The sequence below is a fragment of the Mycobacterium sp. IS-836 genome (genome assembly GCF_001954275.1).
Classification (GTDB): Bacteria; Actinomycetota; Actinomycetes; order Mycobacteriales; family Mycobacteriaceae; genus Mycobacterium.
This window is the reverse complement of sequence record NZ_MBEU01000075.1, coordinates 57,672-115,095: the sequence shown is the minus strand read 5'-3', so window position 1 is coordinate 115,095 and position 57,424 is coordinate 57,672. Positions and strand designations below refer to the sequence as shown.

50 protein-coding genes and 2 pseudogenes (2 of these 52 only partly in view) are annotated in these 57,424 nt (G+C 67.1%); 19 read left to right on the top strand and 33 right to left on the bottom strand.

The window, feature by feature from the left end; genetic code table 11:
• Positions 1–1,414: the 3' portion of a multicopper oxidase family protein gene (locus A5747_RS21540; protein WP_198938234.1), read on the top strand. The gene continues 53 nt to the left of window position 1, outside the view; only the last 1,414 of its 1,467 coding nucleotides appear in the window; its start codon lies beyond the left edge, outside the window; it ends in the stop codon at positions 1,412–1,414.
• On the opposite strand, the pseudogene fdxA reads toward A5747_RS21540, so the two are convergent.
• From fdxA to A5747_RS21505, 8 genes and pseudogenes are all read right to left on the bottom strand, one after another.
• Positions 1,411–1,753, bottom strand: a pseudogene (gene fdxA, locus A5747_RS21535) (ferredoxin). The gene A5747_RS21540 and the pseudogene fdxA sit on opposite strands and share 4 nt — an antisense overlap.
• 50 nt (positions 1,754–1,803) lie before the next feature.
• Positions 1,804–2,712 (bottom strand): universal stress protein, encoded by a 909-nt coding sequence (locus tag A5747_RS21530; RefSeq protein WP_076128114.1) that lies wholly within the window; start codon positions 2,710–2,712, stop codon positions 1,804–1,806.
• A gap of 48 nt (positions 2,713–2,760) precedes the next feature.
• Positions 2,761–3,942: a cation:proton antiporter gene (locus A5747_RS21525; RefSeq protein WP_076128112.1), complete on the bottom strand. Its 1,182-nt coding sequence runs from the start codon at positions 3,940–3,942 to the stop codon at positions 2,761–2,763.
• 27 nt (positions 3,943–3,969) lie between these two features.
• Positions 3,970–4,836 (bottom strand): hypothetical protein, encoded by an 867-nt coding sequence (locus A5747_RS21520; RefSeq protein WP_076128111.1) that lies wholly within the window; start codon positions 4,834–4,836, stop codon positions 3,970–3,972.
• A gap of 14 nt (positions 4,837–4,850) precedes the next feature.
• Positions 4,851–6,080, bottom strand: a complete 1,230-nt coding sequence (locus A5747_RS21515) for an acyl-CoA dehydrogenase family protein (protein WP_076128109.1) — start codon at positions 6,078–6,080, stop codon at positions 4,851–4,853.
• Between the two features lie 71 nt (positions 6,081–6,151).
• Positions 6,152–6,517, bottom strand: coding sequence for a DUF1801 domain-containing protein (locus A5747_RS21510; RefSeq protein ID WP_076128107.1), 366 nt, complete (start codon positions 6,515–6,517; stop codon positions 6,152–6,154).
• A 219-nt stretch (positions 6,518–6,736) separates the two neighbouring features.
• Positions 6,737–6,864, bottom strand: a pseudogene (locus A5747_RS25565) (NAD-dependent epimerase/dehydratase family protein); the annotation flags it as partial.
• Positions 6,864–7,835: an aldo/keto reductase gene (locus A5747_RS21505; protein ID WP_076128105.1), complete on the bottom strand. Its 972-nt coding sequence runs from the start codon at positions 7,833–7,835 to the stop codon at positions 6,864–6,866. The gene A5747_RS21505 and the pseudogene A5747_RS25565, both read right to left, overlap by 1 nt.
• Before the next feature lie 65 nt (positions 7,836–7,900).
• Between A5747_RS21505 and A5747_RS21500 the strand changes: the two genes are divergently transcribed.
• Entirely contained in the window at positions 7,901–9,220 is a 1,320-nt protein-coding gene (locus A5747_RS21500) for an acyltransferase (protein ID WP_076128103.1), read from the top strand.
• Here the strand turns inward: A5747_RS21500 and A5747_RS21495 are convergent.
• On the bottom strand, positions 9,217–9,870 hold the full coding sequence (locus tag A5747_RS21495) for a TetR/AcrR family transcriptional regulator (protein WP_076128101.1): 654 nt from the start codon (positions 9,868–9,870) through the stop codon (positions 9,217–9,219). The genes A5747_RS21500 and A5747_RS21495 overlap by 4 nt on opposite strands.
• A 97-nt stretch (positions 9,871–9,967) precedes the next feature.
• Between A5747_RS21495 and A5747_RS21490 the strand changes: the two genes are divergently transcribed.
• Genes A5747_RS21490 through A5747_RS21480 form a run of 3 tightly spaced genes read left to right on the top strand, consistent with a single transcriptional unit; the run spans position 9,968 to position 13,589 of the window.
• Positions 9,968–11,095, top strand: coding sequence for a VOC family protein (locus A5747_RS21490; protein ID WP_369805161.1), 1,128 nt, complete (start codon positions 9,968–9,970; stop codon positions 11,093–11,095).
• On the top strand, positions 11,092–12,030 hold the full coding sequence (locus tag A5747_RS21485; RefSeq protein WP_076128096.1) for a fumarylacetoacetate hydrolase family protein: 939 nt from the start codon (positions 11,092–11,094) through the stop codon (positions 12,028–12,030). The genes A5747_RS21490 and A5747_RS21485 overlap by 4 nt, the downstream gene beginning before the upstream one ends.
• The gene (locus A5747_RS21480; protein ID WP_076128095.1) at positions 12,027–13,589 is read left to right on the top strand and encodes a bifunctional 3-(3-hydroxy-phenyl)propionate/3-hydroxycinnamic acid hydroxylase; all 1,563 of its coding nucleotides are present in this window, start codon (positions 12,027–12,029) and stop codon (positions 13,587–13,589) included. Before A5747_RS21485 ends, A5747_RS21480 begins: the two co-directional genes overlap by 4 nt.
• Here A5747_RS21480 and A5747_RS21475 read toward each other — a convergent pair.
• On the bottom strand, positions 13,531–14,415 hold the full coding sequence (locus A5747_RS21475; RefSeq protein WP_076128093.1) for a universal stress protein: 885 nt from the start codon (positions 14,413–14,415) through the stop codon (positions 13,531–13,533). The two genes, A5747_RS21480 and A5747_RS21475, sit on opposite strands and share 59 nt — an antisense overlap.
• A 130-nt stretch (positions 14,416–14,545) precedes the next feature.
• Here A5747_RS21475 and A5747_RS21470 point away from each other — a divergent pair, with 130 nt between their 5' ends.
• Positions 14,546–15,655 carry a M42 family metallopeptidase gene (locus tag A5747_RS21470; RefSeq protein WP_076128091.1) on the top strand — a complete coding sequence of 370 codons (1,110 nt, stop codon included), beginning with the start codon at positions 14,546–14,548 and terminating at the stop codon, positions 15,653–15,655.
• A gap of 7 nt (positions 15,656–15,662) precedes the next feature.
• Here the strand turns inward: A5747_RS21470 and efeB are convergent, their stop codons facing one another.
• From efeB to A5747_RS21425, 9 genes are all read right to left on the bottom strand, one after another.
• The gene (gene efeB / locus A5747_RS21465) at positions 15,663–16,982 is read right to left on the bottom strand and encodes an iron uptake transporter deferrochelatase/peroxidase subunit (protein WP_076128089.1); all 1,320 of its coding nucleotides are present in this window, start codon (positions 16,980–16,982) and stop codon (positions 15,663–15,665) included.
• Positions 16,983–16,984: 2 nt separating this feature from the next.
• Positions 16,985–18,160 carry an iron uptake system protein EfeO gene (gene efeO / locus A5747_RS21460; RefSeq protein ID WP_198938236.1) on the bottom strand — a complete coding sequence of 392 codons (1,176 nt, stop codon included), beginning with the start codon at positions 18,158–18,160 and terminating at the stop codon, positions 16,985–16,987.
• Positions 18,161–18,203: 43 nt separating this feature from the next.
• A complete protein-coding gene (gene efeU / locus A5747_RS21455; protein WP_076128087.1) occupies positions 18,204–19,814 on the bottom strand; it encodes an iron uptake transporter permease EfeU in 1,611 nt (536 codons plus the stop codon).
• Between the two features lie 88 nt (positions 19,815–19,902).
• Positions 19,903–20,736 carry a DUF3097 domain-containing protein gene (locus tag A5747_RS21450; RefSeq protein WP_076128084.1) on the bottom strand — a complete coding sequence of 278 codons (834 nt, stop codon included), beginning with the start codon at positions 20,734–20,736 and terminating at the stop codon, positions 19,903–19,905.
• Between the two features lie 62 nt (positions 20,737–20,798).
• The gene (locus A5747_RS21445) at positions 20,799–21,872 is read right to left on the bottom strand and encodes an ABC transporter ATP-binding protein (RefSeq protein WP_076128082.1); all 1,074 of its coding nucleotides are present in this window, start codon (positions 21,870–21,872) and stop codon (positions 20,799–20,801) included.
• A gap of 3 nt (positions 21,873–21,875) precedes the next feature.
• Positions 21,876–22,718 (bottom strand): carbohydrate ABC transporter permease, encoded by an 843-nt coding sequence (locus tag A5747_RS21440; RefSeq protein WP_076128079.1) that lies wholly within the window; start codon positions 22,716–22,718, stop codon positions 21,876–21,878.
• The gene (locus tag A5747_RS21435) at positions 22,705–23,595 is read right to left on the bottom strand and encodes a carbohydrate ABC transporter permease (protein WP_233148107.1); all 891 of its coding nucleotides are present in this window, start codon (positions 23,593–23,595) and stop codon (positions 22,705–22,707) included. Before A5747_RS21435 ends, A5747_RS21440 begins: the two co-directional genes overlap by 14 nt.
• 53 nt (positions 23,596–23,648) lie before the next feature.
• On the bottom strand, positions 23,649–24,974 hold the full coding sequence (locus A5747_RS21430; RefSeq protein WP_076128075.1) for a sugar ABC transporter substrate-binding protein: 1,326 nt from the start codon (positions 24,972–24,974) through the stop codon (positions 23,649–23,651).
• Positions 24,964–25,896 carry a sigma-70 family RNA polymerase sigma factor gene (locus A5747_RS21425; RefSeq protein ID WP_076128073.1) on the bottom strand — a complete coding sequence of 311 codons (933 nt, stop codon included), beginning with the start codon at positions 25,894–25,896 and terminating at the stop codon, positions 24,964–24,966. The genes A5747_RS21430 and A5747_RS21425 overlap by 11 nt, the downstream gene beginning before the upstream one ends.
• A 119-nt stretch (positions 25,897–26,015) precedes the next feature.
• Here A5747_RS21425 and A5747_RS21420 point away from each other — a divergent pair, with 119 nt between their 5' ends.
• Positions 26,016–26,366 carry a DoxX family protein gene (locus A5747_RS21420; protein WP_076128071.1) on the top strand — a complete coding sequence of 117 codons (351 nt, stop codon included), beginning with the start codon at positions 26,016–26,018 and terminating at the stop codon, positions 26,364–26,366.
• 23 nt (positions 26,367–26,389) lie between these two features.
• Here the strand turns inward: A5747_RS21420 and A5747_RS21415 are convergent, their stop codons facing one another.
• Positions 26,390–27,190, bottom strand: a complete 801-nt coding sequence (locus A5747_RS21415) for a ketosteroid isomerase family protein (RefSeq protein ID WP_076128069.1) — start codon at positions 27,188–27,190, stop codon at positions 26,390–26,392.
• Entirely contained in the window at positions 27,190–27,750 is a 561-nt protein-coding gene (pncA, locus tag A5747_RS21410) for a pyrazinamidase PncA (protein ID WP_083700588.1), read from the bottom strand. The genes A5747_RS21415 and pncA overlap by 1 nt, the downstream gene beginning before the upstream one ends.
• 104 nt (positions 27,751–27,854) lie before the next feature.
• Here pncA and A5747_RS21405 point away from each other — a divergent pair, with 104 nt between their 5' ends.
• Positions 27,855–28,850: a DoxX family protein gene (locus A5747_RS21405; protein WP_076128067.1), complete on the top strand. Its 996-nt coding sequence runs from the start codon at positions 27,855–27,857 to the stop codon at positions 28,848–28,850.
• On the opposite strand, the gene A5747_RS21400 is transcribed toward A5747_RS21405, so the two are convergent.
• From A5747_RS21400 to A5747_RS21385, 4 genes are read right to left on the bottom strand one after another with little or no spacing between them, the layout of a single operon-like run.
• Positions 28,822–29,235, bottom strand: coding sequence for a DUF2784 domain-containing protein (locus A5747_RS21400; protein WP_076128241.1), 414 nt, complete (start codon positions 29,233–29,235; stop codon positions 28,822–28,824). The genes A5747_RS21405 and A5747_RS21400 overlap by 29 nt on opposite strands.
• Before the next feature lie 5 nt (positions 29,236–29,240).
• Positions 29,241–29,729, bottom strand: a complete 489-nt coding sequence (locus A5747_RS21395) for a gluconokinase (RefSeq protein ID WP_083700581.1) — start codon at positions 29,727–29,729, stop codon at positions 29,241–29,243.
• A gap of 38 nt (positions 29,730–29,767) precedes the next feature.
• Positions 29,768–31,768: a phosphotransferase gene (locus A5747_RS21390; RefSeq protein ID WP_076128063.1), complete on the bottom strand. Its 2,001-nt coding sequence runs from the start codon at positions 31,766–31,768 to the stop codon at positions 29,768–29,770.
• A gap of 18 nt (positions 31,769–31,786) precedes the next feature.
• Positions 31,787–33,298 (bottom strand): carboxylesterase/lipase family protein, encoded by a 1,512-nt coding sequence (locus A5747_RS21385; RefSeq protein ID WP_076128061.1) that lies wholly within the window; start codon positions 33,296–33,298, stop codon positions 31,787–31,789.
• 78 nt (positions 33,299–33,376) lie between these two features.
• On the opposite strand from A5747_RS21385, the gene A5747_RS21380 reads away from it, so the two are divergent.
• Positions 33,377–34,069, top strand: a complete 693-nt coding sequence (locus tag A5747_RS21380) for a hypothetical protein (protein WP_076128059.1) — start codon at positions 33,377–33,379, stop codon at positions 34,067–34,069.
• 6 nt (positions 34,070–34,075) lie between these two features.
• On the opposite strand, the gene A5747_RS21375 is transcribed toward A5747_RS21380, so the two are convergent.
• Positions 34,076–35,029, bottom strand: coding sequence for an SDR family NAD(P)-dependent oxidoreductase (locus tag A5747_RS21375; protein ID WP_083700580.1), 954 nt, complete (start codon positions 35,027–35,029; stop codon positions 34,076–34,078).
• Entirely contained in the window at positions 35,026–36,108 is a 1,083-nt protein-coding gene (locus tag A5747_RS21370; protein WP_083700587.1) for a cytochrome P450, read from the bottom strand. The genes A5747_RS21375 and A5747_RS21370 overlap by 4 nt, the downstream gene beginning before the upstream one ends.
• 225 nt (positions 36,109–36,333) lie before the next feature.
• On the opposite strand from A5747_RS21370, the gene A5747_RS21365 reads away from it, so the two are divergent.
• Positions 36,334–36,960: a TetR/AcrR family transcriptional regulator gene (locus A5747_RS21365; RefSeq protein ID WP_076128053.1), complete on the top strand. Its 627-nt coding sequence runs from the start codon at positions 36,334–36,336 to the stop codon at positions 36,958–36,960.
• A 5-nt stretch (positions 36,961–36,965) separates the two neighbouring features.
• Here the strand turns inward: A5747_RS21365 and A5747_RS21360 are convergent, their stop codons facing one another.
• From A5747_RS21360 to A5747_RS21350, 3 genes are all read right to left on the bottom strand, one after another.
• Positions 36,966–37,784 carry a mycofactocin-coupled SDR family oxidoreductase gene (locus tag A5747_RS21360; protein ID WP_076128051.1) on the bottom strand — a complete coding sequence of 273 codons (819 nt, stop codon included), beginning with the start codon at positions 37,782–37,784 and terminating at the stop codon, positions 36,966–36,968.
• A gap of 4 nt (positions 37,785–37,788) precedes the next feature.
• Positions 37,789–38,871 carry a dihydrodipicolinate reductase gene (locus A5747_RS21355; RefSeq protein ID WP_076128048.1) on the bottom strand — a complete coding sequence of 361 codons (1,083 nt, stop codon included), beginning with the start codon at positions 38,869–38,871 and terminating at the stop codon, positions 37,789–37,791.
• A gap of 61 nt (positions 38,872–38,932) precedes the next feature.
• Positions 38,933–39,721 carry an SDR family NAD(P)-dependent oxidoreductase gene (locus tag A5747_RS21350; RefSeq protein ID WP_076128046.1) on the bottom strand — a complete coding sequence of 263 codons (789 nt, stop codon included), beginning with the start codon at positions 39,719–39,721 and terminating at the stop codon, positions 38,933–38,935.
• A 209-nt stretch (positions 39,722–39,930) separates the two neighbouring features.
• On the opposite strand from A5747_RS21350, the gene A5747_RS21345 reads away from it, so the two are divergent.
• The gene (locus tag A5747_RS21345; protein ID WP_076128044.1) at positions 39,931–40,530 is read left to right on the top strand and encodes a TetR/AcrR family transcriptional regulator; all 600 of its coding nucleotides are present in this window, start codon (positions 39,931–39,933) and stop codon (positions 40,528–40,530) included.
• A gap of 37 nt (positions 40,531–40,567) precedes the next feature.
• On the opposite strand, the gene A5747_RS21340 is transcribed toward A5747_RS21345, so the two are convergent.
• Positions 40,568–41,671 (bottom strand): dihydrodipicolinate reductase, encoded by a 1,104-nt coding sequence (locus A5747_RS21340; protein WP_076128041.1) that lies wholly within the window; start codon positions 41,669–41,671, stop codon positions 40,568–40,570.
• Positions 41,672–41,943: 272 nt separating this feature from the next.
• On the opposite strand from A5747_RS21340, the gene A5747_RS21335 reads away from it, so the two are divergent.
• From A5747_RS21335 to A5747_RS21305, 8 genes are all read left to right on the top strand, one after another.
• On the top strand, positions 41,944–42,654 hold the full coding sequence (locus tag A5747_RS21335) for a hypothetical protein (RefSeq protein ID WP_076128038.1): 711 nt from the start codon (positions 41,944–41,946) through the stop codon (positions 42,652–42,654).
• A gap of 161 nt (positions 42,655–42,815) precedes the next feature.
• Positions 42,816–44,345 carry a nitric oxide reductase activation protein NorD gene (locus A5747_RS21330; protein ID WP_076128036.1) on the top strand — a complete coding sequence of 510 codons (1,530 nt, stop codon included), beginning with the start codon at positions 42,816–42,818 and terminating at the stop codon, positions 44,343–44,345.
• Positions 44,342–45,136 (top strand): CbbQ/NirQ/NorQ/GpvN family protein, encoded by a 795-nt coding sequence (locus tag A5747_RS21325; RefSeq protein WP_076128033.1) that lies wholly within the window; start codon positions 44,342–44,344, stop codon positions 45,134–45,136. Before A5747_RS21330 ends, A5747_RS21325 begins: the two co-directional genes overlap by 4 nt.
• A 16-nt stretch (positions 45,137–45,152) precedes the next feature.
• Positions 45,153–45,281 (top strand): hypothetical protein, encoded by a 129-nt coding sequence (locus A5747_RS25660; protein WP_255376723.1) that lies wholly within the window; start codon positions 45,153–45,155, stop codon positions 45,279–45,281.
• Positions 45,278–45,982, top strand: a complete 705-nt coding sequence (locus A5747_RS21320; protein ID WP_076128030.1) for a hypothetical protein — start codon at positions 45,278–45,280, stop codon at positions 45,980–45,982. The genes A5747_RS25660 and A5747_RS21320 overlap by 4 nt, the downstream gene beginning before the upstream one ends.
• Positions 45,983–45,998: 16 nt before the next feature.
• Entirely contained in the window at positions 45,999–46,427 is a 429-nt protein-coding gene (locus A5747_RS21315; RefSeq protein WP_076128028.1) for a hypothetical protein, read from the top strand.
• A 21-nt stretch (positions 46,428–46,448) separates the two neighbouring features.
• Positions 46,449–46,874, top strand: coding sequence for a hypothetical protein (locus A5747_RS21310; protein WP_076128025.1), 426 nt, complete (start codon positions 46,449–46,451; stop codon positions 46,872–46,874).
• A gap of 78 nt (positions 46,875–46,952) precedes the next feature.
• Complete coding sequence (locus A5747_RS21305; protein ID WP_076128023.1) at positions 46,953–47,978, top strand: fused (3R)-hydroxyacyl-ACP dehydratase subunits HadA/HadB; 1,026 nt, start codon at positions 46,953–46,955, stop codon at positions 47,976–47,978.
• 21 nt (positions 47,979–47,999) lie between these two features.
• Here A5747_RS21305 and A5747_RS21300 read toward each other — a convergent pair whose 3' ends face one another.
• Positions 48,000–50,567, bottom strand: coding sequence for a sugar epimerase family protein (locus A5747_RS21300; protein WP_076128020.1), 2,568 nt, complete (start codon positions 50,565–50,567; stop codon positions 48,000–48,002).
• A gap of 19 nt (positions 50,568–50,586) precedes the next feature.
• Positions 50,587–57,424: the 3' portion of a type I polyketide synthase gene (locus A5747_RS21295; protein ID WP_076128018.1), read on the bottom strand. Its footprint extends 5,666 nt past the window's final position; the window shows 6,838 of its 12,504 coding nt (coding positions 5,667–12,504); its start codon lies off the right edge, out of view; its stop codon occupies positions 50,587–50,589.

Below are 57,424 nucleotides of genomic sequence, written 5' to 3'. Positions count from 1 at the left end.
GGCTAGCGGTTCGGCGTCCGCGGCGGCAGGGTGCGGCCGGCAGGGCCCGCCCGCAAAGGCCGATTACACGCTTCGCATCGGACAGGGTCTGGTGGAGCTGGCGCCCGATCGGGTGGTGTCAACCACCCTCTACAACGGCCAGTTTCCCGGACCGCTGGTCCGGCTGACCGAAGGTAGGGCCGTGGTGGTCGACGTCCACAACGACAGCGACACCCCCGAACAACTGCACTGGCATGGCCAGACACTGCCCGTCGACGTCGACGGCTCCGCCGAGGAAGGCACCCCCTACATCCCGGCGCACGGGATGCGCCGGCTGTCCTTCACTCCGGGACCGTCGGGGTTCCGCTTCTACCACACCCACCTCGTCCCCGGAGCGAACCTAAGCCTGGGCCAGTACAACGGTCTGGCCGGGCCGGTCTACATCGAACCGAAATACAATCCCGGCGCCTACGACCAAGAAGTATTTCTCACCCTCAAGGAGTTCGAGCCCGCCTTCAGCAGGGGCGGCGACATGGCCACCAATTTCCTGGCCGGCCAGCCGATCCCGGAGCTGCGCGACAAGGGCGAGGCCGAGATGGCCGCTTCGCTGGCGTCCGGAAAACCGCATGGATTCGAAGTTGGCTATCGCGCGTTCGCGATCAATGGCCGCATGCTCGGCCACAGCGAACCGATCAGAGTCACGCAGGGCCAACGAGTGCTGCTGCATGTGCTCAACGCCAGCGCCACCGAAAACCGCAGCCTCGCGCTGCCCGGGCATACGTTCAACGTCGTGGCCCTCGACGGCAACCCCGTCCCCAAATCGGTTGCGGTTCCGGTACTGTGGCTCGGCGCAGCGGAACGCGTCTCGGCAATCGTGACCATGAGCAACCCTGGAAAATGGGTGCTTGGTGACCTGTCCGACGACGACCGCGGCAACGGCATGGGCACCGTCGTCGAATACGCGGGCAGCACCGGCGACCCCCAATGGGTGCCGCCGGCTCCGTTCACATGGGACTATCGGCTTTTCACCCAGCCCGATGCGACGGCGGCCCCACCCGACCACACGATCGAGCTGCTGATCGGCAAGCGCAACGCGGACCGCGACGGATTCAACGTGTGGACGCTCAATGGCGCACCGTTCGATATGCGCACGGGCACACCGCAATTCGAGCTTAAGCTCGGTGCACGATACCGGCTGCGGCTACGCAACGGCACCGACGACGTGCACCCCATCCACCTGCACCGGCACACCTTCGAAATCACCAACACCGCCGGGACGGCCACCGCAGGGCTGCACAAAGACGTCGCCATGGTTGGCGGCTATCAAGGCATCGATATCGACTTCACCGCCAACCAGCCCGGCCTGTCCTTGCTGCACTGCCACCAACAGCTGCACATGGACTTTGGGTTTATGGCGCTCCTGCACGCGGTTTAGCGCATCTTCGGCATGGCGGCGATCAACGGCGTGTCAACGCCCGTCGGCCCCCACCTTGGTTGCGCCGTCCGGGGAACCCAATGGGCCGTCCCGGCCGGCGAGCGGTTCGGTGAAAAACGCGGCATTGTCCTCCAGGTGCTGCCGCTCATCATCGGGCAGATCGCCCTCCCAGTAGATCGCTCCCACGCGACATACCGGTTTGCAGGCGCCGCAGTCGACGCACTCGTCGGGGTTGATGTACATCGTTCGCGCGCCCTCGTAGATGCAGTCGACGGGGCATTCCTGAACACAGGATTTGTCCATCTCATCGACGCACGCTTTGCCGATCACGTAGGTCATGAACGGAACGCTAGGCCAACAGCGGCGGGGCTTGCGCCTGCCGAACAGCATCAATGTAAGGGACTAAAGGCCCTCGCATTGTCGCGGACGACAATCACCGGAACTCTTGCCGATTGGGCGACCGCGGAACTTACCGAGCCCAGCAGCATGCCCCGGAACCCGCCGCGGCCGTGGCTACCCACCACCACCAGCTGAGCGTTCTCGGACTCCTGAAGCAACCACCGGGAAGGCTTGTCGCAGAAGAGCAATCGCTTCACGCTCACGTCCGGATATCGTTCTTGCCAGCCCGCGAGACGTTCGGCGAGCACCTCCTGCCCCTTCGCTTCGCTGTCGCGCCAGTCCATCCCGAGCATCGGAAACACCCCGACGTCGCTCCACGCATGCAGCGCGACCAGCTCGACACCCCGTCGGGAGGCCTCGTCAAAGGCCAACGCAGTCGCCGCTTCCGAAGCGGGCGACCCGTCGACACCCAGTAGCACGGGTGCATTCGAATCGGGAACCGCACCGTCATCGGTGTGGATGACCGCGACCGGGCAACGGGCATGATGAATCAGACCGGCAGTGACCGAGCCCAGCAGCAGGCGGCCCAGCGCGCCCATGCCCTGGCTGCCGACGACGATCATCGAGGCATCCGTCGAAGCATCGATCAGCGCGGGTAGGACACTGGAATACACGATCTGCGTGTGGATCTGGGGCGCCGCAGCCCCTCGGGCGTTCGCGCTCAACGTTTTGCGGGCCTCATCGATGACATGCTGGCCGTTTTCCTGCTGCCACTCGGTCATGTCCGCATACATTTGTCCGACGGGCCATCCGACGACCACGGGAGGGACAACGTGCATGACCGTGATCGGCAACTGGCGGAGGATGGCCTCGCGGGTGCCCCAAGCCGTGGCGGCGTGCGAGGCCGCAGATCCGTCGACGCAGACCAAGATTCCGTGCTTTGCTGTGCCCTCCGACATTTCGCACTCCTCGAGGCCGATTCCGATCGGCCTATTCAGGACATGACGTTATGCCTGCTCTGCGCTTTTCGGAAGGGTCTTTAGGCCCCGCTGCTCGCTCTGGCGGCGTGCCGCCAACGCACCCGCGATCGAGGTGGAGGCGATCGTCAGCAGCGCACCGAACATCAATGCCGACGCTTCCCCGGCGACGAGGAGGTGTTCCTCCGTACCGATGGTTGCCGCGGCCACCGGTACGCCGAGCTGCGCCGCCGACATCACCGCGAGTGTCACCGGCTGGCCGAGCAGCCTTCCGGCGCAGTGCGCGATCACGGCCCCCAACCCGAGACCTACGCCCAGCAAGATCAGTTTCGGGTGCGCGCCCAGCTCGCGCACCTGCAACGAGGCGCCCAGCCAAACGAAGAACAGCGGGCTGAAGAAACCCTCGGTGATGCCGAAAAGCTGACGCGCCAGTCGATGCGGCTCGCCGACCGAGGCGATCACCAACCCCAACGCGAAACCTGCGAGCATGATCGACACATGGGTGCCGGCGGCCAGCGCCGCCAACGCGAACAGCAGGATCAGGTTGGTCCGCAATTCCAGCGCGAACCGAGATTTCTCGGAATAGTCGTGCATGCGCGTGCGCCAGCCCCGGCGGTCGACCGCGCGCAGCAGCACAAAGAGCAGCACCGCACACCCCGCGATGGCGAGTCCACCCAGCGCCGCCGTTGGCGCTCGACGGACGTCGATCACCAAGGGCAGCAACACGATACACGCGGCATCCGCGATCGCGATCTGCACAGTCACGGACAGCACGTGGGGCCCCCGCAACCGCAGCGAGTCGATCACCGGCAAGGCGAGCGCCGCTGACGACGAAGCCATCAGAACCGCATAGAGCGCCGCGTGACCGGTGCCGAACACGGCCGCTATCCCCACGCCGAGCGCTGCGGCAACCGCACCGACGAGAGCCGCCCGCGCCAGCGCCCGCGGCACCGCCGGGCGCATGTCGGGGTCGCGGATCGGAACATGGGTGCCCACGACGAACATCACCAGAGCGAAGCCGATATTCGCGAACAACTGAAACGTCGGGTTGGCGGCATTAAGGACGCCGAAACCGGTCTTGCCCAAGACGAGGCCCGCGATCAGCTCACCGATGACGACCGGAATTCGCAAGTGCGACAGTGACGCCAGCAGTGGACCGGCAAAGCCCACGGCGGTCAACAACGCCAGCGTGGCGAAGCCGAACCCGTGCATGCTGGGACACTACCGCGCCTCGCTGGGTCAGTTCACGATGTCGAAGACTGCCGCGGCGGAGGTAATGGCCTTGTCGGCGTTTCCTTCGTCGTGCAGAAGCATGCGCACGCCGATGCGTCCCGGTCCCCCGACATGCGCGGTGCCCTGCACCCGGAACGGGCCGACCTTGCCGCGTGACATGAACATGACGTGCCAGCTGATTACCTGAACCTTGCGTGTTCCGGCGATGTCCGCGGCGAGGTCGGTCGCCGCGGTCTCGAGGACGACGTGCTGGGGCCCGATGTGCAGGGCGGCGTCCGGTGAGGCGAGCTCGGCACTGAGCGCGGGCAGCACCCAGCGACCGTCGTCGCGCTTGCTGGCGCCGAAGGCTTGCCACAGCGGCGGTAGGTCGGGCGAGTCCTCGACGACCAGCTCGGTGCCCGAGACATCCATCTTGTCCAGGCCTTCGGGCGGTACGCCGATAATCGCTCCCTGTCCCTCGTTGAACGCGATCACCCGGTCTGGGTTGTCGGCGTCGACGATCTTGCAGCGCCCGTAGCCCATGGTCCGGCCCTGATGCACGATGCCGGAGCCGACGATCTCGATTCTCGTCACGTCGTAACCGGGATCGATGATCTGTACCGACGCGATGACCGGGTTGGGCACCGCGACCATGTCGGTCTGGCACCCCTCCGGTGACGAAATGGCAAGCGGCGCAACCATGATTCCGCCGGCGTCGTTGCGCATGTCGCGGCGGATGGTCACGGTGTCATCGGTCTCGCCCACGTTCATCGACGAGTGGTTGCGCCCGATGTAGCGGTAGCTGAGCAGGCCGGTCCAGCGGCGGTACAGCTCGTCGCGGTATGCATCGGTGTCGTTGGTCAACTCTCGGATGTCGCGAAGTTGGTCGCTCACAGTCGCTTGCCTTCCTAAGCTTTGCTCCGCCGCACCTGTTTGAACGGGACACCGCGATCGGCTGCGTACTCGCGCGGAAAGTTCAAGACCCGCTCGCCGATCACGTTGCGCGCCATCTCGGTGGTGCCGCCGCCGATGCTGGCGATCTGACGGCCCAGGTAGCGCGTGCCGACGTCGAGCAGCTGAGCCTCGTCCTCGACCGCGCCCGACGAACCCGCGACCGAGTGGGCGGTGTCGGTCTCGACATTGTGAACCTCGGCCATGTAGAGCCTGATGATCGACCCGGCGGCCGCGGGCAGGGATCCATCGGCCACGGCGTGGAAAACGTGCTCACTGAGCTGACCGTGCACAGCCCGGTGGACAAGGGCCCGGCCGACCATCTCCTTGACGCGTTCGCTGTCGCCCTGATTGGTCCTGTCGACCAACGACATCAGGTCGATCGAAACATCTTCGGCCTCAGCGATTCCCGGCCCGGTGGTGTACTCCGAACCGTCGCCCATGGTTCTGCGCTCGTGGTAAAGCTGGCGCGACGCCACCTCCCAGCCTTTGCCCGGCTCCCCGACGACGGCGTCGTCGCCGACGTCGACGTCGTCGAGAAACTCCTCGCAGAATTCCACCGATCCGTTGACCTGGCGGATGCGGTTGATGGTTATCCCGGGATGTTTAAGCGGCACCAGGAACATGGTCAGCCCGTCGTGCTTGGGTACGTCCCAATCGGTACGGGCCAGGCACAGGCCGTAGTCGGCGGCGAATGCCCAGGTGCTCCAGGTCTTGGCGCCGTTGATGATCCATCTGCCGTCGCGCCGCTCGGCGCGGGTGATCACGCCCGCCAGGTCCGAGCCGCCGCTAGGTTCCGATAGCAACTGCACGAGAACCTCGTCGCCTCGCAGCGCCGCTGGGATGTGGGCGAGCTTCTGTTCCTCGCTTCCCATGTCGAGGATCGTCGCGCAGCAAATGGCGAACGACGGCACGTTAAGCAGGATCGGGATCTCGTACGCCAGTGACTCGGCGTCGAATGCCTTCTTGTACTGGTAGCTCAGTCCGAGCCCGCCATACTCCCGGGGGAAACAGATTCCGGCGAATCCCCCGTCGTACAAGGTCTTTTGCAGCTCACGGGCTCGCCGCCAGGATTTCTCTGCGTCACGCTCGAGAAGCGCCGCCTCGCCCGGGTCGAGGCGCGGCATGTTCTCGGCCAGCCAGGTCCTGGCCCGGCTCCGAAATTCTTCGACGGACTCGGAAGTCAGCGGCGTGGCCTCTCAATCGAGCATTGGTGCTGAGCGACTGTACAGCACGGGTGCAGGGCTGTACAGGCCGGCTACGCCGTGTTCAGGTCTACCGCGGCACGGATCAGTGCCGTCAACGCCTTGTCGTCGACCTTGTCGCCCTCATGGAAGTCGATCGCGCGCCGGGTGTTGCCGTCGAGGCTGGAGTTGAAGAGGCCCGCGGGATCCGGCAGCGAGGCGCCCTTGGCGAAGGTCATCTTCACGACGTTCTTGTACGTCTCACCGGTGCAGATCATCCCGTCGTGATACCAAACCGGGACGCCGCGCCACTTCCACTCCTCGACGACGTCGGGATCGGCCTGCTTGATCAATTTTCTGATGTGGGCGAGGGTTTCACCCCGCCAGTCACCGAGTTCCTCGATTCTGGCGTCGATCAGTTTGGAGGGAGAGTCCGCCATATTGCCATGCCTTTCTGATGCCGGTCACCAAACCTCTACCACGCCTACCACACTGGTTTCCCCGGGGCGCCACCATTTGTCGTGCCCACCTCACAGCGACAACCTGCATCACCGATGGAGTTGTCGCTGTGAAGGCGGGCACATTGTCGGTCCCCCGCGCATCGATACCCGTGGGGACATGTTAGTCGCGAAGCGAAAAATGCGGCGGCCGCATCCGGCGATGCCTTTGGTAGAGCTGGTGCGGCGCAACATGACTCGCGCGTCCGCGCCGGCGGTGACAAGCTGCCGAGTGACATGCGACCCCAGAAACCGCTGGCGCCGATCACCAGCTTCTTGTCGCCACCCACTAGCGGTCGATCCAGCCCATCTGCGCCTCGGCGTGGTGACCGCCGACGGCCGGTGTTAGTCGATCGAGCCTGGCCAGCTGGTCGGGGGCGAGCTCGACCGTGTCCGCGGCGGCGTTCTCCTCGAGACGTGCCACCCGTTTGGTCCCCGGAATCGGCACGATGTCGGGGCCTTTCGCGAGCAGCCAGGCCAATGCGACCTGAGCCGGAGTGGCGCCGACGTCGGCGCTGATATCGCGCAACTCGTCGGCGCTGTTGAGGTTGTGCTGGAAATTCTCGTCGAAGAATCGGGGGTTGGTCTTGCGGTAGTCGCTGTCGGGCAGCTCCTCGGTGGAGCGGATCGCGCCGGTGAGGAAGCCGCGGCCCAGCGGCGAGTACGCGACGAATCCGATGCCCAGTTCGCGCAGGACGTCGAGCACTCCCTCTTCGGGGTCGCGGGTCCACAGCGAATATTCGGATTGCACGGCGGTCAGGGGATGCACGGCGTGCGCGCGGCGGATGGTGTTCACGCCGACTTCGGAAAGCCCGATGTACCGGATCTTTCCGGCGGTCACCAGCTCGGCCAACGCACCGATCGTGTCTTCGATCGGGGTGCCGCGATCGAGGCGGTGTTGGTAGTACAGGTCGATGTGGTCGGTCCCCAGCCGTTGCAGGGAACCATCCACGGCGATGCGGATATTGGCGGGGCTGCTGTCCAGGCCGTCGCGGCCGGTGTGCGAGATCAGGCCGAACTTGGTGGCCAGCACAACTTGATCTCGCCTGCCCGACAGCCCGCGTGCGACGAGTTCCTCGTTGACGTAAGGGCCGTAGACCTCGGCGGTGTCGATCAGTGTGACGCCGAGATCGATGGCGCGGTGAATCGTCCGGATGGACTCGGCGTCGTCAAAGCCCCCGATCGAATAGGCGGCGGACATGCCCATCGCACCCAACCCGATACGGCCGACCCGCAAGTCGCCGAGCTGAGCCTGTTCCACACATTCTCCTGTCATTCGGCCGGGTACCGTGGCGCTGTGCACCGCGTCGAGCTTCCCGCGATCTGATGGACCACGCAAACACCGCGCGACCCACCCGCAACCTGGCGGTGGATTTCTACCGGGTCTCCGGCGTCGTCCTGATTGTGCTCGGGCACTGGCTGGCCGGATCGGTGACCTACCACGACGGGCAGTTCGGCCGGCAGAACCCACTCGTCGACATGCCCTGGACGCAGTGGCTGACCTGGCCGTTCCAGGCGGTCCCGACGTTCTTCCTGGCGGCCGGCTACGCCGGCGCGGTGTCCTGGGCGCATCGCCACGACTCCGACGGTATGCCCCGTCCGATCTGGCTTAGGCACCGGCTGGCCCGGGTTCTGGGGCCGACGGCGATCTATGCCGCGCTGGTGTCGGCGATCGTCGTGGTCGCGGACGCCAACCACGTCGCGGGCTCCGTGCTGGAATACGCGGGCTGGGCGGTGGCCATGCATTTGTGGTTCCTCGCTGTGTACGTGATAGTGGTCTCGCTGACGCCGATTGCCATTGCGGCACAACGCCGTTGGGGTCTTCGGGTACCGGCGGCACTCGCGGTGGGAATCGCGGCGGTGGACGCCATATCGATCGGCGGTCACATACCGTACGTCGGCTGGCTCAACTACCTGTTGGCTTGGGGAGCGCTGTACCAACTTGGAATCAGTTGGCACGCCCGGCAATTGAGCACTCGCGGAGCCGCGGCGCTCGGAGCCGGGTCGGCGGTCGCGCTCGCCCTGCTGATTTTGCTGAAACTTTATCCGGTGAGCATGATCGGCGTTCCCGGGCAGACCATCGACAATACGACGCCGCCCACCGTGGCGCTGCTCGCGTTCGGCTGCGCGCAGACGGGCGTGGCAATGGCCCTTGCGCCCGTGCTCAATCGGGCGTTGCGCGCCGGCCCTGTCCGCCGCGTGCTGTCGATAGCCAACAACAATGTGATGGCGCTGTACCTGTGGCACATGATCCCCGTCGTGATCGTCGCGGTCGTCGGCTATCCGACCGGACTGTTGCCGCAGCCGCCCGAAGGAACGGCCGACTGGTGGCTCGCCCGGTTGGAATGGGTGGTCATCCTCGGCCTGGTGACCGCCGTCGAGCTGGTGCTGCTGTGGTGGGGACGGCGGCTTTTCGCCGCCCCGCTCCCGACATTCGGGATACCGCTTCCGGATCGAGGCGGCGAACCGATCATGCTGGCCGGTGCCGCCATGGCCGCATATGGCCTGGCGTTCGTCGCGGCGCAGGGTTTCGCCCCCGATGGGCACCTGCCGTGGGTGACCGCGCTGATCTTCGCCGTCGGGGTCACCCTGGTCGCGCTTCGACCCGCGAAAGTCGGACTGCAGTCGGTGGATTCCGCTCGCTAGGCCTCGGCGAACGTGTCCTCGGGCAGCGGGCGTTGGCACACGGCGCGCGCCTCCTTGGCGCTCAACCCGAAGAGGCGCAGCACATTTTCGGTAACCGTGTCGGCGGCACGTGCGTCGTCACGTTCCGGGTCGTCACGCAACAGTTTTCCAAGTCCGAGCAGTGCGCCGCCGGCCATGGCGAGGGCCAGTTCGGGATCGTCGATGTGGAACCTGCCCGCGTCGACGCCGGCTTTGATGTCGCGTAATGCCCGCGGCGCCAGGCCGCGATCAGACGACAACAGTGCCGGCACGCTGGCCAACAAGATCTCGCTCTCCTGAGGGCGCTGACGGAAGAGCCGCCCGGTCAGCCGGAAGCTGGCGGCGAATGTTTCGGCGGGGTCGTCGATCGACGCGGTGAGCCGGTCCAGCATCGCCCCATGTGCGTCGAGTACGTCGGCGACTGCGGCGTCGAACAGCTGCTCCTTGCTGTCGAAGTGGTTGTAGAAGGAACCCATGCCGACGTCGGCGGCCTGGGTGATCTCCAAGACCGGCACGTTGACCCGCCCTTCGGCGATGAACCGCTGCGCGGCCTTGACCAGCGCCGCCCTGGTGCGTTGCTTACGCCGCTCCAGGCGATTGGGCGACTCGGAATCGTCGGGCATCGCGCTCATGGGTAGAAGTATGCATCACTTTTGAGGATTTCGTCAGAAGTCTTGACTGAACATTGACTCGTATGTGACGATTTCGTCAGTTAAAGGATGGTCAATGATGCAGACGCAAGGCGCCCACCGGGACCTGCACAGTGAGCAGGGCGCACTACCCGGCGAACACCCCGGCCGCTCGCGCAACCCGGTGATCAAAATCGCCGACATTGCGTGGCTGGAATTCGAGAAGCCCGACCTGACGCGCGCCGAGGCGTTCGCGCGGGCCTTCGGCTTTCACTCCGTACACGCCGGTCCTGACGAGGTTCAGCTGCGCGGCACCGATGCGGGCGCACCGTGTGTGGTCGTGCGCCGTGGGCAGCGGACGCGATTCACCGGCGCGGCGTTTCGGGCCCTCGACGAGGCCGACGTGCTGCGGCTGGCCGACAAATCCGGCGCCCCCGCGCGGCCGCTGCCGGAAAGCATCGGCGGGGTGTCCGTCGACCTCATCGATCCCAGCGGCATGCCCGTGCGGGTCGTCGCAGGCATGCACGAACTACCGGAGCTCGTCGGCCAGCCGCCGCACGTGTTCAACTTCGGGCACGACGTGCAGCGCACCAACGCCGGTCAACGCCCCCCGCGGGTTCCCGCTCGGGTGCAGCGCCTGGGTCATCTGGTGGTGCAGTCGACCAAGTACCTCCAGACGTTGAACTGGTATCTGGACAACCTCGGCATGATCGTTAGCGACTTCCTGTTCTTCCCCGGCCAACGCGGACGCGGGCCGGCCATGAGCTTCATCCGCTGCGACCGGGGTTCCATACCGGCCGATCACCACACGCTGGCGCTTGCGCTGGGTCCGGCCAACCGCTACGTGCACTCGGCCTACCAAGTCAGCGACCTCGACGCCCTGGCGGCCGGCGGCGAATACCTCAGGGAGCGCGGCTATTTCCGGTCCTGGGGCATCGGCAGGCACATCCAGGGGAGCCAGATCTTCGACTACTGGCGCGATCCCGACGGCTTCCTGGTCGAGCACTTCGCCGACGGCGACATGTTCGACAACACCCTCGAACCGGGGTGGGCGCCCTTCACCGCGTCCGGATTGGCCCAGTGGGGCCCGCCAGTGAGCCGAGATTTCCTCGGGACCGGGATCAAATCGGCTCGCCACGAACTGGTTTCGATGTTCTCCGCGCTTCGCGACAGCAACGAGTTCGACGTCAATCGCCTCTTTGGCCTCCTGAAAGTACCCACCTCATGACCGTCGCCGTCCTGCACACCGCCGACGCGTGGTGGCGCAAAACGCCGAACGGCGCGGTGAAAATCGACACCGCCGCGACCACGACCGCGCAGCTGCTGGCCGACCGCGCCGCGATCGATGCGGCCGCCGCCAGCGCGGACACAGTCGCCGTCGACAGCCTCAAGCTGATCTCGCCGGTGACCAGGCCCTGCCGAGTTGTGGCCCAGATGACCAACTTTGCGTCGCATGTCAAGGATGCGGGCATGGACCCGGCGACGGTTCCGCTGACCTTCTTTCGCAAGGCATCGGCGTCGATCAACGGGCCGTTCGACGACATCGTGAAACCAGCACACGTGAAGCTGCTCGACTACGAGGTGGAGATCGGGCTGGTGATCGGGCGCGCAATCCCGGTCGGCACAACTATTTCCGAGGCCAACCTCGCCGAATTCATCGCCGGACTGGTTGTGACCAACGACGTTTCCGCCCGCGACATTCAGCTTCCGCAGACGCAGTTCTACGAAGCCAAGTCCTATCCGACGTTCACCCCGGTCGGGCCGGAGTTGGTGCTACTGACCGCCGACGAGCTCAACCGGTTCGGCGAGCTGCGGCTGCGCCTGAGCGTCAGCGGCGAGGAGCGGCAGAACGCCCTCGTCGACGGGGACATGCTGTATCGACCACTGCAGGCGCTGCAGTCGCTCACCCAATTTCAGGAGCTCGCCGCCGGCGACCTCATCCTCACCGGCACGCCAGTCGGCACCGCGCTGAGCGCCCCGCCCAAGCCGGTGGAGATCATCGGAAACTTGTTGCCGCCCGCGATCAAGTGGAAGGCATTTTTCAAACGTCAGGCCGGCAACCCGAAATATCTGGGGCACGGCGACATCGTGGAGGCGTCCGTGTCCACCGATGACGGGGCGATCGACCTCGGGACGCAGCGCAGCGCTGTTCGATTCGCGTGACCGACAAGGCCGTTCGGCACGTTCCGGTTGTCATCGTCGGCGCCGGGCCGACCGGCGTCACCGCCGCCACGCTGCTGGCGCAATACGGCGTGGAATGCCTCGTCCTGGACCGCTGGCCTGGCGTATACCCGCAACCCCGCGCCGTGCACCTGGACGACGAAATCTACCGAGTCATAGCCCGTTTGGGGATTGCTGACGAGTTCGCGGCGATTTCACGGCCCACGCTGGGGCTGCGATTGCTGGACAATCGATTCAGGGTGCTCGCCGAGTTCAACCGCGACACGTCGCGTAGCCGCAACGGCTTCCCGCAGGCCAACATGTTCGACCAGCCCGAGTTGGAGGCCCTGCTGCGGGCAAACCTCGAGCGGTTTCCGAACGCGCAATTGCGCGGCGACACCGAAGTGACCGAAGTGACGGACAACGGAAAGTACGTGCGGGTCACGTTCGCCGACCGCTCCGATGGCCAGGTTCACCACGTCGACGCCGCGTATCTGCTGGGCTGCGACGGCGCCAACAGCATGGTGCGGGCCCAGATCGGCTCGGTCGTGCGCGATTTGAAGTTCGAACAGCGCTGGCTCGTCGCCGACGTCGCCGCCGCGGCCGACCTGCACCAGTGGGAGGGCGTGCATCAAGTCTGCGACCCGGTTCGCGCGGGAACATACATGCGCATCGGGACGGCGCGGTACCGCTGGGAGTTCCAGTTGCTATCCGGCGAAAGCGCTGAGGACTTCGACACCGTGAAGACGTTGCGGCCACTGATCGCGCCCTGGACCGCCGACGTCGACGACGGCGACCTGACCCTGCTGCGCATCACCGAGTACACCTTCCGCGCCCAAATTGCCGATCGGTGGCGCCGCGGCAACATCTTCATCCTGGGCGACGCGGCACACCTCACTCCCCCATTCATCGGCCAGGGCATGGGCGCGGGGTTGCGAGATGCCATGAACCTCGCTTGGAAGATCGCCGGGGTCGTAAACGGCACGCTCGCGGCGGACGTCCTGGACAGCTACGAACAGGAGCGTAAACCGCACGCCCGGGCCATGATTCGGCTGGCGCTCACCGTCGGTCGATCGATGACCGGCGGCGGGCGGCTGGGCAACCTGGTGCGTCGCATGGTGTTACCCCGGCTGCGGCTAGTCCCGGGTCTGCGCGAGAAGGTCGTCGACTCCACCACGCCGGCATTGCACTCATCCGCCCTGGTGCGCAAGGCTCGCCGGCCGGGCGAGCTGGCCGGCACGCTGTGCCCGAATCCCGTTCTGCCCGATGGTCATCGGCTCGACGACGCCGTTGGTGCCGGTTTTGGCATGATCGCGTCCGCTCCGCCGGGCGATCAGGTAGCAGCGTCGCTGCGGCAACGCGGGGTCGCGGTGGTGATCGCTCAACCCGGCGGCGTGCTCGCGACGTGGCTGCGGCGTGGGCATGCCACCGCGGCCATCGTCCGTCCCGACCGAACGGTCATGCGCGCCGGGCGTGACGTTGCCGCGCTGTGCGCATGGACGCTCACGACGGTCGGGCGACGATCAAGGGCCTCCGAACCGAATGCAGGACTGCGTTGCTGACCGAGCCCAGCATGCCGGCCAATCCGCCGCGGCCGTGGCTACCCACGACCACAAGCTGAGCGGATTCCGACTTCTCAACGAGTTGTCGCGCCGGCCGGTCACGCACCACCAGCCGGTGCACCGCCACGTCGGGATAGCGTTCCTGCCAACCGGCCAGGTTTTCGGCGAGGCTGCGTTCCGCCTCGGCTTCCACGCTCGCCCAATCCATTCCGGCGACGTCCAACACGGCAACGTCGCTCCATGCCTGCAGGGCCATCAGGTCGACGCCCCGGCGAGACGCCTCGTCGAACGCGATCGCCGTCGCGAGTTCCGAGGCCGGCGAGCCGTCGATGCCCACCAGCACGGGGGCGTGCTGGGGGTCAGGCATCAACTGATCTTCGTCGCGGATAACCGCGACGGGACAATTCGCGTGGCGAACCACGGCCGAACTGACCGATCCGAGCACGCCGCGGGCCAGCAATCCGCGCCCGGAATTGCCCACGACGACCATCTCCGCCTCATCCGACATCTTGATCAGCGCGGGCACCGGGGCCGAATACACCAACTCCCGGTTGATCGTGACCTTGCGGTCCGCGGGCATCGAATCTTCGGCGATTTTGGCCGCGTGCATGACGGCCCTTTTGCCCTCGTCCTCCAGCCCCACGGCCAACGACTCGGGGTATGGAACCGGCGGCCAGCTCACGGTGGGCGTCACCACCGCATGCACCAACGTCAGGGAAACATTCCTTAGCGCGGCGTCACGGGCCGCCCAGCACGCGGCGGCGTTCGATGCGGGTGAACCGTCGACCGCGACGACGATGCCGCGCGGTTTCACGGGTGCGGACATTTCGTGCTCCTCTCGTCACGAGCGACGCTATAGACCGAAGTAGGTGCCGGGCGTGAGGCTTTAGTCCTCAACGACGGGGACAAAGGGCTTCCGTGGCCGATACCGTTGCCAGTGACACGAGGGGAACCGGATGGAACACCGCGAGCAGTCCACCGACGGCCTGTTGCAGGAGCTGTTGTGGACCTACGGGCCGTGCGGGCAGGAAGACGCGGTGCGCGAGGTGTGCGCCCGCGAACTCCGCCCCGTCGTCGACGACATGTGGACCGATGACGCCGGCAACCTGGTCGGCTACCTCGCCGCCACCGAGGGCCTCCCCGAAGGCGCGGCACACCGGACCGCCACGACGGCGGGGCCGGGCACCGCGACGCGGGTCATGGCGCACATGGACGAGTTGTCCATGATCGTCAAGCGCATCGAGTCCGACGGCACGCTGCACGTGACGCAATTGGGGACGATGTATCCCGGCAACTTCGGGCTTGGCCCGGTCGCCGTGCTCGGCGACCACGAGACGTTCACCGCGGTGCTGACGCTCGGGTCCGAGCACACCACGAAGGAGAGCCCGCGGATCTGGGAGACCAAACCCGATCAAGGCGACAAGGCACTCGACTGGCAGCACGTGTACATCTTCACCGGGCGCAGTCCCGATGAGCTGGATGCCGCGGGGGTGCACGCCGGCACCCGCGTGTGCGTGGAGCGAAGCAAGAGGACGCTGGTCGAGATCGGGGACTACGTCGGTTGCTACTTCCTCGACGACCGCGCCGCGGTCACCGCCCTGCTGCACGCCGCCCGCCTGCTGCGCGATCGCAGCCAACGACCCGCCCACGACGCCTATCTCGTGTTCACCACCAACGAGGAGATCGGTGGCGTGGGCGGCTCCTACGCCAGCGCGTCACTGCCCGGCACCCTCACACTCGCCCTCGAGGTCGGGCCTACCGAGCAGGAGTACGGGACGAGCGTCGCCGGCGGTCCGATCGTCGGATACAGCGATGCCTTGTGTGTTTACGACAAGGACGTTGCCGACCGGCTGATGAGGATCGCCGCCGACCGGGAACTGGAGCCCCAGGCGGCCGCGCTGGGCGCATTCGAATCGGACGCCTCCCACGCGAAGGCCAACGGGCTGACACCGCGAGCGGGGCTGCTGTGCCTGCCCACGCTGAGCACTCACGGTTTCGAAGTCGTGCGGCGCGATGCCATCGGCGACATGGCTGCGATCGTCGTCGACTTCCTGCTGCAGCCGTGAATGTTGTTCAGCTGAACAGGCTTTGGGCGATGTAGTGCCCTTCGGCGGGCGCCGGTGGCACCGCGAAGATCGCCGAGCCGATGTGGCGGATGTACTCGTTGAGAAGGTCGTTGGCCCCGAGACGGTTCTGTAGCCGGATGAAATGCTGTGGATCGTTCTGATAGGAGACGAACAACAAACCGGCGTTGAGTTGGCCGTTGGCGTCGAGGCCGTCGGTGTAGTTGTAGGACCGCCGGCGGATCATGATGCCGTCGTTGTTTTCCCGGGCGGCCAGACCGATGTGCGACCGCGGGTCGATGAGCGGATCGCCGTCGGCGCCCTTGGCGCTGAAATTCGGCGTGTCGAACTCGGTCTTGCCGCTGAGCGGCGCGCCCTCCTCCTTGGTACGGCCGAAGATCTTCTGCTGATTACCGACGCGGTCGACGTCCCAGGTCTCCATCAGCATCCGGATTTTGCGGACGACCTGATACGTTCCCCCGTTCATCCAGGCCTGGTCGCTGTTGTCCACCCAGACGAACCGGTCGTACTCCGCCTGGGTGGTGATGTTGCGAGTACCGTCCTTGAATCCCAACAGGTTTCGCGGCGTGTGCTGGCCGGGGCCGGCCGAGGCTCGTCCGAACCCCAGCACCGCCCAGAACGGCGACACGATGCTGCGCCCGAGGCGGGCGAGGTTGCGCACGGCGTGGTAGCAGACCTGCGGGTCGTCGGCGCAGGCTTGCACTGACAGGTCGCCCCCATGCAGGCGGGGATCCAGGTTGTCGCCGTTGAGCGGGGGCAGGTCGGTGAACACGGCGGGACGCCGCGTGGCCAGCCCGAAGCGTTCCCCGAACAGGGACGGCCCCAAGCCGACGGTGACGGTGAGGCTGGCCGGGCTGAGCCCGAACGCCTCCCCGGTGTCGGTGGGCGGCTGCACCTCGACCTGGGGCTGCACGGTGCCGACGGGATTGCCCTGCTGCAGGACCGCCGCGGCGGCCGACCAGCGCGCCAGCAGGCTTTGCAGATCTCGACGGCTGGCGCTGTCGGCCAATGAGAAGGACATGAACACCGCGTAACGCTGTGGGAGCGTGGCGATTCCGCCTTGGTGAGCCTGGCCGTAGAAGGGGTAGCTGCGGCGCAGGTCGACGGTGTCGTTGTCGTCGTCGCGCTGCGTGGCCGCGGTCGCGTAGCCGGCGAACCCGCCGCCGACGGCGCCGACCGCGGTGCCGGTGAGCCCGGCCAACATGGCGCCGCCCAGCATCCGCCGGCGCGATACGCCGCTGTTGTCCACCGGCGACTCCACGTCATTGCCCGCCGCGGAGGCGGATTCGGCTTGCTCGTCGTCCGCCATGGTCAGCCCGCCGAGACGACTTTTTGGGCGACGGTGGACAAGCTCTGGTGCAGCGGCTGGGTCACCGCGGTGAGTTTGGTTGCGTCGCTAGCCCGCAGCGCCGGTGTGTACGTCCTATAGCCGCCCAACGCGGACGGGTCGCGATAGCCGTCCAAGACGTTGCGCACCGCCTGGAACTGCTGATCGATCTGGTTGACCAGATTGGCGTCGATCTTCTCCAGACCCGGCCGCAGCGACGCGTAGGCCTGTTGAGCGCCTTCGACGTTGCCCGAGAAATCGACCAGGTCGATGTGGCTGAAGGCCTCCTCCTCGCCGGTGATCTTGGTGTTCTGCACCTCTTCGATGAGATCGCTGGCGCCGTTGGCCAAATCCTCGGGCTTGTATTGGAGCGTGGCGACCGTCGTGTTCAATTTGCTTACGTTGCCGACCAATTCGGTGCTGAACGCCTTTGTGCCCGGGGTGATCGCGCCGCCCTGCCACAGGTCGCGTTCGATGGCGTGGAAGCCCTTCCATCCGACTTTGGCGTCGACGGGGGTGGACTCACGCATGTCGATCAGATAGTCGAGGTTGCCGGCGTTGTCGCCGACGGCGAAGCCCGGCAGGACGAAACCCTCCACGCTGGATTCCGATCGCTCCCAGAACAGGCGCGCCTTGGCGTAGGCCGCTTTCGCGGCCTCGACGTTGCCCGATTGCACGGCGGCGTCGAGCGCCTTCACGCCGTCGCCGAGCTGAGCGATCTGGCTGACGATGTAGGCGGCGTAGTCCTTGGTGCCCTGGCTGAGGATGCTCGCCACTGTGCCCGTCGGTGTGGCCGACGCTTGGCCCGTCACCGTCAGGGTTTGATATTCGGCGCTGGCGCCGGGGCAATACAGCTGATAGGAGCCGCCGTCCAGGGTGATGGTGAACGACACCGGATCCAGGCCGGGCGCGAGGTTTTCCTTTTCGCCCACGATGCGCTGGTCCCTGAGCAACTCCATTTCGGTGATCCCCGGCGCACCGGTGTTGACCACCGTGAAGGTGACCGGCCCGGCGGGCACGCTGGTGGTGTCCAGCGCGCACCCGTCCTTGCCGCCGTTGTTGGCCATCGTCACCTTCACCGCGTTCTTGCCGCCCGGCTGTCCCGGTTTCGCCGGGCTCGAGCTGCCGCTCGAGTGGCCGCACGCGGTCGCGAAGAACAGCGAGGCCGCGATCGCGAGCAAAGCCGGTGCGGTCAGCCAGAATTCACGGGACCGGAACCGTGCCCGGACGGTGTGATTCACCATCGATGGATCTCCTCTCCTGCTCGGTTCCGGCGCGGTCGCCGCGTCCCGAAGCTACCGCAGCCGCACCGCATGCCACCGCGAATGCACACAGCACCAACGGGAGCCAGACTTTCCAGAGTTGCCGCTCGTCGCGCTCACGGGCGTTGGCCGAGATGCGCGCCGCCGTCGCCTGGTCTTCGGCGCCGGCGGTGGACCAATCGGTGGGCAGCGCGCCGACGCTGACGGTCTTCGGGCCGGCGAGCCCGCCGCCGGTGAGCACGGCGGTGCGATTGCTGGCCGCTTGGGCGCTAACGACCGAATCACCTTGGGCCAGAACCGTATACACGGTGCTGGCGGCCCACTGCGCACGGAAGGGGCCTGGGGTGCGGGCCAGTGTCACGCCCACGGGCAGCCGCCCGCCGGTCAGGCTCGACAACTCCTCCAGTGTGACCGTCGGGGGGCTGGGGCCGGGGTCGGCGGGAACCGTCGCCTGCCACGCCTGCACCGTGACCCCGCCCACGGTTTGGACGCCTGCCCCGGCGAGTTCGACCCTGCGGGGATGTTCCTGGCCCGTGATTGCCAGCGAACGGCCGTCGGGTTTGGACAGCAGCGACACGCTCGCGGTGTGACCGAGACGGTCGGTGACGGCGCGGGTCCGCGATCCGGCGGCGGAGCCCCCCGCGGGCACCGCGATCGCCAGCAGCGCCGCGGCGATGAGCAGGGCCGCGGCGGCGGCGGCCAGCAGGCGACGCCGGATTCGGGGCGCGGCGGCGAGCCGGGCCGGCCACAGGAACACGACGAGCACCGGGACCGCATAGAGCAGCCAGCCGAGCACCTCGATCAGCCGGGGATCGGGCGGCAGCCCGAACACCCCGGTGATCAGCGCACCCAGCATGGATTGGCTGGGCATCCAGGCCGAGAAGTCGAACACCTGTTGCTGGCCGATGGTCACCCAGCCGGCCTCGTGCGCGGTGCGCAGGCCCCCCATCACCAATCCGGCCGCGATCAGCACCAAAAACACCCCGGTGACACGGAAGAACCGGCCGAGATTGAGTTTCAAACCACCGAAGTACAGGCCGCCGCCGAGCGCGATCGATACCGCGATCCCGGCTGCGCCGCCCAGCACGGAGAACCACCGGTTGCCGTGCGACGTCTCGGCGGCCGCCAGCAGGAACACCGACGTCTCGAAGCCCTCCTTGAGCACGGCGAGAAAGGCCATGACCACCAGCGCCAGTGCGCCGCCCCGGTTGAGCGCCTGACGGGCCTCCCGCTCGAGTTCGCCCTTGAGCCGCGGGGCATTGCGGTTCATCCAGATGATCATCGAGGTCACGAACACCACCGCGATGGCGTTGATGACCGTCTCCATCATTTCTTGTTGCGCCTGCGGCAGGGTCGCCGAAACCAGATCCAACCCGACGCCAACCGCGACGCTGATCGCCACGGCCAGGCCGACACCGATGAACATCGGGCGCGTCGACTGACCGTTGCGCTTGAGGAAGGCGCCAACGATGCTCACAATGAGCGTCGCCTCCAGACCTTCGCGCAGGCCGATGAGGAACGTGCCTATGAAAACCCCGTATATCCCCTGCATTCACCCGGTTCCTGTCCCGCCATCGGGAGCTCCAAGTTAGCGTAGCCTAACTAACGGCCGGTCGTTAAGCGGGGGGTTTACCTGGCTTTTACGGGCCGACAGGCTGCGTCACGAAGTCGATGAGTTCTTCGACGCGGCTGATCAACGCCGGCTCCAGGTCGTTCCAGTCCCGCACCCGCGAACGGATGCGTCGCCAGGCGTTGGCGATGTCCGCCTGGCTGGCATGGGGCAAGCCGAGCGCCGCACAGGCGCCGTGTTTCCACTCGACGTGCCGCGGCACCGTCGGCCACGCCTGCAGGGCGAGCCGCTGCGGCTTTACCGCCTGCCATATGTCGACGTAGGGGTGCCCGACGACCAGCGTGTGCGGGCCGCCCGGCCCGCGCCGCACCGCGTCGGCAATGCGGGCCTCCTTCGAGCCCGCCACGAGGTGGTCGACGAGCACGCCCAGCCGCCGGCCCGGGCCGGGATCGAACTCGGCCACGATGCCGACCAGGTCGTCCACCCCGCCGAGGTGCTCCACGACGACACCTTCGATGCGCAAGTCCTCGCCCCAGACCTGTGCGATGAGTTCGGCGTCGTGGCGGCCCTCCACATAGATGCGGCTGGCGCGGGCTACCCGGGCGCGCACGCCGGGCACCGCGACGGACCCCGACGCCGTCCTGCCCGCGGCGGCGCGTGCCGGGCGCCGTGGCGCCGTGAGGATCACCGGGCGGCCTTCGAGCAGATACCCGGGGCCCAGCGGGAAACCGCGGACGTGGCCGTGTCGGTCCTCCAGTTCCAAGCGGCCGTGTTCGACGCGGACAACCGCCCCGACATAGCCAGTCTCCGCATCCTCGACGACCAGGCCGAGCTCGGCTTGATGCTCAGTCGAACGGGGCTTACGCCGGCCGGCGGCGAGAACATCGGGTCCGTAGCGATCCACGCGGCAATACTAGGAAGCCTTGCGGCCAAACGTCGTTACGGCGCGCCACAAGATCAGACGATTCACACTGAAATTCGTTGGCCGTCGACGCCGAAGAAGTGCAGGTGCCCCGGTTCCGGATGCAGGCGCACGCGGCTGCCCTTCTCGGGCGGGTGCCGTCCGTCGGCCCGGGCAACGATGGGCCGGTCGATCACCTTGCCGGAACCCGTGATTCGGCCATACAGGTAGGCGTCGGCCCCGAGCTCTTCGACGACGTCGACCTCCATCTCGACGCCGAGGTTGCCCAGCTCGAAGTGTTCGGGACGGACCCCGACGACGACCTCGTCCGCTGCGTCGCCGATCTCGCGGGGTAGCCGAATCGGCCAATCCCCCAGCGACACCGAGGAGTCCACGATCGGAAGCGTGAACAGGTTCATCGCCGGTGACCCGATGAAACCCGCGACAAAGACGTTGCCGGGATTGCGGTAAAGCTCGCGGGGCGTGGCGAACTGCTGCAGCACGCCGTCGCACAGCACCGCGACGCGATCGCCCATCGTCATGGCCTCGACCTGGTCGTGGGTGACGTAGACGGTGGTGGTTTCGAGCCGGCGCTGCAACGCCGCGATCTGGTTGCGGGTCTGCACCCGCAGCTTCGCGTCGAGATTGGACAGGGGCTCGTCCATCAGGAACACCTGGGGGCGACGCACGATCGCGCGCCCCATTGCCACCCGCTGGCGCTGCCCACCGGAAAGGTCCTTGGGTTTGCGATCCAGATAGGGTTGCAGGTCAAGCAGTTTCGCCGCCGCCAACACCCGCTCGCGGATCTCGGCCTTGGGGGTTTTGGAGATCTTCAGCGCAAAGCCCATGTTCTGCGCGACCGTCATGTGCGGATAGAGGGCGTAATTCTGGAAAACCATCGCGACATCGCGATCCTTGGGATCGACGTGGGTGACATCGCGCTCGCCGATCCGAATCCGTCCGGAGTCCAGGGTCTCCAGGCCGGCCACCATCCGCAGCGAGGTCGTCTTGCCGCATCCGGATGGTCCGACTAGCACCACGAACTCGCCGTCGCCGACGGCCAGCTCGAGGCCATCCAGGGCCGGCCGGTCCGCGCCCGGGAAACGTCGCGTCGCCCCCTCGAAAGTCACCGAAGCCATGCGCTACCCACCGAGCCCGGTGACCGCGATACCGCGCACAAAGGAGCGCTGCGCGATCGCATAGATGAGGACAAGCGGCACCATGATCAGCATCGAGGTTGCCATGATTATCGGCCAGCGGGCTACGTATTCGCCGCGCAGCCGGACGAGGCCGAGCGTCAGGGTCGCCAGGCTGTTGCGCTGCAGCATCAGCAGCGGCCACAAGAAGTCATTCCACACGTTGACCCAGGTGAGCACCGCGAGCACCATCACCGCCGGACGCGCATGCGGCAGCAGAATCCGCCAGTAGATCTGCCACGGCGAGCAACCGTCCAGGATCGCGGCCTCCTCGAGATCGGTTGGCAGCGTTCGGAAGAACTGCCGCATCAAATAGGTGCCGAACGCGCTGCCGAACAGGCCCGGCACGATCATCGCCCACGGCGTGTCCACCCACCCGAAGGTTCGCATCAGAATGAATTGCGGGATCACCGTCACGGTCAACGGCACCATCAGCGTGCCCAGGTACAAGACGAACAACGTGTCGCGGCCGCGGAACCGCAATCGCGCGAACGCGTAGCCGGCCAACGAGCAGAAGAACACCTGCCCGGCCGTGACGCACCCGGCGTACAACACGGTGTTGAAGAACATCCGCCCGAACGGCATCAGCGAGAACACCTCGGTGTAGTTGGACCACCGCGGGTGGGCGGGCAACAGCGTTGGCTCGGTGACCTCGCCCTCCCGCTTCAGCGAACCCGACACCGCCCAGGCGATCGGAAACAGCCAACACCATGCGATGCCGATCAGGGCGGTGTAGACCAGCAGCGCGCGAAGGACATTGCGCTTGAACACCCGATCAGCCGAGACCACTGGAAGCCTCCCGAGAGCGCTGCTGGGTGAGCCGCAACTGAAACACGGTCAACACCAACAGGATCGCGAACATCACCCACGCCAGTGCCGACGCATAGCCGAATTCGAGGAACGAGAATGCATGCTGAAACAGCATGATGCCCAGCACATAGGTGGCGGTCTCCGGACCGCCGTTCGCGCCGTTGAGGACGTAGCCCAGGTCAAAGGCCTGGAACGCGTGGATGATCGAGATGACCAACACGAACGACATCGCCCCGCGGATCAGCGGCACGGTGATGGACACGAACTGCCGGATCTCCCCCGCCCCGTCGATCTTGGCCGCCTCGTAGACGGTTTCCGGAACCCCCTGCATCGCGGCCAGCAAGATGACCGTCGCGAAGGGCACGCTGCGCCAGACGCTGACCATACACAGCGAGAACATCGCCCACCGGGGGTCGACAAGCCACGGGATGGGGCCGATCCCGATCCAGCCGAGCATGATGTTGAGCAGTCCGTTGTCGGTGTTGAAGACAAACTGCCACACGACGGCCATCACCACCGACGAGATGGCCAGCGGCATGAAGACGATCGTCCGAAAGATGCCGATGCCCTTGACCTTTCGGTTCAGCACGCCGGCGACGACGAGGCTGATAAGCAGGGTGGGCACGACGGTCCCCAGGGTAAAGATCACGGTGTTGCGGATCGCGATCAAAAACAGTGGATCCGAGGTGAAGAGATCTTCGAAGTTCTTCGTTCCCACGAACTTTGGTGGCCGGAAGACGTCCCAGCTCTGGAAGCTCATGTAGAGCGAGAACCCGAGCGGGAAAAGCATGAACACCGCGACCGCGGCCAGGTTGGGTGCGACGAACATGCGACCGGCCCACGCGCGGCGCCGCATCGGGCGGGGTCCGTTGGGGCGTTTCGCGTCAACCGGCGCGGAGTCGACCGATGTCATGGGGTGCGCAGCACCTCATCGAGGGCGCCCGACATCCCCGCCAGCGATGTTGCCGGACGGGACCCGCGCAGGACGGGCCCGAAGTTGCGGTCCATCAGCGCGGCGACCTTTTCCCAGGCCGGGGTAACCGGCAGCGCCTCCGAATGCGCGGGCCCCTCGGTGAGCACGGCGAGGTTGCCGACCCGCTGGTGGGCGTCGGCGAATCCCCTCGAGTCGAGTGCGGAGCGCAGCACCGGAACGAAAAGGGAGGACTCCGCGATCAACGCCTGCCCAACGGGACCGGTCGCGAACTTGACGAACTCCCAGGCCTGCTCCTTTCGTTGACTGCTCGCCGAGATGGCCAGCCCGGTGGTGCCGATGTCGGAGGCGGCGGGCCGACCCTGGCGGCGCGGTCCGACCGGTAGCGGCGCGACGTCGAAATCCAGGCCGTCGGCTCGCATGAACGTCTGGTACCTCCAATGGCCGCCGAGGGCGATCGCCGCCTTGCCCGCCGCGAACAGATCGGGCGTCGACATCGACTGCACCTCAGACGCGTTGGGCGCCACCCGGTGCCGGTTTGCCAGGTCGGCGTAGAACTGGATCGCCTCGATGAACGCCTCATCGTCGAAATTGAAGTGGGTCGGATTCATGCGCGGGGTGGCCCACGGCACGCCGTTGTTGATCGCGAACAACCCGGCAGAGTAGAACGAAACCCACGTGTTGACGAAGCCCCACTGGCTGGTGCGGCCCGAACCGTTGCGCTTGGTCAGAGCGCGTGCGGCGGCAAGGAATTCGGCGAAATTCCACGGCTGCTCCCAGGTTCGCGGCGGCGCGGGCACACCCGCCTCGGCGAAGAGCCGTCTGTTGTAGAACAGGTAGTTTCCCGACCATTGCTCGGGGAATGCATATTGTCCGCCGTTGAACGTGAACGTCTCGTACAGGGCCTCGATGCTGTCGGACTTCAGTTGCGCCGCGAAAGCCGGGTCCCGCGCCAGCAGGGTGCCGAGATCCAGCAACACCCCCCGGTTAGCGAGCTCCGCGTAAGTCAGTTCCCACGCCATCAGTACGTCGGGGCACTTGCCGCCGGCGCAAAACGTCGACAGCTGCTGCATGACGCCCGGCGCCGACAACACCGCGCGAACCTTGATGTCGGGATGGCGGCGCTGGAATTCGTCGACGATGCGCATCCGGGCGTCGCGCTCGTCCGGATTGGCCGAGAAGAAGAAGGTCAACGCGTCGTTGTCGTCGGCGGCGCAGCCGGCGGGCCACGGTGCCAGCGCCGCCGCGGTGAGCGCGCCGGCGCCGCGCAGCAGACTCCGCCGTGCGATCGGCTTATCGAGCATGATGCTCCCGATCTTGCCCCGCGACCGGCCAGCGCGGCAGTGCGAGAACGGCCCGGCGCAGGCCCTCGGCGTCGCCGGTGATGTCGATCGTGTGAATGCGGTCGTCGGTTCCGATCCCGATCCGCAGCATGACCTGGGGACGCCCGCGCGGCGCGATCACGACGCCCGGGGCGCCGTCGATGAGCAGGACGACTCCCGCCCGCGCCCGCAGGGCGAACCGACGGGTCTCCTCGGCCACCTCCCGTGCGCCGCGCACCTCGGTCGGCACGTCGCCGGGAACCAGCGTCGGATCGACCCGGCGGAGCACGCCGGGCGCGAGCAACTCGAGCAATCTCGCGATATCGCCGCCGCGGGAGGCGGCCAGGAATGCCTCCACGATCTCGACGTGCTTCTCCACGCGCCGAGGTTCGGCGGGCGCGTAGCCCAGCAGTCGGGCGCGGGCCCGACTTGCCAGCTTCTTTGCGGCGGCCGGCGACCGCTCCAGGACATCCGCGATCGTCTCGAACGGCATGGCGAACACGTCGTGCAGCACAAAGGCAACGCGCTGGGCCGGTGAGAGTCGGTCGAGCACGATCAGCAGCGCGCGACTCACCGAGTCGGCAAGCAGCGCGTCCGTGTCGGCTGGCGCCGAACCGGTCCCCGCCAGCCGGTCCAGGTCCTCGGTGTCGGCCAGCGGTTGTTCGCCGCGCCGCTTGCGCGCCCGAAGCTGGTCGAGCGCCTCATGCGCGGTGATCGTCGTGAACCAGCCGGTGAGGTTCTGGACGGCGCCGAAATCCGAGCGACTCGCTTTGAGCCAGGCCGACTGCACCGCGTCGTCGGCGTCGGCGGCCGAGCCGAGCAGCTGAAACGCGACCGACCTCAGATGCCGGCGATCCGCGTCGAACCGTTGCGCGAGATCCTCGATCCTTTCCGGAGCGCTCAAAAGGTCACCTTTTCCGCATGGGAGTCGTCAAGCAGATGACCACATCCATCGAACCCTCTGTCGCAAAGGAGACCCAGCACCATGACCCTACCGATTGTGCGCCCCACCAGGATTGACCAATGAACACGACATTCATCGCGGTAACTGTGACCACCGCGGTCGTCACCGCGGCCATTGCCGTCGCAGACCTCGTTCCCGCCAAATTCGTGCTAGCAAACTCGGCCGAGGTCGGGGTGCCACGGTCCTGGCTGCCGGCGCTAGGCGCGGCGAAGCTGGCCGGCGCCGCCGGGCTGATCGTCGGGCTCCTGGGGCTGCGGGCCTTGGGAATTGCGGCCGCCGTCGGTCTGGTCCTGTTCTTTGTCGGTGCGGTGATCACGCACCTGCGGGCCCGCATCCTCTACAACATCGCGTTTCCCGGTGCCTTCTTGTGCCTGTCGGCCGCGGCGCTGGCGCTGATGGTCGCCCACTGAGCTACGTCGGGCAGGGAGCGAGGTCAGGAGGGGAAATACCGGATCCGGTCGATCGTGTCGGCCCGCCGGACCACATCGGCGAACACGATGCCGCGCCCATGATCCGAGTTGACCGAGACCGCGACCGTCGTACCCGCGCCGATCACCTTGCTCCAGCTGGCCCCGGCGAGTTGCTCGACGAGTTCGGCGGGGTCACGCGGATCGTCGTCGCCCAAAGTTATTGCGGCACTGGATGATAGTGAGCACAAAGCGGCGGACAAGTCTTTGCGTGCGACGGCGCCGAGGAAAGCCTCCGCCATTCTCTTGTGCCGCGCCCCGACCCGCCGAAAGCCGGCCATGAAGCCCGCGGTCCCCCGCCACCCCTGATTGGCAACCAGGCCCCGTGACAGCTGCAGGGCGGGCGTCACGGCTCGGGATCCGCGCCGCAGGAACTGCAGCATCATCGCGGGCAATTCCCAGTAGGCCCGCAGCTCGCCAATCTGCCACTGGCCGTTGGCTTCTCGGAGGTCATAGCGCAAGACGGCGGGGATGTACATCGTCACGGCCGGACCCATCGACACCTCGAGCTCGAGGTCACGCAGCACGGTGGTGCCGAAGACGATGTCGAGATCGCGATGAAAGGCGATGTCACGCGGCCCGACGAAGGTGTCGTAGAAGCGACAAATCTGCTCGCGCCCCACATGCGGCCGCGAGCCGACCGGGTCCTCAACCCGTGCGTCGGCGGTGAACACGCCCACCCAGCCGTCGCGGTCATGAGCGGCGACCGCCTGCGGCGAGCGCTCCACCGCGGCAAGCAGACGCTCCCGGTCCAGTGGCACCACCATCAGCGGCTCTGCACCAACTCGATGTTGGCGGATCGCATCTCGGCCAGGGCCGTCGCGGCCGAATCGGGCGCCACGGCCGCGGTGAGGTCCACGATGACGCGGGTGGTCAGATCAGCACGGGCAGCGTCTTCGGCGGTGCGCCGGACGCAGTGATCGGTGGCGATTCCGACCACGTCGACCTCGTCGACATCGTGCTGTCGCAACCAGTCGAGTAGCGGTGTCCCGCTCTCGTCGACCCCCTCGAAGCCGCTGTACGCGGCGGCGTGGGCGCCTTTACGGAAGACCGCCTCTATCGGACCGGTGTCGAGGTCAGGATGAAAATCGGCACCGAAGCTGCCCGCGACGCAGTGCGGCGGCCACGAGGTCGAAAAATCCGGCTCGTCGGAAAAGTGGTCGCCCGGGTCGATGTGAAAGTCCTGGGTGGCCACGACGTGCTGGTAGCCCGGCCGGCCCGCCAGATAGTCGTTGATGGCTGTGGCCAGGGCCGCGCCGCCCGCTACGGCCAGCGAGCCGCCCGCGCAGAAGTCGTTTTGCACGTCGACGATGATCAACGCTCGCACGCGATCCAGCGTATCGCCGCCGGGCTTCGCACCGGCACGACCGCCGACAGCTGGGGCGATGCGGCGTCGGTTTGTTTGCCGAAGCGTCGGGTAACCCACCTGCCATGTTGATCCGCAGAATCGCACGACCCCTCTTGTCCGTTGCGTTTATCGGCCAAGGCGTCGAATCGCTGCTCAACCCCAAGTCGGCGGCGGAAGCCGCGGCCCCCGCGGTAGACGGCCTGCAGTCGCTGCCAGATCCGGTGGGCAGCAAGATTCCCAGCGACCCCCAGACGTTCGCGCAAATCACCGCGGCCGTCCAGATCGGGGGCGGCCTGCTGCTCGCCACCGGCAAGCTGCCACGCGTCGCGTCGGCCGCCCTGGCGTTGACAGTGCTACCGGCCAACCTCGGCACGCACATGTTCTGGACCGAGAACGACCCGCAGCGCAAAGCCGAGTTGCGCCAAGCATTCCTGAAAGATCTGAGCCTGGTGGGCGGGCTGGTGATCGCGTCCGCGGACACCGCCGGCAAGCCGTCGCTGGGATGGCGCGGGCGCCACGCGGCCGCCCGCCTGTCCGAGCGGGTGTCATCGGCGCTGCCGGGCTCGCAGGACACGCTCGACGCCGACTTCGGCGAACTCGGCGAGAAAATCGTCCACGGCCTGCAGCTCGGAGCCGAGCGCGGGCGCGAGCTGGCGACCACGGCCGCCGAGCGAAGCGCGCCTTACGCCGAGGCCGCACTCGAACGTGGCCGCGAACTGGCGAGTACCGCCGCCGAGCGAAGCGCGCCCTACGCCGAGGCCGCACTCGAGCGCGGGCGCGAGCTTGCCAGCACCGCCGCCGAGAGAGGCGCGCCACTGGCGAAGAGGGCACGCAAACGCGGCGAGGAACTCGCAAGTACGGCGGCCGAAAAGAGCGGGCCGCTGGCAAAGAAGGCGCGCAAGCGTGGTGAGAAGCTCGCCGATACGGCGCGAGCGCGCGGCGTGGAGCTCGCCGATACGGCTCGGGCGCGCGGCGTGGAGCTCGCCGAGGCCGCCCGCCAACAGGGCAGTGAATTGGCCGACACCGCGCGTGACCGAGTCGGCGGCGGGGTCAGGACCCGTCGCCGGCGTCCCTGGTAGCCGCACGGTCGTTCTGGGACCGGTTGGCTCGACGCTGCTTGGCGCGGTGTCGGGCGTACAGCGCCCATGACACCGCGACGACCGCGAACGAGGCGAGCTGGACGCCGACCACCCAACCCGCCGGGTAGATCACCCCGGTGATGTAGTGGGCGATGAATCCGTCCGCCGGCAGCGGCCCCATTCCGGCGCGGGCGCGGGCCCAGCGTTCGAGCCAGGTCAACGGGCAGTCGACGCGTTGGGCGGCAATGGCTATGCCCCAAATCACCGCCGCGGCGTGCAGCCAGATCGTGCGCGGCCAGCGAAGCGCGAGGAAACCGCCGACGACGACGTAACCGATGAAGGCGAAGTGCAACAGGACGACGAGCCCGACCACGGATTGGTACATGAGGTCTATCCGCCCGAGTTCCACTGTGGCGCCCAGCTTTTCAAGAAGGCGTCGACGATGGTGCCGACGCCGTGTTCGATGTCGACGGTGACGCCACGCTCGTCGGCGCCGAGGGGTTCCAGGATGTCGAATTGCGACCGCAGCAATGCCGGCGGCATGAAATGGCCGGTCCTGGCCGACATCCGGCGGTTGACCACTTCCGGTGAACCGTTCAGGTGCAGGAATTCGACGCCTGGGCAGTGCGCGCGCAATCGGTCGCGGTATCGGCGTTTGAGCGCCGAGCAGCTCACCACCCCGCCGTCGCGGTGGCCGGCCAGCCACTGACCCACCCGCTCCAGCCACGGATAGCGATCGTCGTCGGTGAGCGGTTCGCCGGCGGTCATTTTGACCACGTTGGCCTTTGGGTGCACGGTGTCGGCATCCACGAAAGGAACCCGCAGGCGTTGTGCGAGCGCGGAACCCACCGTCGACTTGCCGGAACCGGACACACCCATCACCACAATGGGTGACGGCGCGGCATCGGGGGCCGGGGTTATGTCGGATCGCCGAGGTTGCGGTTCCATTCCACCCAACCAACGCCGGTGCGGCCGTCCGGTGTGCTGACGGCGGCCCAGGCGCGCGGGAAGTGGCTCACCCGCCCGTCGGCGGCGACCAGGCGTACCGGCGCGTGGCCGCGCACGTCGATGTCCGCGGTGATGCCGCCCGGATCGAGGGTCAGCGTCGCGTTCAGCGGTAACCCGTTGGCGCCGAACGGTTCCCGAGAGCCGACGGTCTGCAGCTCGCTCACCTTGCCGTCCGCGCCCTGAACGTAGCCGATGCTGAAAGCGGGTGCGCCGGGAATCCGGATGTTCACGCCGTGCAGGTGCGTGCCGTCGTCGAGATGCAGCGCGCTCCATATCCAATCCATGCTCCACCAGTCGCGCACGCCCCACGAGTGGTCGCGCTGCCCCGGGACGGAGTCGACGCGGTAGCTGATGTCGTTGACCGTGACGGTGCCCGAGACGGTGCATGGGATCTCGTACCGCGTCGTGAGCCGGTAGGTGTACGGGGTGCCGTCGGTGGCCCACACCAAATGCATCGTCATGTCGACGGGAGTTCCGGGCTCGCCGCGCAACAAGGCCGCCGGGTCGTCGTAGGCCTCGGCCCGGGCCCGGACGTCGACGCTGTAGGTCTGCAAGGGCGCGGCCGCGCAGTGGCGGACCTCGAAGGCGTCGGTGTTCAGCAGCCACGGGTCCGCCGGCAGCGGGACTTGCGTGTCCACGGCGACCGTCGGTATCTCGGGCCCGCACAGCAGTGCATGAACCCATGCCGTCCGCTGGTTGGCCACCAGGCCGATGCGGAACCAACCGCCCAATCCCTGTGCCGCATCGGCGAAGTCGGCATACCAGCTCTCGCTCCACAGCGGCTCGTCGGTCGGCGGGTGTGCGAGCTCGTCGTCCGCCGAGGGGCGCAGCGGCTCCGGCACCGCGGCTTTGGGCAGCGTCGCCAACGCGTCGGTGTCGAGCACATGGTCACAGTGCCGTTCCAGCATCGTCATGAACATCCGGTCACCACGTTCGGTGCGTTCCACCAGCATGGACGAGACGATGGCCATCATGACGCCGAAAAAGCTTTGCCGGCGCACACCTTCGGCGACGTCGTCGACGGTGAGGGGCGCCGCCGGTCCCAGCGCATCGTGGTAGGCGCGCAGCAACGCGTCGTACCCGTCGCGGCGATCGCCGGTCGACAGCGCACAACCGAGGAAGTACGCCAGGTCGGTCAGTGCCGGACCCCAGGACACGGTCTGCCAATCCACGACAGTCAGCGGGCGGTCGGCGTCGGCGGTACCGAACAGCATGTTGTCCAGCCGATAGTCACCGTGCACCAGGCCCTGAATTCGGTTCGGTTCGGATTCCTGTGCCAGGTACCCGTCGAAGGCGGCGATCAGGTGTTCGCACACCGCGCGGTGCTCCGCGGCGATCCGGTCGCCGTAGCGCTCGATGAATCCGGCGTAGAGCTGGGCGATCATCGCCTGGTTGAGCGGCGCGTCCCGGTTGAGCCAGGGCGCTTCGGCCAGTGACGTGTCGCCGAGCAGTGGGCCGTGCAGCCGTCCCAGTTCGGCGACGGCCAGGGTAGCCTGTTCGGTTGTGGCGCCGGCGATTTCGTCGCCGACGACCGCCGGCCCGGCATCGCCGAGAAGCAGGTCGAAAGCTCCGGTCGCGGTGTCGATCGCGGCGTGGTAGCACGGCGCGATCGGCCCGCCGAGCCGCGGCGCTATGTCGCCGTAGAACCGGACTTCGCGCTCGTAGAGGCCCAGCGCCAGGCCGGTCTGCCGGCTCACCGGATCGGTTGCCGCGACCTTCAGCACGACCGAGTCCGGTCCGGGCGAGTCGGCGGCGTAGTCGAGCCGGACGCGGTAGCACTCGCTCATCTGGCCGGTACCGATGCGCTCGACGGCGAAACCGGCGACACTCCCGGCGCCGATGGCAGCGGTCAGCCAGGAGGCGCTGAGGTCAGCGGGGCGTTCGATGACTCGTTCGGTGTCGGCGTGCATGGGGGTCAGCGTGCCAGTTCACTGCGCCAAAGAGAAGCCGTCCCATGCCATCCGGCGCTGCGGGTGCGGGTCGAACTCGATGCGGCTCTTGCGGTCGAAGACCATGACGGCACGGTCCTCGGAGGTGTAGGCGGGCCAGTCGTCGCCCGGCACCCCGGTGCGGCTGAAGCTGTGCCAACGCCGCTGCACCTGGTTGCTCACTCGCAGCGCGGCGCGCTGATCGGCCGCGGCGGTCAGTAACGCACCGAACCTGGTGCGATAGAAGTCGAAGACGGCCAGCAATTCGGTGGCGTGGGTGGCTCCCAAGCCCGACCACCGCAATGTCCGCGGGGCGTAGTCGTACCGGTACAGATAGGTGGGCGCGTGGCCGCCGTGGGCCTCGGCGATCTGCCAGGCCGCCGAGCTGAACGCGAAGTCGCCGCCGAGCTGCACGCACGCCGAGGGCGACGGGTAGTCCGGGTAGGCGGCGGTAATGCGTTCGCGGGCAGCCGGTTCGGTGTCGGCCAGCAGCTCTTCGATCATCGTTTCGTTCGTCGGCAGCATCCGCAGGAAGCGGGTGAACAACCGGCCCTCTTCGGCGTTGGTGCCGACGATTAGCGGGACTCGGTGGGCCCGGCCGGTGCGCATCGCCTCGACGGGGTCGACGGGCAGGCAGTCGTCGCCGATGACCGGCCCAATCGGAAAGGCTCCCAGCCGTTTTTGCATACCCTGGTCGATCAGCCGGTCCTGCGTGTCGACCAGTTGGGCCGCGGAGGCCTGCATCAGCGCGTTGGCGGCGTCTTGGGTACGGGTCCCGAGGAGGTTGGCGAACCGGATGGCGAACTCGTCGGCAATCTCCTTCGACCGCACCAGGCCCGACGCCGGGCTCTCCGAGATCGCCCGGGCGAACAGGCCTTCGGCGGCGGGCACCGCCAACAGCGTGGCGGTGATGCAGGCGCCCGCGCTTTCACCGAAGATGGTGACATTGTCCGGGTCGCCGCCGAACTCCGCGATGTTGTCGTGGACCCACTGCAGGGCCAGCACCAGATCGCGCAGATACAAGTTGCTGTCGATGGTGACGTCCGGTGTCGACAGCGACGACAAATCCAGACAGCCCAGCGCGCCCAGCCGATAGTTGACCGAAACGTAGACGCAACCGCGTCGAGCCAGCGCGGCACCGTCGTACAGCGGGGTCGCGGAGCTGCCCATGATGTACCCGCCGCCATGAAAGAAGACCATCACCGGCAGCCGTTCGGCGGATTCGGGGCCGGATTCGGGTGCGACGACATTGAGGGTGAGGCAGTCCTCGCTCATCGGCTGGTACTTGCCAACCCCCAGCATCGTGTAGCGACGCTGTTGGGGCGCGCAGTTGGCGAAGCCGTGACAATGCCGCACACCCGACCAGGGCTGGGCCGGCTGCGGCGCCCGAAAGCGCAGCCTGCCCACCGGGGGGCGAGCGTACGGGATGGATCGCCAGCGGTGCACGCCGTCGCGGGTGAAGCCTTCAACGATGCCGGCGGCGGTGCGTGCGCGGATGCTGCGCTGATGCATAACCCGACGGTAGCCGACACTACGTACGTAGGGCGGGCGGAGCACCTAAATCCGGTGCGTGGCGGCTAGCCTGACGGAATGCGGATCACCGCGCTGATCGCCCTGTCGCTGCTGATCGCTGGATGCTCCCACGCCGGCAGCAGCCACTCGGGGCAGACGCAGCCCCCCAACACCACAGCGGTATCGGGCTTCTCGCCGACAGCCGCCGGGCCCTCGTCGAGCAAACCTCCCGCGCCGTCGACGGCGCCCGCCGCCGGGGCGGCGATGCCGGACGTCATTGCGTGGATCGAGGCCGGTCATCCCGCCGATCCCGGTCGCTATCACACCGTGACGCGCGACGGGGTCGCCACGCCGTTGGGTAACGACATCGCCTTCACCGCCGCGACCGGCAAAGTCGTGTGCATGACGGACTCCAAGCACACCGGCAACGCGCTGGCCTGTCTGGTCGACCTCGCCAATCCCCCGCCCCGGCCCGAGACCGCCTACGGCGAATGGAAGGGCGGCTGGGTCGACTTCGACGGCACGAAACTGCAGATCGGGTCGGCCCGTGCCGACCCGGGTCCATTCGTCAACGGCAATGGACCCGAGTTGGCGAACGGGGACTCGCTGTCGTACGACGACAATCGCTGTCGCGCCGACGAAACCGGACTGTTCTGCGTGAACTACGCCCACCAGTCGGCGGTACGGTTCGCCGCCGCCGGCGTCCAGCCATTCGGTTGCCTGCGGTCGGTGCCGGCGCCCGACGGCGTCGGCGTTGCGTTCAGCTGCTGAGCCGCGCTAGGTGATCGTCGCGAAGAGCTGGCTCATTTCGTCGGCCGGACCGCCGGGCACGGTGTAACCGGTTTCGTCCCGGATCTCGCCGAGATGATCGCGCACATCCTCGATGGACAACGCGGGCCTGTAGAAACCCGTTGTCCTCCCGATGAAGAAGCGCGCGACGTGTCCGGCGCCGACGGTGTAGATCTCCCCGGAAACGGGGCAATCGTGGTGTGCCAGGAAGGCCACCACGGGAGCCACCAGCGCCGGGTCGAGCTTCCGAAGGTACTGGCCCACAAGGTCGTCCAGTACCGCTTGCGCTGATGCGTCCCCCTGCAGACCCGCGCCGTCGACGGAGTGCGCCAGCATTCGGGTGTAGGCGATCGGGGCGACAGCGTTCACCTTGATGTCGTGATCGGCCCCCTCGGCCGCCAGGACGCGGGTGAGGCCGATCAAACCCGTCTTGGCCGCGCCGTAGTTGCTCATGCGTTCGGCCCCAAGGATTCCGGCGGCCGAGCAGGTGTTGACCACCCTGCCGTAGCGTTGCTCACGCATGACTTTCCAGGCCGGCCGAGTCACGTGGAACGCGCCCTTCAAGTGCACGTCCAGCAGGGGCTCGAGCAGGTCGGCGGTCATGTCCTCGAACGGCGCGTCGCGCACGATCCCGGCGTTGTTGATCACGATGTCCACCCGGCCCCAAGCGCGAATGGCGGTGTCCACGATCGCCTTTCCGCCCTCAGGAGTCGTCACGCTGTGGGTATCGGGGACGGCCTCGCCCCCGGCTTGGCGGACCTCCTCCGCGACCGCGTCGGCCGCGCCGCCATCCGAACCGTCGCCCGTCACCGAGCCGCCCGTGTCGTTGACCACGATGCGCGCGCCGCGCGAGGCGAGGAGCAGGGCATATTCCTTGCCCAATCCCCCGCCGGCGCCGGTGATCACCGCGACCCGGTCGTCGAATTGCACCGGGTTGGTCACCAAGTGACCGGCAACTCTTTCATCCCGTAGATGTCGGCGTCCTTGAACCTCAGCTCGTCCGGCGGTACGGCCAACTTCAGCGACGGCAACCGGCGCGCCAGTGTCGCGAACGCGACCTGCATCTCGACTCGGGCGAGGTTCTGGCCGATGCACTGGTGCACGCCGTAGCCGAACCCCAAGTGTCCGCGGGTGTTTCGATCGACATCGAAGGTCTCCGGATCGTCCACGAAGGCGGCATCCCAGTTTCCGGCGGGCAGGTTCATCACCACGTATTCCCCGGCGCGGACCAGCTGCCCGCCGATCGTGAGGTCTTCGGTCGCCACGCGATCGACCTGGCTGTGCACGATGGTGAGGTAACGCATCAGCTCCTCGACGATGTTGGCGACGGCGGCCCGGTCGTCGGTTTGACCGAGCCTGGCGTAGACATCGGGATGTTGCAGCAGCGCAACGGTTCCCAGCGAAATCATGTTGGCTGTGGTTTCGTGGCCCGCCTGCATCATGATCACGCTGTTCATGGCGGCGGTCGCATGATCGAGCCGATTGGTGGCCACGTATTCAATGACGAGCCGGCTGATCAGGTCGTCGCCTGGTTCGCGCTCCTTGCGCCCCACCAACTCCTCGATATAGGCGTACATGGCACCGAACGCCTGCGCCTTCTCCGCGTCGGAGGACTTCTGGTCCAACCCGGTGGTGGTATGCCGCTGGAAGAGCCCGAGATCTTCGGGCGGCACCCCCAGCAGCAGCGCGATCACCAGCGACGGCACCGGCAGGCCAAAGCTGCGCACCAGGTCGGCCGGTGGCCCGTGGCCGATCATCTCGCCGAGATAATGATCGACTATTTCCTGGATCTGCGGGCGCATCGCTTCGCAACGCCTGAAGGTGAAGTTGCTGGTCATCATGCGCCGCAACCGCTGGTGCTCGGGATCGTCTGTCCGCGCGAACATCACGGGGATGTTGTTGTCGGCGTCGGTCGGCATGATCGCGTCCGGAATGGTCTTCGCGGACAGGCGCGGATCCACCAGCGCCGCCCTGATGTCCGCGTAGCGGCTCACCACCCAGGCCGGATGTCCGTGGTACATCGCCCGGCGCAACCCCGGCTCCTCCCGCCAACTCGCGAATTCGGCGGGCGGCTTGAGCGGGCAGTGCGCCGCCCGCGGCACCGGAAGCACGGGGACTTCGGTATCGGAGCACGAGGCGGAAGTTGTTGGCGTCACCGGCGCTTCCCATTAAGTGGCAGATAGCTGTCAATTGCATGAGCGTAGAACTCCGGCAATTGGCAGTCAACTGTCAGTTAAGCTGTCTTGGTGACCGCCATCGAGGACCGGCCGCTGCGAGCGGACGCCGCCCGCAACGCCGAGCGCATCCTGCGCGCCGCGCGGGCCGTCTACGGCGAGCTCGGACCGGATGCGCCCATCGAAGCGGTCGCCCGGCGCGCGGGTGTCGGCGAGCGGACGCTGTACCGCAGGTTCCCGGCCAAGGCCGACCTGGTCCGCGCGGCCCTGGATCAGAGCATCGCCGAGGATCTGATGCCGGCGATCGAGCAGGCGCGGCGCGCGGACGACCCGCTGCGTGGCCTGAACGAATTGATCGGGGCGGCAATAGGACTCGGCGCACGCGAACGTCACCTGCTGACCGCCGTGCACCGGGCCGGATCGCTGACCGCGGACATCTCCGACTCGCTGAACCAGGCCCTGCACGAGCTTGTTCGGCGGGGCCAGCGGGCCGGGCTGGTGCGCGCCGACCTGGTCGCTGACGATCTTCCGCGCCTGATCGCGATGCTGTATTCCGTGCTGCCGACGATGGATCCGGGCAGCGATGGCTGGCGACGCTACGTTGCCCTGGTTCTTGACGCGATATCGATCGCCGAGGCAAAGCCGCTGCCGGCCGTCGCTCCCTGGCGCGTCTCGGAGCCCAGCAGCTGGCGTTTGTGAGCGATCTAGTTGATGGTCACCCCGGCGTCGACCTTGAACTGTAGCCCCGTCACGTATCTCGCCTCGTCCGATAGCAGGAACAGCACCGCGTTGCTGACGTCGGCGGGCTCGACAGCCGGCGTGGGCATCGCGTTGACGAAGATGGGGATCAGGTCGGACCGTCGCTCGCCCAGGAGGGGCCCGAACGACGGCGGGACCATCCCGGTGGGGACGCCGGTCGGAAGCACGGTGTTGACGCGAACGTTCTGCGCGGCAAGTTCGTTGGCCAACGCGAGTGTCAGGCCGACGACGCCGTACTTCGCCGCTGTGTAGGGCGCCTGCAGCGGAAAGCCCTTGACGGCGCCGGCGGAGCTGACGTTGACCAGGCTGCCTCCCCCTTGTTCGAGCAGGTGCGGTATCGCCGCCGCGCAGGTGTTCCACACCCCGATGAGGTTCACGTCGACCACCGTGCGCCACTGATCGGCAGTGGTCCTGTCCCATGACGCGACCGTGAGCACGCCGGCGTTGGCCACCGCGCCGTCCAGTCCCCCCAGTTCGCCGACCGCGTCGTCGACAGCCGCGCGCAGCCGCTCTTCGTCGCGGACGTCGACAACATAACTCACACAGCGACAGCCGATTTCGTTGACCAGCCGTACCGTTTCGTCGAGGTCTTCCGTGCCGGCCAAGGGGTACTCGATCTGCGGCAGGGACTGGCAGATGTCCATCAGGATGAGGTCGGCGCCCTCCTCGGCGAGCCGCAGCGCATGGCTGCGCCCCAAGCCGCGGGCCGCCCCGGTGATCAGGATGCGTTTACCGGCGACGCGGCCCCGCTTCGATTCCGCCATGCGCCTAGTGCTCGTTCCACATCACGCCGCGCATCGTCGCGGATAGCGGGATGTCCTCCACTGCGACCAGGCCTTGGGGCGCGCAGCATACCCAATCGATCGCGTTGACCGCCCGGCCCGCCGTTGAAATGCAGCCCGCTTCAGTGGCATCAAGGACGGGATGGGAAACGTGAGTGTTTATCTCCACCCGCGGTTCACCCGCTACGACGACGCGGTGCACACCGGTGTGGCCCTCCGGGGGGAACTCCCAGTCGGGCGCTGCGGCCGAGGTAAGCCTTGTCACGTGCTCGAGGGTGATCACCGGCTCCCCGTCGCGCACGCCCTCGGTGGCGAACCGAACCGCGGCCATCTGGCCGGGCTCGACCGTCATCATCGTGCAGTCGATGCGCTCGGGCGTATACCAAGGTTCGCAGCGCTGGCGCACGTCGTCGAGTTTGATGTCGAGATTGTCCGCCAAGCTGCGCACCTGACCACCCCACATCGACACGATCACCCCGGGCAGGAACATCATCGGCGAATCGTCGTCCGCGGTGGTTCCGAAACCCATTGCGGCACCTGTGAACTCGGCATCATCGTAGTTTCCGTAGTCGAAGATCTCCTGCACGGTGATCGACGAGACGCGGGTGGTCAGGCTGACCGCGGAGTGCACCAGTGTGTCGCCCGAGAAGCCGGGGTCGATGCCGTTGACATACAACGACGAGTTGCCCTCCGCGCAGGCGCGCTCCAGGGGCACTCGCAACCAGTCGTCGGCGTGGTGGGGCGCGACAAGCCACACCATCGACGTACCGACGACGTTGGTCCCCGCCGCAAGGAATTTCGCCATCTGTTCGATGGCCTCCATCGGCCGGGTCTCACCTTGCGATGTGTAGACCACGCAGTCGGCGCCGAGGCCGACCAGGGCGTCGACGTCGTCGGTGGCGACGATGCCGGTCGGTTGGTCCAGTCCGCACAGCTGCGCTGCATCCCGGCCGATCTTGTCAGCGCTGGCGGCGTGCACGCCGACCAATTCCAAATCTGGCCGGCCGATGATCGCCCGCAACGAATGCCGCCCGACGTTGCCGGTCGAGAATTGGATGACTCTGCGCACGGTGACCTCATCTTCATTGGTGGGTGAAGACCCATCATGACGCGTTGAATCGCGGCCCGGGTCAGTAGTCCGGTATCGGCAGCGGCGAATTGTTCGAGTCGATGCCGCCGTCGACATGGAAGGTCGCGTTGGTCGCATAGCAGTCGCGAGTGCAGAGATAGACCGCTAGCCGTCCGAGGTCCTCGACGTCGCCCAGCCGATGCAGCGGCGTGGCCTCTTGCATCTTCTCCAGCGACCCGGGCATCAAATCCAGACTCCCCCGCAGGCCATCTGTGGCGAACGAACCCAGGGCAATGGCATTGACGCGAATTTTCGGCGCGAGTTCCTGCGCCATGGCGCGCGTCAGGGCCTCGAGACCACCCTTCGCGACGCAGTACGCGGTCAACGCCCGAATGCCGAACCGCGCCGAGCCCGACGAGATGTTGATGATGGAACCGTGCCCGGCACTGAGCATGTGCGGGGCCGCGAGCTGACTCATGATGAACGCGGAGGTCACACACCAGTCAAACGTGTGCCGGAAATCCTCGTCGGTGATGTCCAGAAAACGCGCGTAGGTAGACCCGCCGACATTGTTGACGAGAATATCGATGCGGCCCAAGCGCTCCATGGCCGTGTCCACGACGCGTTGCCCGTCGGGACGACTCATCGCGTCCGCGACGAGCGCCAGGCCCTTGCCGCCCGCGGCCTCAATACCCTCAATCGTGCCAACGATATCCGCTTCGGTGCGCGCGGTCCCCACAACCGTGGCCCCGGCCTCCGCCAGCACCCGGGCGATGCCCGCCCCGACACCTTTCCCGGCACCCGTGACGATCGCGACCTGTCCGTCCAGCCGGAATTGCTCCAATGCCATGCCGGGCTCCTTCGGGATCGTGCGTAGGTGCGCCGTTCAATCTATGACTCTTGCTGACTACAGTCAACGAATTTGTGGGATCGTCATCCGTGTCGGCGCCGACTCCGCGATAGTGATCAAGTTGTGCAAGCCTTTTTGGCAAGAACACGGCATAATGATCTGTTAGCCGCGATGCTCTGGTATGAGTCGGGTCAACCGTGAGGAAAGAAATGGCTGTGACGGACCGGGTGTCTGCGCGAGAAGCCAAGCGCCTGCAGACGCGGGAGCGCCTGATGGGCGCCGCGATCGCGGAGTTCGCGCGCGCCGGGATGGCCGAAGCGGACGTGAGCGCCATCGTGGCCGCCGCGGGAGTCGCCCACGGCACCTTCTTCTTTCACTTCCCCACCAAAGAGCATGTGCTGCTGGAGTTGGAGCGTCGCGAAGAGGAGCGCATCGCCAAGCAATTCGCTCAATTCCTGAAGTCCAAGCATGATCTTGGCTCCGCCCTCAACGAGGCCGTCCGCCTGGTGATCGGATTGGAACGCCGGCTGGGCTATCACCTGTTCAATGACTTTCTCGCGCTGCACTTCTCGCAAACTCGTCCGCCCACCGAAGACGGCAGGGACCACCCTTTGGTGGTCTTGGTCGCCCAGGAAATCGCGCTTGCCCAAGAGCGCGGAGAGACGGATCCGCAAGTCAATCCCATGAACAGCGCGGTGTTCTTCCTGCTGGGTCTCTACTCTCTCTTGATCACCACGAACCACTGGCCCACCGGTCACGATCTACTGGAGGACTACGTGGCGAGGATGCTGCGAAGCTTGCAGCCTTGAACCGTGCGGCGAAACGCCTGCGCCGCAACGCCCGTCGCTACGAGCGCACCAGCCCGCGCAACGGCACCAGGCCGAGCTCCTTATGGGTGAGGAACCCCGGCGCGGCCTCGCACACGGCCGGAACCGTATTCGCCGGGCCCATTGCGGTCCAGGTGTAGCCCGGCTTGGGGTAGTTACCCCGTGGATCCGCCGGCGCCTGCAGGATCAGCTCGGTGGGTTCGTCGCCCTCGATCACGATGCGGTAATGATAGTGTCCGCCCCAATCCGGCTGCGGCTCAATGGCATCGTATTCGTCCATTGTGTACATCTCGTGGAAGGTGATGAGCGGCTTACCGTCGACCCACGTCGTCCACTTGTGATGCTGGGAGGCGACCGTGCCCTTCCTGATCGAGCCCTTGAAGCCGGGCATGTCGCTCGTCGGTCCCCCTTCGTACGGGATGTCCCGGGTGGCTGTTCCCAGTTCGACCTCGGTTGTGTACCTGTCGACGGTCATCCCGAGGCCGTCGACCACCATGGCCATCGACTGGGCGAACAGCGGCCAGGCGTTGCCCAGCAGATTCGGCCCGGCCCGGAACTCTTCGGGAGTGTTCCCCATCCCCATCTCGTGCAGGTACTTCAAGGTGTCCTTGCCGAAATTCACCACCTCGTAGATGTGGATGGCGTCGATCCGGCTCACGATGCGGGCCAGCGTCAGGACGAGCAGGTCTCCGGCGAACCCCGGGTTGACACCGCCCGCGTGGAATGACGTCCCGCCCTCGTGGCACGCTGCGTCGATCTTGTCGATATCGGCCTGACTGTGCTCGGTGCGAAACCACCACGCGCCGCCCGACGCAACGACATTCTTGCCCGAACGCAGCAGGCGGCAGACCTCGTCGGGATCAGACCACAGCGGCGCGTAGAAAACACAATCGGCGTCAATCGCTTCAATCGCCGACTTGTCGGTGGTGGCTAGCACCCCGATCGGCGCGACACCGACGAGCTCGCCGGCGTCCTTGCCGACCTTCTCCGCGCGGTTGCAGAGCACCCCCACCACCTCGAAGGCGGGATTGTGGGCAAAATGACGGAGCGCGACCGTCCCGACATTACCTATGCCCCACTGGATTACGCGATACTTCCGCTCCGCAGACGATTCGGGCGTCATTGCAACTCCTTTGGCCTGAGAGGCTGAGCGCTCGCTGAGCGTAGGCGTTTCGCCGACGCCGTGTCAATGGCAAACGTCCTGACTGCTGTCAGTGGATAGTCGCGGAAGCGGTTCGGTGATCCCAGCCGGACCTCCGGATATCAATGTCGCATCGCGGCTGCTCGGGCATGCACACCAACCCCTGGCGATCCCATCAACCTCTGTTGCTGACTAAAGTCAGCCTGTTATAGTGCACCCACCGCTCAATCGGCGTCGATTAACGGGGAGGGTTCGTGAATCTGCCGAAGCTGCACCAGCGCGCCGCCGCCCCATCGGGGCCGACGTTCGACGAGCACGCGGAGCAATCGCAGCTCGCGCAGCGCCGAGCCGACAGGTGGCTCATCTCCGGCAGCCTGCTGATCGGCAGCGCGGCCCTAGGCGTCTTTGGGCTTCCGCTATTCCTCTGGGGGGTCCGGTTGTTGCGTCGGGCGCAACGGGACGGGCTCTCGGTTCGTCCGATGCTCGTTACGTTGCTTGGCTACCTGGTCATCATCGACGCGGCGATCAACGCCGTCGGGTGGGAGCTCGACCTGGTGGCCAACCACACCCTGCTCGCCCGCGTCCTGCTGAACGGCTGGGGCAACATGTTCGATGCCGGCTACTTCTGGCACTACAACGAGTTGTGGATCGGCGGCGCGGCGGGCCCCGGCGAAAAAGCCTGGGAGGTAGGGCTAATCCTGACCGTCTTCACGATGCGCATCGCCGCGGCCATCGGCTTCCTGCAGATGAAGCGGTGGGGCCACCAGTGGATGGTCGTCACCTGCTGGATGGGGGTGGTCATCTGGATCGGCTATGTCTTCAACATGACGATGTTCGCCGACGTGCGCTTCGCCGGTGTCGTGCTGCCGGTCGTCGGGTGGTGGCTCTACGACATCTTCTACATCACCCCGTTCCTCGCCATCCCGTATCTGCACACCGTCAACCGTGAACTCTTCACCGACTGATACGCGGCAACCACAGCTGAATTCGATGATCAGGAGGTCGGATCGTGGGCTATCTCTGGGAAATCCTTCGCTACGTCGCCGCTTGGGGCGGCACGGGCCTGATCATCTGGTTTTGGTATTGGTTGTTCTCCAACATCGGCACGTTTTGAGCGGCTCCCGCGATGGCTGAAGGGTCCGACCTCCATGCGATGGCGCTCGAAAGACGTTGTGCCGTGACGGCGGTGGCGTTGAGTGACCGCCGCCGCGAAGGCGCCCGGCTCGTCACGGGTGAGCGGCGCCGCTTCGGTTTGAATGCTGGGCTGACCTTCGTCCATATCCCCTACCCCGCCATGGCCGATTGGACGTGCAGGACCCTGACATGCGGTGTGGCGCTGCAATGTTCGCCGTCCAAGGAACGCATCACCGAATACGGGCTGAACGAGCTGTCCGCACGCGAACTGCGGGCGCTCGCGCTCGTCGAAGCGGGCGTCGCCGTCGGCTGGATAGGCGCGCGTTGGCCCGGCCTGCTACCCGAGCTGCGCCGGTTACTACCCGAAGTCCGCGCCGACGCCGGCGACATGAACGCCGAGGAGATGCTCAACCGCGCGGTCGCACTGGCCGCGACGGGTGGAGCCTTGACGACCCATCCGCTACTGGGCGACTTGCCGATGGCCTACACGCTGCCACGGGGATGGACCGACAAGTTGCGACGCAGTTTCGGCAGGATGCCCTGGACGACAACGCAGCAACGGGTTCCGCGGCCGTATTCGGTCCCCGTCGGCGGCGACGGCGGCGTCCGCAACCCCAACCTGCCTCCGCCGAGCCGTCCGCAAGACAACGATCTCGACCTCACCCCGCAACACCGGCCCGGCATTCCCTACCCCGAATGGAACGCGTGGACGCAGCGATTCATGCGCGACCACGTCGCCGTCGTCGAGACCGCGGACACCCGCAGCGTCCGCGGGCCGGCGCCCGTGACCGTCGACGTCCGCAAGTGGTTCGAAGAACACACCCACCGCGCGATGACGAACCGCCTCGAAGACGGCTCCGACCTCGATGTCGACGAATACGTGCGCCACTATGCCGATCTCACGACCGGCGAGGCCAAGGAGCCAAGGATATTCCGCGACCTGCTGCCCAGCGGCCGCGACGTCACCACGGCATTGCTGCTCGACGGCAGTTCGTCGCTCGGGGTGCATGGCGGGCGAATCTTCCGGCTGGAATTGGCTTGTGCCGATGCGCTTTCGCGGGCGATGACGCTGGCGCGCGAGCGTCATGGCGTCTTCGTGTTCACGGGCAACACCCGTCATCGAGTCGAAGTGCGCCGCCTGAAGGACTTCCACGACCGCCGGTTTGTACCGCCAAGCGGGCTGGGGCTGTCCGCCCGCGGATACACCAGACTCGGTGCGCCACTTCGCCATTTGACAAGCCGGTTGCTGGCGCAGCCATCCGAACGGCGCCTGCTGATCGTGATCGGCGACGGCCTGATCTCCGACGAGGGTTACGAGGGCCGCTATGCCTGGGCGGACGCCGCGCACGCCGTCGAGGAGGCCAGCGAAGCCGGGGTGTCGATGTATTACGTGGGCGTGGGACCGACCAGAGTCGATCCCCTCCCGGAGGTGTTCGGTCCTCGCCGGTCCCAACGGATTCGGCGCATCGAGGAGCTTCCGCGGGTACTGGCCCATGTCCATCGTGAACTGGTCGCCGCATGAACGCCGCCACCGATACCTATTCCGCGAACGGCAACGAGGTCGAGCTGTTCGAGCAGGCCTTCCAGCGGCGCCTGCCCGTGATGCTCACCGGTCCGACCGGGTGCGGCAAGACCCGGTTCGTCGAGCACATGGGCCTGCTGCTGGGGCGGCCCGTCGTCACCATCAGTTGCCACGACGATCTCACCAGCTCCGATCTCGTCGGGCGCTTCATGGTGACCGGCGGCGACGTGGTGTGGACCGACGGCCCGTTGACCCGGGCTGTCAAGGCCGGCGCGATCTGCTACCTCGACGAGGTCGTCGAAGCCCGCCACGACTCGTTGGCGATCCTGCATTCGCTCACCGATCACCGGCGCTCGCTGTTCCTCGACCGCGCCGGCGAGGTGGTGCAGGCGCCCGACGGCTTCATGCTGGTGTGCTCGTACAACCCCGCATACCGCAGCTCGCTCAAGGAGCTCAAACCGTCGTTCCGCCAGCGGTTCGTCACGCTCGCGATGAATTATTTGCCGCCCGACCGCGAGGCCGAGGTGATTGCCGCCGAATCCGGAATTCCCGTCGCGACGGCGCGGCGACTGGTCGATTGCGCCCTCGCGATCCGCACCGCAGACGAAGCCTTTCACTTCGAGCCGCCGTCGACTCGGGTGTTGGTCACGGCCGCGCAGCTGATCGCGGCCGGCGCAACCGAATTGGATGCGGCAGACGCCTGCATACTCGCGCCGCTGAGCACCGACGGCGCGGTCACCGACGGTCTGCGTGAAGTGGCGGCGGCCAGCCTGGCCGCCGCGAAAACTTAGAAAGGAGCCGGTTGGCATGGATCTGAAAGAGCGGAAACGCAAGAGGGCGCTCATCGTCTTCCAGATAATGATCTACGGCTACTTGGCGGTGATGTTCGGAATCCAGCTCTATATGTCGTTTGCCCGCGGGTGGTGGGATCTGTGAATCTTCCTCTGCTCAACCGGCTTTCAGGCGGCTCGGTCAGCCTGGAGCGTCACCACGACGAGTCCCGCCAGGCACAGCGTCGCGCCGACAAGTGGATGATCGCCGGCGCGGCCCTAATGGGCATGTGGGCTCCGGGGCTGATCGGATTCCCCATCTTCATGCGTGGGGTCTGGCTGCAGCGTCAAGCCCTGCGCGCCGGGCTGTCGGTTCGGCCAATGATCGTGACACTGATCGGCTATCTGGTGCTGATCGACGGAATGCTCAACAGCCTGGGCTGGGCGCTCGACTTAGTCGCCAACCACACGTTGATCAACCGGGTGCTGATGGTCGGGTGGGGCAACATGTTCGACGCGGGGTACTTCTGGCACTACAACGAGCTGTGGGTCGGCGGCGCCGCCGGGCCGGGCGAAAAGGCTTACGTGGCGGGGCTGATCCTGACGGTGTTCTCCATGCGAGTGGCCGCGGCGATCGGGTTTTTGCAGATGAAGCGGTGGGGCCATCAGTGGATGATCATCACCTGCTGGATGGGCGTGGTGATCTGGTCGGCCTACGTGTTCAACATGACCATGTACGCCGACGTGCGGTACGCCGGCGTCGTGTTCCCGGTCGTCGGCTGGTGGCTCTACGACATCTTCTACATCACCCCCTTCCTGGCCATCCCCTATCTGCACACCGTCAACCGCGAAATCTTTACCGACTAGGTTTAGGAGCACTGCGATGACCGAACCGTCAGCAACCAAGGAAAAGGACAAGACTCCAGATTCCGAGAAGCTCGAGCCGGGCACGACGCCGTACTACGCGCGAATGCACAAATGGATCAAACGGGCCGTCTTGGTGTGCCTGGTGGCGCTGGTGATCGAGGGCGCGTTCACGCTGCCGTTCATGGCGGTCTACTACGGCTACCCCACGCTCAGCCTGACCGAAATCTGCAGTGAACTCTTGAAGATTCGGTACTCGAACGACACCTTGGAGTGCAAGTACCCGTACCCGCCGCTCGGGCCGCCCGAGGGCGCGGAGGGCAAGGCCACCGCACAGGACGTGTGGGGCATCCAGCCGATACCGAAGTATCACCGGCTCGGGTTCCGCGAACTCGTACGGATTCACGACGAACGACTCGCGCGGCAGCACGCAGCGGCGCACCCGTGATCGCCGACTGAAGGAAATGCGATGACGACGGACGATCAATCGCCTCTGCTCCATCACGTCGTGTTCGCCGTGGCACCCGAGCGACATGCCACCGCGGCACAATTCTTCACCGACCTCGGATTCGTCTTCGAGAATTTCCAGCTGGCCGAACTGGGCGTGGACATTCACCTGGACTGGAATCGCGGTATCGAGCTGATCAGCGCGATGCCGGAATCGACGGGGTCGGTGGCCGCTTCGGTGAACAAGTTCCTGGAAAACCACGGCGACGGCGTGTACAGCGTGGTAATCCGGGTCCCCGCGGCCTCGGCCGCCGAAGACGTCGCCGCGCGCTACGGGGCGGCAACGCGATTCCGGCAGAGCTTCGAGGGCGAGGGCACCTTCCTCGACGAAATCGACTTGTCGGTTTTGGGCCTGCCGTTGACGTTCCTGGGGACCAATATTCCGTGATCACGCCCGCGCGTCCACGGGTGCGGTATCCGCACGTTAGTGTGCTTGGGACACCGATAGAAGAAGTTGAGCAAATTTATGACTGCGGCAGCAGAAACGTCACCGATCGAAGCGCGGGTCGGCCACTACTACCAGATGGACGGCACCTACGTGGTCGGCCGCGAGAAGCTCCGCGAATACGCCCGTGCCGTGCAGGACTACCACCCCGCGCACTGGGATGTCACCGCAGCGGCCGACTTGGGCTACTCGGACCTGGTCGCGCCGCTGACGTTCACGTCGGTCCCCGGCATGACCTGCAATCGCCGGATGTTCGAATCGGTGGTCGTCGGTTACGACACCTACCTGCAGACCGAAGAAGTCTTCGAACAGCACCGCCCGATCGTGGCCGGCGACGAACTGCACGTCGACGTCGAGCTGTCGTCGGTGCGCAGGACGGCCGGCCGAGATTTCATCACCGTCACCAACACCTTCACCGACACGGACGGCGAACGGGTGCACACCCTGCACACCACCGTTGTCGGCCTCACCAACGAGGACGTCAATCCGGCAATTAAAACGGCCGTGCAAAAGATGATGATGCACGACGTCGACATCTTCGGTATCGGTGAAGAGGATTACCAGAAGACGGTGCGCCCCGAGGGCGAGGTTCGGATCGCCGAGGGAAGCACCACCCGGACGCCGGGGACGCCGTCCTTCGAGGACGTCCAGGTCGGTGACGAGCTGCCGGCGCATCACGCCCGACTGTCGCGCGGCGACCTGGTGAACTATGCCGGCGTGGCCGGCGACGCCAATCCGATCCACTGGGACGAGTCCATCGCCAAGCTCGCCGGGCTGCCCGATGTGATCGCCCACGGAATGCTCACCATGGGTTTGGGTTCCGGGTTCGCGTCCGCGTGGTCGGGCGACCCCGGGGCGGTAACCCGCTACGCGGTGCGGCTGTCCCAGCCTGCGGTCGTATCTGCTGCCGAGGGAGCGGACATCGAGTTCAGCGGCCGGGTCAAGTCGCTGGACCCGGCCACCCGTTCGGGCGTGGTGATTGTCGCCGCGAAATCCGGTGGCCAGAAGATCTTCGGCATGGCGACGATGAACGTCCGCTTCCGCTGACCGTTTTTCCGGGCGGCCGGCTCAGAGCTCGAGCACACGAATCTCGCCGGTGCCGCCGTCGACTTCGACGAGCGCACCCGACGGTAAGGCCTTGGTTGCACCCTGGGCGTCGACCACACACGGGAAGCCGAACTCGCGCGCGACCACGGCGGCGTGTGACATCGGCCCACCGAGTTCGGTGACCACGGCCGCGGCGTAGCAGAAGGCGGCGGTGTAACCGACATCGGTGACCTCGGCGACGAGAATCTCGCCGGGCTGCAGATCGTCGATGGTCTCCGGCCGCACGATCCGCACGCGGCCGCGTACCCGTCCCCCGCACACCCCGACCCCGTGCAGGGTGTCCCCGCTGGTCAGACCGGGCGGCGCCGTGCTGGACGGCTGCCAGCTGCCGCTGAACACCGTCGGGGGGACCACGCCGGCCAGTCTGCGGTGTTCGGCGCGGCGGCGCGCCACCACGCCGGCCGCATCGGGCGGCAGTGCGTCGAGTTCGTCCACCAGGAGGTAGAACACGTCGTCGGCGTTGTCGAAGATTTCGGCGTCGGCCAACCGGCGCCCATACTCGCGGAGCAAACCGCGCAGCACCCAGTTCGCGCGGACCATTTTGTCGCGGCGGACTTCGCGGTCGCGGATCTGACGCGCGGCCAGCGCCGCTATGGGCTTGGCGCGCAACGGAATTCGTGGGGGCGGTGGCGGCGGAGTGGGCGGGGCGGTCATCGCCCTGGCCACCATCCGGACCAGCAGCTCGGGGATGTCGGCGTAACTGGTCGACAGCATCTCCAGCTCCGCAGGGCCGCGATGACCGATCAGCTGAAGCTCGGACAACACCGCCGCATGAAACTCCGGCGCGTCGGCGGCCAGCTTTGCGAGCCGCTCTCCCGGCTCGCCGAGCAGCCGTACCACGTTCGGGTCGCGCCGTGCGGCAACCACCAACCGATGCACCGCCTCCACCGACCGCGCGCTGACCAACTCCGGCCCCGCCTGCGGGGCGGTGTCGCGCCCGCACAAGCCTCGCAACAACACATTGAAGGCGGCGCACAGCATGAACGACACCGAAGACAGCACCCAGCCGTGCACGACATCGTCGCGTGCCAGCAGGATCAGGCTGAGCAGGCGGCGATCGTCTAGCCGGGTGACGTCGTCACCGACCAGCCTTTCCAGGCGATCGACATCGGCCAGGTACTCGGCGGTGTCGCGGGGCGAACCGGCGCTCAGGCCGACCAGGTTGACGCCGAACACGCCGATGTTACGGACGGTGCGCAATCTCCTTCGGGCGCCGCTGGTTTCGGTGGGCGGGCGCTGTTCGCCGAAGATCGGCAGGGAGGCCATGCTGGGACCGAAGTATCCGCTGTTCCTGACGACCGTCGGGGGCTTGACGAACGGCACGGTTTCGGCCATGAAGTGCGCCGACGTGATTGCCCCATACAGCCGGTGGGCGAAGACCGCGACGGTTCGCATCGCGATTTCCCGCTGGACGATTCCACCGGGACGCAGCCGCTCGGCGATGGTCACTCCACCGGCGCGCAGCCCGCGCACGGTCGCCGAGGCCGACGACGGCGAAAACGGTCCGGGCAGCGCCTCCGATAGGTTGGTCGCCAAGAAGGTCGGGAAACGCGGATCGATCGGCGTGTCGAATTCCCCGTTATCCCCCGCCGGGCCAGCTAAATTGGGTTTCACCCCGTCTTCGGACGGCGCGTCGACGGCGGGCAGGTCGGCGATGTTGGTGAGCCGCCACGGGATCGACACCACCCGCTTGCCGACGGTGACCCGACCGCGAACCGCCAGCGCGAAATCGTCGACGCACTCCTGGGCGTTCCAGGTCGGCTCGACGCCCCACTCGTCGCGCAGCCGCGAGGTATCCATTAGCGGGGCGCCCCGCACCAGCTGTAGGTCCGCCGGCCCAAATCCCAACCGCACGATCGGGCGTCCCACTGCGGCGGCGACCTGACGGAAGCTCACCGCTCCGCGTGCCGCGAGATTGACAGGGCCGCTACCGGTTTCGGTGTTCAGCAGCGCCCAGGCGAATAGTCGAAGCGCGTCGTCGAGGTGGACCACCTGCATGCGACGATCGGCTTCCCCGCCGGGAAATGCCGGCAGCGCCAGTAGCCGGCACACCCAGTTGTCGACGCCGCGGCTAAGAATCGGCGCCGAACGGATCGCGACCCAGTCCAGGCCCGACGACTCAAGCAGCTGTTCGACGCGGGCTTTGTGTCGGCCATCCTCGAGGACCGGGGATAGCGCGTCGGTCTCGGCCTTCGGAGTGTCTGGCCCGCCGTAGACGTGTGCCGACGACGCGAAAACGATGCGCCCGGTGCCGGTCTCGGTCATCGTCTGCAGGACGTTGCGCGTGCCGCCGATATTGACCTGCTCGCTGTTGCGCGCCCAGGCGCAATGGGCGACGACGTCCGCACCGGCAATGGCGTGCTTGACCGCTTCGGCGTCGCGGATGTCCGCTGCGACGAATTCGGCTGCGCTCGACCAACTTTCGGGGCGGTGGCGCGCGACGCCGACGACATCGTGGCCTTGGCTGAGCAGCCGGGCGGCGAGGCCGCCGCGGCGCACACCACCGGCCCCCGTGATCGCGACCCTCACGGAATGTCTTTGCTCATGGCTACTCGTCGTCGTCGTCCATCAAGGCCGCGTTGACGAGGGCGTCGAGATCCATGTCCGCGATGTCCTTCTCTGTCGTCACCGCGGGGGCGGCCCCCTGGGCGCCGTCGGCCTCATTTGCCAACGCGAGCAACAGTTCCAGGACTCCGGCCTGGCGCAAGCGCTTGACCGGAATCGACCCGACGACCCGCTGGATTTCGGCTTCGCCCGGCGCGGCGGCGACCGCCTGTTGCTCCGATGCGCCGACGAGTTCGCGGTGCATGTAACCGGCCAGCGCGGCGGAGTTCGGGTAGTCGAAGATCAACGTCGGCGACAGCGCCAGGCCGGTGGCGGACTTGAGCCGGTTGCGCATCTCGACGGCGGTCAGCGAGTCGAAGCCCAACTCCTGGAAAGCCCTGTCGGGATGGATGGCCTCGGCGCTGGAGCTGCCCAGCACGGTCGCGATGTTCGACCGCACCAGGTCCAGCAGAATCGCCTGTTGCTCGTCCTCGGGTAGCCCTTCGAGCCGTTGCAGCAGAGCCGATTTCGACTTGGCGGCGGCCAGCGAGTCGTCGACCTGGCGACGGGTGGGCGCATTGATCAAATCGACGAACATCGGCGGCAGCGTGCCCGCGTCGAACTTCACCCGCAGCGCCGCGAGGTCGATGTGGGCGGGCAGCATGAATGGCTCGTCGACGATGAGCGCCGTGTCCATCAATTCCAGCGCCTCGTCCGAGGACATCGCGACAATCCCGTCCCGCCCGAATCGGGCGCGATCGGCGGCCCCCAGCCCGCCGGTCATGGCGCTGGCCTGATCCCACAGTCCCCAGCCCAGCGAGACCGCCGGCAGCCCCTGCGCCCGCCGGTGAGCGGCCAGCCCATCCAGGAACGAGTTGCCGGCCGCGTAGTTAGCCTGACCCGATGCGCCCGCCAGCCCGGCTATCGACGAAAACATCACGAAGGCAGCCACATCCAGATCGCGGGTCAACTCGTGCAGGTTCCACGCCGCGTCGACCTTCGCCCGCAGCACGGCATCGAGCCGCTCGGGAGTCAGTGACGCCACCACCGCGTCGTCCAGCACCCCAGCGGCGTGAATCACCCCGGTCAGCGGGTGCTGCACCGGGATGTCGGAGATCACCTTCGCCAATGCCTCGCGATCCGCGGCATCACAGGCCACCAGCTCCACGTGGGCGCCCGCCGCGCGCAGCTCGAACATCAGCTCCGCGCCGCCGGGTGCATCGGGACCGCGCCGGCTGACCAACACCACGTTGCGCGCCCCATGGCGGGCCACCACATGCCGCGCGAGCGCCGAACCGGCCATCCCGGTGGCGCCGGTGATCAGGACCGTGCCCGCCGTCCAGGCATCCGGCATCGTCATCACGACCTTGCCGACGTGGCGGGCCTGGCTCAAGTACCGCAACGCGGCAGGCGCACGTCGAACATCAAATCTGGTGACCGGCAGCGGGCGCAGCACGTCGTCGCCGAACAGTGCGGCCAACTCGTCGAGCAGCTGCGCGATGCGGTCCGGTCCGGCCTCGAACAGGTCGAAGGCGCGGTAGCGCACGCCGGCGTGATCCCGGGCGACGACCTCGGGTTCGCGAATATCGGTCTTGCCCATCTCCAGGAACACCCCGCCGGGGGCGACCAGCCGCAGCGAGGCATCCACGAAATCACCGGAGAGCGAGTCGAGCACCACATCCACGCCGCGCCCACCGGTCGCGGCCCGGAACTTTTCCTCGAACTCGAGGCTGCGCGAGTCCCCGATGTGGTCGTCGTCAAAGCCCATGGCCCGCAACGTGTCCCACTTGCCCCGGCTGGCCGTCGCGAACACTTCCAGGCCGAAGTGACGGGCCAGCTGGACGGCGGCCATGCCCACCCCACCGGCGGCGGCGTGTACCAGCACCCGCTGGCCGGGTTTGACGTCGGCCAGGTCGACCAGCGCGTAGCGCGCGGTGGCAAACACCACCGAAGCCGTCGCGGCGGCGGTGTATGACCATCCCTCCGGCACCTTGACGAGCAGTCGCTGGTCGGTGATCGCGACCGTTCCCGTCCCGTCCGGAAACAGGCCCATGACGCGGTCGCCGACCGTGAAACGTCCGTCCTGCGAGGCGGTTTCTGTGATTGTGCCGGCGGCCTCGATGCCCATGACCGCGTCCGGATCGGGATACAGGCCCAGGGCGATCATGACGTCGCGGAAGTTGGCCGCAATGGCCGACAACGCGACCCGCACCTGCCCGGGCCCCGGCGGCGCATCGGCGTCGGGGATCCGCTCCAACCGCAGATTCTCGATGGTTCCCCGACTGCTCATGCCCAGCCGCCACGGTCCGGCATCAGGTGGCACCAAGAGGCCGCCGACCGCGCGGCTGCCCAGCACCCGCGCGGTGTAGACCGTCCGATTGCGCAGCAACACCTGCGGCTCGCCGACCGCGAGAACCGCCGCTATCGCGTCGGCGTCCAAGGGCTCGTCGGTGTCGACGAGCACGATCCGGCCGGGATGTTCGGTCTGCGCCGACCGCACCAGCCCCCACACCGCCGCGCCCGCCAAATCGGTGACGTCCTCCCCCGGCAGCGCCATCGCGCCGCGGGTGGACACCACCAACGTCTCCGCCCCGTCGCGGGCCAGCCACGATTGCAGCACCGGCAGCACCGCGCGCGTCGCCGCGTATACCTCGGTCACGACGTCACCGGCCACCGGTGCCGATTCGAACAGCACCGCCGAGCGCTCGGCCTCGACGTTGTCCGGTTGCTCCAACTCCGTTGTCCCCCAGGCGGACACCGATACCGGCTGCACCGCCGCCGACGGCTGGGCGGACCAGACGACCTCGAAGAGCCGGTCCGGCCCCGAACTCGACACCGCGGCCAACAGCTGCTGGTCGGTCACCGGGCGGGCCACCATCGACTCCACCGAGAGCACCGGCAGCCCCAACCCGTCGGCGAGCTCGATCGACACCGCCGATTGGCCGTTCGGCACGATCCGCGCTCGCACGGCCGCCGCCCCCGCGGCGTGCAACGACACCCCCTGCCAGGAGAACGGCACCAGCATCGAGCCCTCGGGAAGCTCGCCGCCATCGGACGCGAGGATGACCGCATGCAGTGCGGCGTCGAGCATCGCCGGGTGGACGCCGAAGCCGGCCGTCGACACCCCGGCGTCGGTGGGCAGGGTGACTTCGGCGAAGACTTCGTCGCCGCGACGCCACATCGTCGTTAGTCCACGGAACGCGGGCCCATATCCGTAGCCGCGCTCGGCCAGCCGCTCGTAGCCGTCGCCGACGTCCACCGCGACCGCACCCACCGGCGGCCACGCCGAGAGATCCCCGCCCGGCTGTATCGATCCCGCGCGCAGAACGCCTTCAGCGTGCAACGACCACGCAGATCCGGTATCGGTCCGCGAGAACACCGACACCTCGCGTGCGCCCGAATCATTCGCGCCACCCACCACGACCTGAACGGCGACCGATCCGTCGGCCGGCAACACCAACGGCGCTGCCAGATTCAGCTCGTCGACGATCCCGCAGCCCACCTGGTCGCCGGCGCGGATCGCCAACTCGACAAAGCCCGCTCCCGGGAACAGGACGACCCCGCCGACGGCGTGATCGTTGAGCCAGCCCTGCGCGCCCGGCGACAGCCGACCGGTGAGCACGACTCCGCCCGACGCCGGCAGGTCCACCACCGCGCCGAGTAGGGCATGTTCGCCGGCGGCGAGACCCAGACCGGCGGCATCGACCGCAGCGCCCTCGCCGGACAGCCAAAAGCGGCGTCGCTCAAAGGCATACGTCGGCAACTCGACGAATTTGGCCTTCCCGAGGGCGCCGCGCCAGTCCACGGCCATCCCGGCGACGAACCCTTGCGCGACGGCGTTGGTCAGGGACACCGGCTCCGGGCGGTTCTTGCGCAAGGCCGACATCGTCGTCACGGCGGCATCCGGTAGCGACTCTTCGATCGACGCCGTCAGCCCGCCGCTGGGACCGACTTCGAGGAAACGGGTGCCGCCGGCCGAGTGCACGAAGCGCACGCTGTCGGCGAATCGCACCGCCTCGCGCACGTGCCGCTTCCAGTACGCCGCCGAAGCGAAGTCGTCGCCAGCGAGCTGTCCGGTCACGTTCGACACGATCGGGATGGTGGCGGTGCCGACGGCGAGTCCGGCGGCGACGGTGCCGAATTCGTCGATCATCGGATCCATCAACGGCGAGTGGAAGGCGTGCGAGACGGCGAGCTGATGGACGCGACGACCGTCGGCGCGGAGCCGCTCCGCGATCGCGGTCACGGCGTCGTCGGGGCCCGAGATCACCACCGAGGCCGGGCCGTTGACCGCGGCGATACCGGCCTCAGGCGCCAGCAGCGGCCGCACCTCCTCTTCGGTGGCTTGCACGGCAATCATCGCCCCGCCCGCCGGCAGGGCCTGCATGAACCGGCCCCGGGCCGCAACCAGTACCGCGGCGTTCTCGAGCGACAAGACGCCGGCGACGTGCGCGGCCGACAGCTCGCCGATCGAGTGGCCCATCACGAAATCGGGGTGCACACCCCAGAATTCCAGCAACCGGAACAGGGCAACTTCCACCGCAAACAGCGCGGGCTGTGCGAATTCGGTGGAGTTCAACAGGTTTTCGTCGGACCCCCAGATGACGTCGCGCAGTGGGCGTAGCAGGTGCCGGTCGAGTTCGGCCACGACGGCATCGAACGCCTCGGCGAAAACCGGGTACGCGGCGTGCAATTCCATTCCCATGCCCAGTGTCTGGGCGCCTTGGCCGGGGAAGACGAAGACGGTCTTGCCGCCGGGTGTCGCGGAACCACCAATGAACGACCCGGCCGGATCGTCGTTGGCCAGCTCGTCCAGCCCGGTCAGCAACTCCTCGCGGTCACCGCCGACGACGACGGCGCGATGCTCAAACGTCGACCGGCCGGCCAACGACCACCCCACATCGGCGATGTCGAGTTCACCGTGGGCGCGCACGTGCGCCGCCAACCGCGCGGCCTGAGATCTCAACGCCGATGGCGACTTCGCCGACACCGCCCACGGCACCACCGGCACGCGGGGACCTGGTTCCGGCTCGGCGGGCTGCTCGGCCGGGACGGCCTCGACGATGACATGTGCGTTGGTGCCGCTGATCCCGAACGACGACACCCCGGCCCGACGGGGATGATCCGCGGGCCATGCCCGCGCCTCGGTCAGCAACGACACCGAGCCCGCCGACCAGTCCACGTGCGGGCTGGGCTCATCGACATGCAGAGTCGCGGGCAGCGTCTCGCGGCGCATCGCCAGCACCATCTTGATGACACCGGCGACGCCGGCGGCGGCCTGCGTGTGGCCCATGTTCGACTTGATCGACCCCAGCCACAGCGGTTCGGCCCGGTCTTGTCCATAGGTCGCCAACAAGGCCTGCGCCTCGATCGGATCGCCCAAAGTGGTCCCGGTCCCGTGTCCCTCGACCACGTCCACGTCGGCCGCCGACAATCCGGCGTTGGCCAGCGCGGCGCGCACCACGCGCTGCTGCGAGGGTCCGTTGGGCGCGGTCAGCCCGTTGGAGGCGCCGTCCTGATTGATGGCCGACCCGCGGACCACTGCCAGCACGGGGTGCCCCAGGCGTCGCGCGTCCGACAGGCGCTCGACGACGAGCATGCCGCCGCCCTCGGAGAATCCGGTGCCGTCGGCCGCGCCGGCGTATGCCTTGCAGCGGCCGTCCGCGGACAGCCCGCGCATGCGGCTGAACTCGATGAAGATGTCGGGTGTGGCGTTAACGGTGACTCCACCGGCCAACGCCAGGTCGCATTCGCCCGAGCGCAGCGACTGCGCCGCCATGTGCAAGGCAACCAACGACGACGAGCAGGCCGTGTCCACCGAGACGGCGGGGCCCTCCAGCCCCAGCGCGTACGAAATCCGTCCGGAGGCCACGCTCGACGACTGCCCGGTCAGGCGGAAGCCCTCCGCGGCCGGCGCGGCGCCGATCCCGTAGCCCTGCGTGTACACCCCGGCGAACACACCGGTGGCGCTGCCGCGCAGCCCGCCGGGCTCAATTCCAGAGCGCTCTAACGCTTCCCAGGACAACTCCAGGAACAGCCGTTGCTGCGGATCCATGGCCAGCGCCTCGCTCGGCGTGATGCCGAAGAAGGCGGGGTCGAAGTCCGCGACGCCGTCCACGAAGCCGCCGGTGCGGGTATAGCAGGTGCCCGGAACGTCGGGGTCCGGGTTGTACAGCCCGGACAGGTTCCAGCCGCGATCGGTGGGAAATTCGGAGAGCACGTCGCGGCCCTCGATGAGCATGTCCCACAGGTCGTCTGGAGAATTCACCCCGCCCGGATAGCGGCACGCCATGCCCACGATTGCGATCGCATCGTCGCCGGTAGCGCGAGCGACGGGGGCGGCCTTGATTTCCTGCGGAACGCCGGCGAGCTCGGTGCGGATGTAGCCGGCCAGGCCGTTGGGCGTCGGATAGTCGAAGATAAGCGTCGGCGAAAGTGCCAGTCCCGTAGCGGTTTTGAGCCGGTTACGCATTTCGACCGCGGTCAGCGAGTCGAAGCCAAGCTCCTGGAACGCCTTGTCCGGGTCGATCGCCTCGGCGGTGGTGTTCCCCAGCACTGTGGCGATGTGCGATCGCACCAGATCCAGTAGCACGGCGTGCTGCTCAGCTTCGGGCAGCCCGTCCAGGCGATGCGCGAGCGCCGATTTCGATTTCGCGGCGGCCAGCGAATCGTCGACCCGGCGCCGGGTCGGCGCTTTGACGAGGTCGCCGAACATCGGCGGCACCGCGACCGCATGGGCGCGCAGGGCGCCGAGATCGATGCGGGCGGGCGCGATGAACGGCTCGTCGACAACCAGCGCGGTGTCGAACAGTTCCATCGCCTCGGCAGAGGACAACGCGAGG

Excerpts from the sequence above, each read along its gene's own strand:
- A5747_RS25660 (WP_255376723.1), top strand. The coding sequence starts at position 45,153 with ATGGATCTGAAAGAGCGGAAACGCAAGAGGGCGCTCATCGTCTTCCAG.
- A5747_RS21475 (WP_076128093.1), bottom strand. The coding sequence starts at position 14,415 with ATGTCCGCACCCGTGAAACCGCGCGGCATCGTCGTCGCGGTCGACGGT.
- A5747_RS21490 (WP_369805161.1), top strand. The coding sequence starts at position 9,968 with ATGCAGACGCAAGGCGCCCACCGGGACCTGCACAGTGAGCAGGGCGCA.
- A5747_RS21525 (WP_076128112.1), bottom strand. The coding sequence starts at position 3,942 with ATGCACGGGTTCGGCTTCGCCACGCTGGCGTTGTTGACCGCCGTGGGC.
- A5747_RS21470 (WP_076128091.1), top strand. The coding sequence starts at position 14,546 with ATGGAACACCGCGAGCAGTCCACCGACGGCCTGTTGCAGGAGCTGTTG.
- A5747_RS21485 (WP_076128096.1), top strand. The coding sequence starts at position 11,092 with ATGACCGTCGCCGTCCTGCACACCGCCGACGCGTGGTGGCGCAAAACG.
- A5747_RS21325 (WP_076128033.1), top strand. The coding sequence starts at position 44,342 with ATGAACGCCGCCACCGATACCTATTCCGCGAACGGCAACGAGGTCGAG.
- A5747_RS21530 (WP_076128114.1), bottom strand. The coding sequence starts at position 2,712 with ATGTCGGAGGGCACAGCAAAGCACGGAATCTTGGTCTGCGTCGACGGA.
- A5747_RS21350 (WP_076128046.1), bottom strand. The coding sequence starts at position 39,721 with ATGGCATTGGAGCAATTCCGGCTGGACGGACAGGTCGCGATCGTCACG.
- A5747_RS21400 (WP_076128241.1), bottom strand. The coding sequence starts at position 29,235 with ATGTACCAATCCGTGGTCGGGCTCGTCGTCCTGTTGCACTTCGCCTTC.
- A5747_RS21380 (WP_076128059.1), top strand. The coding sequence starts at position 33,377 with ATGCGGATCACCGCGCTGATCGCCCTGTCGCTGCTGATCGCTGGATGC.
- A5747_RS21315 (WP_076128028.1), top strand. The coding sequence starts at position 45,999 with ATGACCGAACCGTCAGCAACCAAGGAAAAGGACAAGACTCCAGATTCC.
- A5747_RS21395 (WP_083700581.1), bottom strand. The coding sequence starts at position 29,729 with ATGGGTGTGTCCGGTTCCGGCAAGTCGACGGTGGGTTCCGCGCTCGCA.
- A5747_RS21385 (WP_076128061.1), bottom strand. The coding sequence starts at position 33,298 with ATGCATCAGCGCAGCATCCGCGCACGCACCGCCGCCGGCATCGTTGAA.
- efeU (WP_076128087.1), bottom strand. The coding sequence starts at position 19,814 with ATGCAGGGGATATACGGGGTTTTCATAGGCACGTTCCTCATCGGCCTG.
- A5747_RS21445 (WP_076128082.1), bottom strand. The coding sequence starts at position 21,872 with ATGGCTTCGGTGACTTTCGAGGGGGCGACGCGACGTTTCCCGGGCGCG.
- A5747_RS21510 (WP_076128107.1), bottom strand. The coding sequence starts at position 6,517 with ATGGCGGACTCTCCCTCCAAACTGATCGACGCCAGAATCGAGGAACTC.
- A5747_RS21435 (WP_233148107.1), bottom strand. The coding sequence starts at position 23,595 with ATGCGGCGCCGCGCGTGGGCCGGTCGCATGTTCGTCGCACCCAACCTG.
- A5747_RS21420 (WP_076128071.1), top strand. The coding sequence starts at position 26,016 with ATGAACACGACATTCATCGCGGTAACTGTGACCACCGCGGTCGTCACC.
- A5747_RS21360 (WP_076128051.1), bottom strand. The coding sequence starts at position 37,784 with ATGGCGGAATCGAAGCGGGGCCGCGTCGCCGGTAAACGCATCCTGATC.
- A5747_RS21390 (WP_076128063.1), bottom strand. The coding sequence starts at position 31,768 with ATGCACGCCGACACCGAACGAGTCATCGAACGCCCCGCTGACCTCAGC.
- A5747_RS21305 (WP_076128023.1), top strand. The coding sequence starts at position 46,953 with ATGACTGCGGCAGCAGAAACGTCACCGATCGAAGCGCGGGTCGGCCAC.
- A5747_RS21500 (WP_076128103.1), top strand. The coding sequence starts at position 7,901 with ATGGACCACGCAAACACCGCGCGACCCACCCGCAACCTGGCGGTGGAT.
- A5747_RS21495 (WP_076128101.1), bottom strand. The coding sequence starts at position 9,870 with ATGAGCGCGATGCCCGACGATTCCGAGTCGCCCAATCGCCTGGAGCGG.
- A5747_RS21330 (WP_076128036.1), top strand. The coding sequence starts at position 42,816 with ATGGCTGAAGGGTCCGACCTCCATGCGATGGCGCTCGAAAGACGTTGT.
- A5747_RS21405 (WP_076128067.1), top strand. The coding sequence starts at position 27,855 with ATGTTGATCCGCAGAATCGCACGACCCCTCTTGTCCGTTGCGTTTATC.
- A5747_RS21370 (WP_083700587.1), bottom strand. The coding sequence starts at position 36,108 with ATGTACCACGGACATCCGGCCTGGGTGGTGAGCCGCTACGCGGACATC.
- A5747_RS21430 (WP_076128075.1), bottom strand. The coding sequence starts at position 24,974 with ATGCTCGATAAGCCGATCGCACGGCGGAGTCTGCTGCGCGGCGCCGGC.
- A5747_RS21345 (WP_076128044.1), top strand. The coding sequence starts at position 39,931 with ATGGCTGTGACGGACCGGGTGTCTGCGCGAGAAGCCAAGCGCCTGCAG.
- efeB (WP_076128089.1), bottom strand. The coding sequence starts at position 16,982 with ATGGCGGACGACGAGCAAGCCGAATCCGCCTCCGCGGCGGGCAATGAC.
- A5747_RS21415 (WP_076128069.1), bottom strand. The coding sequence starts at position 27,190 with ATGGTGGTGCCACTGGACCGGGAGCGTCTGCTTGCCGCGGTGGAGCGC.
- A5747_RS21310 (WP_076128025.1), top strand. The coding sequence starts at position 46,449 with ATGACGACGGACGATCAATCGCCTCTGCTCCATCACGTCGTGTTCGCC.
- A5747_RS21340 (WP_076128041.1), bottom strand. The coding sequence starts at position 41,671 with ATGACGCCCGAATCGTCTGCGGAGCGGAAGTATCGCGTAATCCAGTGG.